Origin of the sequence: Agrobacterium sp. InxBP2 (assembly GCF_026191755.1) — a bacterium.
In the GTDB taxonomy this organism is placed as follows: domain Bacteria; phylum Pseudomonadota; class Alphaproteobacteria; order Rhizobiales; family Rhizobiaceae; genus Agrobacterium; species Agrobacterium pusense.
In genome coordinates, this window is sequence record NZ_JAINDY010000027.1 from 285,400 (window position 1) to 343,070 (window position 57,671).

Below are 57,671 nucleotides of genomic sequence, written 5' to 3' on the forward strand. Positions count from 1 at the left end.
GAAAAGGCTGTCCTGCCGCCCTTCGGACGGCTTGCCTCGATCATCGTCTCAGCCGATACGCGCGCAGAGGCGGAGACACATGCGCGTGGATTGCGGGCTGCGGCCCCGCAGGTAACCGGCATCATGCTGCTTGGCCCGGCGGAAGCGCCGCTCGCGCTCATCCGCGGCCGCCATCGCTTCCGGTTGCTGGTGCACGGGCGACGCAACTCCGACATGCAATCGTTCCTGCGAACGCTTCTGGCAAATGGCCCTAAAGAGCGCGGCAGCGTGCATGTTCAGCTGGATATCGATCCGCAAAGTTTCCTTTGAACTTTAGCAAAGAAGGGCTTTTTCCTGCTGTCATGACCGTGTCATAAGGCCAGCGGGAAACAGAATGATTTGGGGAACGATATGGAGTTTTATTTTCCGACCGAGTTCGGCGAACAATTGGCCTTCGGCGCGGCGGTGGTATCAGCCATCATCGGGCTGTTTTTCATGTTCGCACCCGGCTTGACGCTTCGCGCTTTCGGTCTGCTGCCCGCCGGCGAACGCCGGGATGGCTATGCGCTGGTGCGCTCGTCGCTTGCCGGCTTTTATCTGGGCCTCGGCGCCGCCGCCCTGCTTCTCGCTCAGCCCATGGTCTATCTCGCCTTCGGTGCGGCATTCGGCCTCAGCGTGTTCGGCGGGATACTCTCCATCCTCTCGGATGGTGGCGCAAGCATGCGGAATCTCTTACTTCTGGTTGTGCACTTTCTGCTCGCCGCACTCTCGTTGAGCTACGTGTTCGGGCTGGTGTGAAGCCGGGTTTTTGCCTTTTGTGCCGCACAGGCACCGCATCCTGAGCGAAATCGGAAAATTTAACGCATTCCCCCTTGCCCAAACGGCGCTTTCCGCTATTACGCGTGTTGCGAGTCCCGGCATCCTATGCTAGACGGACCGCGAAATTGGGAAAAGGCAGGGGGGAATTCCGGTCTTTTTCGGGGAAATTGAAACGATTTCAAGAATTTGATGCGGTGGAGCCCCATCGCTGATGGTCTTGGACGATTAGCAGGGAAAAAGTGCCCGTGGCAGAGACCTCCCAGGGAACATCCGGTGTAGCGGAAAGGTATGCGTCGTCGCTTTTCGAGCTTGCTTTGGAAGCGGGTACGGTCGAAGCGGTTCAGGCCGAACTGGACAAGTTTGGCGCACTTCTCGACGAAAGTGACGATTTGAAGCGTCTGGTTGCGAGCCCGGTGTTCTCCGCCGAGGACCAGTTCAAGGCAATCACCGCTATCTGCGAAAAGGCCGGCATCACCGGTCTTGCGCTGAATTTCCTCAAGGTTGTTGCGAATAACCGCCGTCTCTTCGCCGTTCCCGGCATGATCCGCGCCTACCGCACCATTGCTGCCGCCCACCGCGGCGAAATTACCGCCGAGGTCACCTCGGCACATGCGCTCGACGAGGCGCAGGAAACTGAACTGAAGGCGGCGCTGAAGAGCGTTACCGGCAAGGATGTGGCGGTTTCCGTTACCGTCGATCCCTCGATCCTCGGTGGTCTGATCGTCAAGGTCGGCTCCCGCCAGATCGATACGTCTCTTCGCACCAAACTTTCCACCCTTAAGCTTGCACTGAAAGAGGTTGGCTGATGGATATCCGCGCCGCGGAAATTTCCGCAATTCTGAAAGATCAAATCAAAAATTTCGGCAACGAGGCGGAAGTCTCGGAAGTCGGCCAGGTGCTTTCCGTCGGTGACGGTATTGCTCGCGTTTACGGTCTCGACAATGTTCAGGCTGGTGAAATGGTCGAGTTTCCGGGCGGCATCCGCGGCATGGCGCTCAACCTCGAAGCCGACAATGTCGGTGTGGTTATCTTCGGTTCCGACCGTGACATCAAGGAAGGCGACACCGTAAAGCGGACTGGCGCTATCGTTGACGTTCCCGTTGGTCCGGAACTGCTGGGCCGCGTCGTTGACGCGCTCGGTAACCCGATCGACGGCAAGGGCCCGATCAACGCCGCCAAGCGTTCGCGCGTTGACGTCAAGGCTCCCGGCATTATTCCGCGCAAGTCGGTTCACGAGCCGATGTCGACCGGCCTCAAGGCCATCGATGCGCTCATCCCGGTTGGTCGCGGCCAGCGCGAGCTTGTCATCGGCGACCGCCAGACCGGCAAGACCGCAATCATTCTCGACACGATCCTGAACCAGAAGGCCATTCACGACAATGGTCCTGACGGCGACAAGCTTTATTGCGTCTACGTCGCTATCGGTCAGAAGCGTTCGACCGTCGCCCAGTTCGTGAAGGTTCTGGAAGAGCGCGGCGCGCTGCAGTACTCGATCATCGTTGCTGCGACCGCTTCCGATCCGGCTCCGATGCAGTACCTGGCACCGTTTGCCGGTTGCGCCATGGGCGAATACTTCCGCGACAACGGCAAGCACGCCCTCATCGGTTACGACGACCTTTCCAAGCAGGCCGTTGCTTACCGTCAGATGTCGCTTCTGCTGCGCCGTCCTCCGGGCCGCGAAGCTTATCCGGGCGACGTTTTCTACCTCCACTCCCGTCTTCTCGAGCGCGCTGCAAAGCTCTCCGACGAAATGGGCGCCGGCTCGCTGACAGCTCTGCCTGTCATCGAAACCCAGGGTAACGACGTTTCGGCCTTTATTCCGACCAACGTGATCTCGATCACCGACGGCCAGATCTTCCTTGAAACCGACCTGTTCTATCAGGGTATCCGTCCGGCTGTTAACGTCGGTCTGTCGGTTTCCCGCGTTGGCTCTGCCGCCCAGATCAAGGCGATGAAGCAGGTTGCCGGCTCGATCAAGGGTGAACTCGCCCAGTATCGCGAAATGGCCGCCTTCGCCCAGTTCGGTTCGGACCTCGATGCCTCGACGCAGCGCCTGCTGAACCGCGGTGCACGCCTGACCGAACTTCTGAAGCAGCCGCAGTTCTCGCCGCTCAAGACGGAAGAACAGGTTGCGGTGATCTTCGCCGGCGTCAACGGTTACCTCGACAAGGTTCCGGTCGCACAGGTCGGCAAGTTCGAGCAGGGTCTGCTCTCCTACCTCCGGTCGGAAGGCAAGGCGATCCTCGACACCATCCGCACGGAAAAGGCTATCAGCGACGATACCAAGGGCAAGCTCAAGGGCGCTCTTGATAGTTTCGCCAAGTCTTTCTCTTAAATCAGGGCTCTTTTACTCGGACGGATAACGGATGCCTTCACTAAAGGATCTGAAAAACCGCATTGCCTCCGTAAAGGCGACGCAGAAGATTACCAAGGCGATGAAAATGGTCGCCGCGGCGAAGCTTCGGCGCGCCCAGGAAGCTGCGGAGGCCGCCCGGCCTTATTCTCAGCGCATGAGCGCCGTTCTTGCCAACATCGCGAATGCGGTCGAGGCGGACGTTGCTCCGGCGCTGATGACCGGCACCGGCAAGAACGACGTGCATCTGCTCGTCGTCTGCACGGCTGAGCGTGGTCTTTGCGGCGGTTTCAACTCGCAAATCGCCCGTTTTGCCCGCGATCACGCCCGCAAGCTGATTTCGGAAGGCAAGACGGTCAAGATCATTACGGTCGGCAAGAAGGGTTACGACGCCCTGCGTCGCGAATTTGCAGCCAACATCATCGAGCGCATCGAGCTGCGCGACGTGAAGAAGGTTGGTTTCGAAAATGCCGACCAGATCGCCAAGAAGGTGATCTCGCTCTTCAACGCCGGTGAGTTCGATGTCTGCACGCTGATCTATTCGGAATTCAAGTCCGTCATCAGCCAGATCCCGACCGGCCTGCAGCTCATTCCGGCCGCAACGCCTGTTGTGGAAGAGGATGCAGCAACGCAGAACGCTGTCTATGAATATGAGCCGGATGCGGCTTCTATTCTGGAAGACCTTATTCCGCGCAACATTTCGGTTCAGGTTTTTCGGGCTCTGCTCGAAAACGTTGCCGGTGAAATGGGCGCCAAGATGAGCGCGATGGATAACGCAACGCGCAATGCCGGTGAGATGATCAACAAGCTGACGCTGTCCTACAACCGTCAGCGTCAGGCTCAGATCACCAAGGAACTCATTGAAATCATTTCGGGCGCGGAAGCGCTCTGAGGTAAGGAAAGAGGGTAAGGATAATGGCTAAGGCAGCTACCCCCAAGAAAACCGCAGCGGTGAACGGCGCGGGCAAGGTTACCCAGGTTATCGGCGCTGTTGTCGACGTGGCGTTCGAAGGCGAACTGCCTCCGATCCTGAACGCGCTCGAAACCGAGAACAACGGCAACCGCCTGGTTCTGGAAGTCGCGCAGCACCTCGGTGAAAACGTCGTTCGTACGATCGCCATGGACTCGACCGAAGGTCTGGTCCGCGGTCAGAGCGTTTCGAACACCGGCGCTCCGATCTCCGTTCCGGTTGGCCCGGAAACGCTCGGCCGTATCATGAACGTCATCGGCGAGCCGGTTGACGAAGCTGGTCCGATCGTGACCGCTTCCAAGCGCGCCATCCATCAGGACGCTCCTGCTTACGTCGAACAGTCGACCGAAGCACAGATTCTCGTCACCGGCATCAAGGTCGTCGACCTTCTGGCTCCTTACGCCAAGGGTGGTAAGATCGGCCTGTTCGGCGGCGCCGGCGTTGGCAAGACCGTTCTCATCATGGAACTCATCAACAACGTTGCCAAGGCACACGGCGGTTACTCGGTATTCGCCGGCGTTGGTGAGCGTACCCGTGAAGGTAACGACCTCTACCACGAAATGATCGAATCGAACGTCAACAAGCTCGGTGGTGGCGAAGGCTCCAAGGCTGCGCTGGTTTACGGCCAGATGAACGAACCGCCGGGCGCCCGCGCTCGCGTCGCTCTGACCGGTCTGACGATCGCTGAAAACTTCCGTGACGAAGGCCAGGACGTTCTGTTCTTCGTGGACAACATCTTCCGCTTCACGCAGGCTGGTTCGGAAGTGTCGGCTCTGCTCGGCCGTATTCCTTCGGCTGTGGGTTATCAGCCGACGCTGGCAACCGACATGGGCCAGATGCAGGAACGCATCACCACCACGACCAAGGGTTCGATCACCTCGGTTCAGGCCATTTACGTCCCCGCCGACGACTTGACCGACCCGGCTCCTGCTACCTCGTTCGCCCACCTGGACGCCACGACGGTTCTGTCGCGCTCGATCGCTGAAAAGGGCATCTACCCGGCTGTTGACCCGCTCGACTCCACCTCGCGCATGCTCGACCCGATGATCGTCGGCGAAGAACACTATGAAGTGGCTCGTAAGGTTCAGTCGACCCTGCAGCGCTACAAGGCTCTTCAGGACATCATCGCCATCCTCGGCATGGACGAACTGTCGGAAGAAGACAAGCTGACGGTTGCCCGCGCCCGCAAGATCGAGCGCTTCCTGTCGCAGCCGTTCTTCGTTGCCGAAGTCTTCACCGGTTCGCCGGGCAAGCTCGTTGCGCTCGAAGACACGATCAAGGGCTTCAAGGGCTTGGTCAATGGTGAATATGACAGCCTGCCGGAAGCTGCCTTCTACATGGTCGGTTCGATGGAAGAAGCCATTGAAAAGGCCAAGAAGCTGGCTGCCGAAGCTGCCTGATCATGAATTGGCGGGCGCGTGGTTCAGCCGCGCGCCTTGCCGACAATGGTGGCGAAACCGATAAGGCTTTGTCGGCGTTGTAACAGACAAGTCCGTGACGCCCGCGTAATTGAAAAGAAGTGAATAGCCATGGCTGACAGTTTCAAATTCGATCTCGTTTCCCCGGAGCGTCTGCTCGTTTCCGAAACGGTTACGGAAGTCGTCATCCCGGCCACGCTGGGTGAAATGACCGTTCTGGCCAACCATGCGCCGACGATGACCACGATCAAGCCGGGTTTGGTCACGGTGAAGTTCGCTTCTGGTGAAACGCATAAATATGTCGTCTTCGGTGGCTTCGCCGATATTCTCCCGACGGGCTGCACGCTTCTTGCCGAATCCGCTGTTTCGGCCGATGACATGTCTCCCGACACGTTGCAGCGTCGCATCGATGCGGCCAAGGCCGAAATCGAAGAAGGCAATCATCACCACGAGCATCTGACCAAGCTTGAAAAGCACCTTTACGAACTGACGAACCTGCATGAGGTTCTCGTCGCTGCTTGAAAGCACCGGGCGGGTTCGAAAGAATGACTGCCCACAAAAAATCCGAACCAGAAAGCGGCCGTCTCGGTCGCTTTTTTGTTTTGACCTGCTGCTTAACGGGTCAGCGAGTACGATTGCTTTCGTCCTCCTCAGCGTGCCCACATAAGCTTCAAAATCACGTTGACCGGGTTGCATCAATTATTCGCCTACGGAACATGAGTCTAGCAAAGGCGCGCTTCAACGATTGTGTTTCAACCGGGCAGCCTCGGAAACCGATTCCGATTTTCAGAGCTTTCGGTTAGATGTGATATCCCGAAGAAATGCTGCTCGGGTGCGCAACACGAAGCAGATTTGGTGATGGAGGAGTGGTCGGCGTGTCGGCAAAAGCGAGCTACAGAGGGGTCGCGAGAACCGCGTTGCGGTCAGGGACCCTGATCGAGGGCGATAGAGCGGTGCCCGAGGAAGTGCCGGTTGCTTTTTCCTATGGTGGCAGCACCCATGCCGTGATGATGGCCAGCCCCGCAGATCTTGTCGATTTTGCAGTCGGATTTAGTCTGACGGAAGGCATCATATCCACACGGGCGGAAATCCGGTCAATCGAGGTGATCGAGGCGGGGCAGGGCTTCGACGTTCAGGTGGATTTGCAGGATGCCAATGCGGATACGCTCAGGGCGAGACGGCGGCATATGGCAGGCCCTGTCGGCTGCGGTCTTTGTGGCATCGAATCGATAGAACAGGCGGTCCGAGTGGTCCCGGTCCTGAGCGGCTCTGAACTCTCCGTCGACGGGGCCGACATTGTTGCTGCGATGAAAGCACTGAATGAAGCGCAAAGCCTTAATCGCGAAACGAGAGCGGTTCACGGCGCGGGTTTCTACAATCCTCAAAAGGGGCTGCTTGCTGTTCGTGAAGACGTCGGTCGCCATAATGCGCTCGACAAGCTTGCAGGTGCAGTTGTCAATGCAGGCCTACCGCCGAATGGGGGCATTGTGGTTGTGACCAGCCGCCTGTCGGTAGAAATGGTCCAAAAGACCGCCATTCTTGGCAGTCCCATTCTGGCGGCGATTTCTGCACCCACTGCGCTCGCCATCGAAACCGCTGAAAGCTCGGGTATCACCCTTGTCGCACTCGTGCGGGGTGAAGATTTTGAGATCTTCACCAGGGCGGATCGTATCATTTTATGACGTAGAGGCCGCCGTTCCCGACGGCCTTCAGACTTCAAAGAGACCCTTAGAACTCCGCCCATTCGGCTGCTGCGTTTCCATGAGACCTTGGTAAAGCAGCATATCGCGGTTGCGGCGCCGGCAGCCTGGTGAGGACGGCTGGTTTCTTGTCGACGGGGCGTGCGGGTGACGTGTCGTGCGCGATTCTGAACTGCCGCAGCAATTCATGCAGATTTTCCGCTTCTGTAGCGAGCCCGTGGCTCGCAGCGGTGGTTTCTTCTACCATCGCGGCGTTTTTCTGGGTGGCCTGATCCATGACGTTGACGGCCTGATTGATCTCCCTGAGACCGTTCGCCTGTTCGCGGGATGCTTCAACGATGGCCGAGACGTTCGTGTCGATCTCGCCCATCTGCGCCTGGATGTCCCGCAGGGCGTCGCCGGTTCTGCCCACCAGATCCACGCCGTTGGAGACCTGCTCGCGAGAGGTGTTGATGAGGGATTTGATCTCCTTGGCGGCAACGGCGGATCGCTGTGCGAGTTCCCGGACCTCCTGTGCGACGACGGCGAACCCCTTGCCCGCTTCCCCGGCGCGCGCTGCTTCGACGCCCGCATTGAGGGCCAGAAGATTGGTCTGGAAAGCGATGTCGTCTATAACGCCGATGATGTTGGTGATTTCGCCCGAGGACCTCGAAATCGCATCCATGGCGGAAATTGCCTGCTGAACGATGTCGCCGGAATGCTCGGCATGTTCTCTTGTCCGCAGCACCAGTTTACCGGCCTCACCTGCGCGGTGGCTTGCATCGGTTACGGTGGTGGTGATCTCCTCCAGCGCCGCAGCGGTCTCCTCCAGCGAGGCGGCTTGCTGTTCGGTGCGTTGCGAGAGCTGATCGGCGGCGATGCGGATTTCGCCGGATCCGGATGCGATTGTCGAGGCATTATGCGCGATCGTCTGCATCGTGGCCTGCAGCTTGGCGACGACCTCGTTGAAATCTGCCCGCAGTTTTTCCATGCTGGGCACGAAGCTGTTGTCGATGCGTTGCAAAAGGTCGCCTTCGGCCAGCGCCCGCAGGGCATCTGCAAGCATGCGAATGGCGCTCATGCGCGGTGTGACGTCGGTGGCAAATTTCACCACCTTCACCACTTTACCGGTTTCATCGACAACCGGATTATAGGCGGCCTGGATCCATATTTCCTTGCCGTTCTTCCCGTAGCGGACAAACTCGTCCGAGATGAATTCGCCTGATGCCAGTCGTTGCCAGAAATTTGCATAGGCGGACGAGGCGGCATAGGCAGGATCACAGAACATGCGGTGGTGCCTGCCCTCGATTTCCTTGAGGTCATAGTTCACCGCAGCGCAGAAGTTTGGATTGGCGGTGATGATCGTACCGTCAGGAAAGAACTCAATGGTGGCTTGCGAGCGGGAGAGCGCCTCCAGTTTGCCCGCATCTTCCGCGGCCGTGATCTTTTTTGCGGTGATATCTGTGGCGATCTTGACCACTTTATAGGGCTTGCCCGAACGGAAAACCGGGTTGTAGGAGGCCTCGATCCAGATCACCGAGCCGTCCTTGCGGATACGGCGAAATTCCCTGGCCTGAAACTCGCCACGGGCGAGAGAGTCCCAGAATTCCTGATAGGCGCGAGACGCGGCAAGCTCGCTGTCGCAGAATATGCGGTGGTGCTTACCGACGATCTCGGTGAGATCGTAACCCAGTGCCGCGCAGAAATTCTTATTTGCGGTGAGGATATTACCTTTGAGATCGAATTCGATGACCGCCTGCGATCTTGATATCGCATCGAGCATATTTCTACTGTCTGCGCTTTTTCCTAACCCCAGCATTACAAGTCCCCCAAAGTCAGCCCACGGCGCGGCAAGCCGCAAAGAAGATGCGGTCCACGCCATATCACGTTGAACACCGAACAGGTTTTGCCGCCGAAGGCAGCAATGCAGGCACTTCTCTATGTTGGCCCTGGGTCAGGTATCGGCCCGCGTAATAGGCTTACCGGCGCGGTACTGATCTATGGCGTTAATATTAGATATCTATAATATTAAAATGTTCTTATTTAATAAAATGCTTGAAAGAAAAAACAAAACCGCCGGCAGGTGCTCCGGCGGTCTGGATTGTTCCTTATCATTCTTCAGCGAGGCCTGCGCAGACCTTGTCAGGCCGCGAGATCTTCCGCCTCAGTGCCCTTGAACATTTTCGCAAGGTTCAGGAAGCAGATCATGCCATGTTCGTTGGCGATGATCCCTTCGGAATAGGACTTGTCGAAGGAGGCTGAAATTTCGGGAACCGGCTGGACCTGGTTTGCCGGGATCGTCAGAATGTCTGAAACGCGATCCACCAGCATGCCGATGACCATGTTATGCACTTCGGCCACTACGATTGCGCTGCGCTCATTGGCAACGGTGCTTTTCATGCCGAGTTTGTGAGCCAGATCGATGATCGGGATAACAGAGCCGCGCAGGTTCATGACGCCGATGACGTCTTTCGGTGCGTGGGGAATGGGCGTCGAAGGCGCCCAGCCGCGGATTTCGCGAATGGTCGTCGTCTTCACGCAGAATTCCTGATCATGCAGGCGGAATGCGATGATTTCGAGCGTCTCACCGCCAAAATTGGTAGAGTTAATCATTGCCATCAGAATTCTTCCCAATGCTCGCTGTGGAGGCCGGCGCAAGTGCACCGACACTTGCAATGCGAATTTGGCGTTCTGCCTGGTGCCTGAACAGCCGGAAACAATATTTCCGCCTTCAATGGAAGATTCCTAGCATGAGATGGTTTCGCAAACCTAAATGCGAACCATCTCAATACTCTTTCTCGTAAAATATGCCTGCTGCGCCTTCGCCATCGCCGCCCGCTTCCCCGCGCAGCTTCACACCGCGTCCTACGTCGAGATTGATGATGGCTTTTGCGCCGGATTCGCCGCTTTGCTGCAGCTCCAGATAGGTTCTTTCGTTCAGGTATTTACCGGCGGAAACACGGGCCTGTCCTTCGGAATCGGTCGAAATATCAAGATCATCGACGCCGAGATTGCTTCTGAGCTTGTCGAACAGCGATGTGGAACGCCCGCCGGCCAGTTGAGCGGCGGCATCCGCCAACCGTGCGATCTGCAGCGCGGATAGTTTTGACATGGACTGGCCGAAGATCAGCTGTGCCATCACCTCATCCTGTGGCAGAGCGGGAGCCGAGGAGAACGCAAAGGTCGGATCGTTGGCAGTACCGGAAACAGATACGGTGATGGTCGTTGAACCAACCGTTGAGTCCGCCTTCATGTCGAGGACCGGAACGAGGCCGCCACCGAAACTGATATTTCCTGTCGTGAAATCAAGGCGGCGAGTGAGGATTTCAAGCCTGCCCCGACGCATTTCGAAGCCGCCGGAAATGACCGGAACCGCTGCGGTGCCACGGATCGTCAGATTGCCGGTCAGTTCTGCATCGATACCCCGACCGCGCACGAATATACCGCTCGGTGCATTGACCTGCAGATCGAGATTGATGGTGGACGAGCTGCCGCTGCCGCCCTGATCGGCTCCAAGCGCCTTGGCCTGCGCGCGTACCTTGGGTGGTGCGTTCTTGTGCTTGACGTCGATCTCCGTCAGTGAGGCCGGCAGCTTCTCCGGAATGGTGACGGCGCTTCTGTCCAGCGTCAGGTTGCCGCCCAGCACGGGGGAATTCAGCAACGGGCCTTTCAGCGTCAGCGTGCCGCTCACCACTGTCGTTACCAGCGTGCCGTCGTTGTAACCGGCGCGATTAAGCGTAATCGATATATCGGCAGGAAAACCCGAACCACCGGTTATGCCGACGCTGCCGGTTCCCGAGATCGTTCCACCGCCTGCCAGCCTGCCGGTCAATCGGGAGATGACGGCACGATCACGGTCGAAGGTGATGGTGGCGCCCAGATCGTTGATGGTCAGGTTTCGGCGCACGTCAGTCAGGCGCGTGCCATCAGTGGTGATGCTGCCGCTAATGACAGGTGCGGAAGCGCTGCCGGAAATCTTCACGTCGATGGCGGCGGTGCCATTCACATCGAGGCCCTGCGCTGCTGTTTGTGCCGCGACGGCTGAGAAAGGCAGTCTGCCGGAAAACGCCATCGAAAGCGGACGATTGCCGGCGATACCGAGCGAGCCGCCGCCTGAAAGCGCCATGCCGCCCTGACCGGAGACATTCGTGTCGATCTGAAGGGTACCACCGGAAAATTGACCGTTCGCCTTGATGCCGAGGGCGGCGAGACCCGCCGCGCGCGTCTGCGCGACCTCGGCATTTACCCAATTGAGATTATAGTCGACCGCAGGGTTCGATGCCGCACCCTTGGCCTTCACCGTGCCGGAGATGCTGCCCGCCGCATCCAGTCCGGTGGCAAAGGCATTTGCGAGACTTGCGGGCAGCGAACGGATATCGGCATTGATATCAAGCGTCGACCCGGCGGTGCCGTTGACCTCGACACGTCCTTCGCCCGTGATGATGGTCAAATCGGAGATCCGGGCCGTACCGTTCTGGATGGCAATGGTGGTGGGTTTTTCAAGGCGCACGGCAATGCCCTTGGGCGCGGCGGAAAAGGCGCCGAGTCTTACCGTCATGGGCGATCCGCCCGTCTCGGTGCTGCCATTCACCACCAGCGGTGCGTTGTCGTAACGCGCGTTGACGTCGAACTGCGTCGTTGTGCCGGAATGACCGATTGTGGCTTTCAGGTCAGATATCGCAGCCGCGCCGGCGTTGACGGTATCGGCGTTGACCTTGCCGTTGATGGCGATTGCCTGAAGGTCGTCTATTGAAATATCGGCCGCCAACCCGGAGATCGTTGTCGTGCCCTGACGGATGCTGCTGCCATTGGCTTTGATCGTCGCGGCGATCCGGCCATTGGCGTTGCTAAGGGCGATGTCGCCGGCAATATCGCCATCCGCCTGCTGCGCAGCGAGAGCGGCGAGTAGCGCAAGGTCGGGAAAGTTGAAGGAAAGATTGCCGGATGGCAGAAACTGCTGCGAGAATTGCAGTTGCCCGTTCAAGATATTCCGGCCTACCGCCACGCGCAGCTCGGGAATCGCAGTGCCGTTTTCGGTTTGCACCAATTCGGCATTGGCATCGATCTTCTGTCGGTCAAGGCTGCCGCTGGCGGTAAGTTTCGCCTGAGGAGCGGCGGGATCGGCCTTGCCTGTCGCATTGACTTGCAATGATTCAAGCGTACGTCCGGCAAGGATTGCGCTCTCGGAAGTCAGGGTCAAGTTGAAATCCGGCGCTGCCAGCGCGCCGGTGGCCTCGATCGCAAAATCGGCGACGCCCTTTGCCTGTGGCGTCAACTTTTCAAGAGCGAGAAATTTACCCGTCAGGCTGGCGCTCAATGCATCGTTTTCGAGACCGGCATTGCCTGTCGCCTCAATCGTTCCCGACTTGACGACGAGGTTTTCAACGCTGGTGCGTCCACCGATGGTCACGTCGACATCGCCCTGGAGGGCGATGGTGGTGTCAAACTTTTCCGCGAGAGCCGGTGGAAGGGTAGCGGGCAGTGCGAAGAGCTGCACGCTTGAGGTGAGGCGGTTGCCGGTAAGGTCAAAACTGCCGTTCAGTGTTCCGCCAACGCTGGCGCTTTCAAGCGTCGCGCTGTCAAAGCCGATGGCGGATGGGCTCAGGCGGAGCGGTGCATTGATGGTGAGCGGCGCACGCACCAGCCGATCAATATCCGGGCTGACAAAGGACGATTGCGCTACGGAGAGAGCGGTGGCGATTGTGCCGCTCCGGTCAGCGATATTGAGATCAGCGCTTTGCGCCGTCAGTTTGACGTCGTCCAGCCTGCCTTGCGGCAAAGAGAGGCTGCGCAGGGAAACGGTCGTGTCAAGATGTGCGGCGTCTGCCCCACCCTTTAACGAAAGATCGAGGCCGTTGATGAGGGCCTGCACCTCCCCATCGCTCAGCGGCCAGCGAAAATCGACGGGCCCGGCTGTGCCGATGAGGTTGGCGGCAAGGTCGTTCTGGCCGTTCGGATCAATGGTGCCGGAGGCCGTCAGCAGCAAGGAGCCGGTTTCCAGTGTACTGCTGCCGATTTCGATGCGCCCCTGTGGGGAAAGGGTGGCGTTTGCGTCGAGCTTTGTCTCACCGGCAAAAAGCTGCCGGAAGGCGGGCGGCAGAAGCAGATCGGGCTGGCCGCCACCCGCAACTTCGATGCGGCGGGTGCCATCCTCCGCGAGGAGGTGCCGGCCGGTGACGTTGACAACAGGGTTACCAGCGACGTTGCCGCGCATGCTGCCGGTCCAGTTTGAAAGCGGTCCTTCGCCGTTAAGGTCGATGGCGACCGCAGGTGTGCCGGGCAGAGACAGCAGCGTGGCAAGAAGTCCGCCCTCAGGCTCCCGCATCTCCGCTTTCAGCTTCAGGACATTTTCGTTGGGAAGAAATGCGATGTCGGCGTTAACGGCCGCATCCGGGGCATTCAGCCGGTGGGCCGTGAGCGACAGTCTGATATCGTCGCTGGCGGCCTTGAGGTTGCCTTCGGCCGTCAGTTCAAAGGGGCGGCCGAGAAGGGGCTGACCGAGACGAATATCGGGAAAGCTGAAATTGTCGATCGCTATTTCAATCGGCAGAGAGGAACTACCGGAGCTTTTGCTCGTCGTTTCCTCCACCGGAACCGGTTGGCGCTGGACATCGATCGATCCCGCCGATACCCGGTCCGCATGGAAGGTGCCGGCAAGAAGCGAGAAGGGTGACCAGTCGACGGCGATCTGGTTCACGCGGGCATAAGGGCCCTGCCGATCCGAAAGAGTGACGTTGTCGAGCCTCAGATGCCCCGTCAAAAGCCCGCTGGGCGGAGAAATCTCGATTATCTGATCGGGTGTCGATACAAGCGATGAAATCTGCTTTGCGGCTATTCTCGCGCCCATCGGCGTAAAACCGACGAAAAAGGCTGCAAGCAACAGAAGTACCACGCCGCACAAGGCAGCGTAGCCCAGCCATTTCAGCAATCGAATCAACGTTTTCATAAAGGGTAATCTACACTCTGTTGCAAGGGTGTTCGACTGCGGCGTTTAAAAAGACTGACCGATGCCAGCATAAATGCCGAAACTGTTGCCGCCATCGTATTTGTCGAGCGGCGTGGCGACATCCAGACGCAGAGGCCCGAAGGGTGTCGCGTAACGCAGCCCGATACCGGCGCCAGCCCGAATGTCGGAAAAGTCCGGGGTCACGTCTTCAGAGACCACACCCGCATCGATAAATGGTACGATACCGATCGTGTCGGTGACCTTGATGCGGGCTTCAATGGAGCCAACGACATAGGAGCGACCGCCGGTCGCGTCGCCTGCCGCATTATAAGGCGATATTTCCTGATAGCTATAGCCGCGCACCGACCCGCCGCCCCCGGCATAAAAGCGGCGGGTGGTGGGGATGTCCTGCAGGTCGCTTCCGCCGACGAGCACGCCGCCCGACAGTTTTCCGGCCATGATCAGCCTGTCTTCGGCGCCCAGCCCCTTGTACCCGGTAACCGAACCTTCGAAAGAGGAGAAGAAGGTCCCGTTCAGGGCCTCATAGCTGGGCTTGGCGGCCACCGATGCACGAAAGCCTTCGGTCGGGTTGAGCTTGTCGTCGCGGGTATCGCGAACGAATTCCAGCGGAATGGACGTGGTAAGATATTCGTTCTTTCCGAAGGCGTCGTCTGTATCGGCCCACTGCACCTCCAGGCCCGCGGCAGCCGTGTCGGTATCGTTTAGTTCATAACTGAAACCGGCAGTCCCAGTCAGCGTCTTGGCTTCGTAGGTGTCCGGATGCTCGGTCTTGGCAATCAGGCTGGTCTTGAATGTCGTGCGGGGATTGAACATTCCGGGCTTCGTAAAGGTAATGCCCGCCGAATAGTCCATGCCTTCCACGCTCGATGCCTCTGCAATGCGCGAGACCGAGCCCTCGATGCGCAGCGATTCGGCCTGGCCGAACAGGTTTCTGTGGCCCCAGTAGCCTTGAAGACCAATGCCTTCGGTGGTGGAATATTGTGCGCCGACGCCGAAATAGCGGTGCTTGCCTTCGGACACTTCGATGGTCAACGGAATGGTGCCGTCGCGGGCGAGCGTTCCTGCCTCCTTGATCGTCAGGCTGGAAAAAACACCGAGCTGGCGCAGGCGATCGGCGGCCTTGCGCAGTTTTTCCGGCGAATAGGGCTCGCCGCCATTGAGGCGCGAATAGCGGCGGATGAAATCCCCATCGACGGTTTTTTCACCGGTGACGGTGACCGTGCCGAGTGGGGCGACGGGGCCGCCTTCGGCCGCCATGGTGATGTCGACAGTGTTTGTCGCATGGTTTGCAACGGCCTCGCGTTTCGTCAGCTTGGCAAGCGGGCGGCCTTCGGCCTTCAGATCATCGATCAGCTTGTTGCCGGCGCGGATGATCGCCAGGGAGCCGGCATCGCCGCCCGTCGTCAGGCCGTATTCCTCGAGATTGCGGCCTGTGACGTCGCCTTGGAGACGGATATTGCCGAGTGTGAATTTGGGACCGGGCGTAACGGTCATGACCACGGGAACGGGCGCGCTATGGTCGAAAACCGGGTTGGGCGGCAGGTCGTCGACATTCCTCCCGGCCACGGTGACATTGACAATACCGCCATAGCGGGCGTTTTCATAAAGCGCTGCAATCAGCCTGTCCCTGTCGTCCCTTGCCTTTATCAGGAGTCCTAGATCGCCTGAGGCAGGCTTGTCCTTGTCGGCCAAAAGAAGGGAACTGTTTTCGAGGCTGTCCGTCAGGGATTTGTCGGCGTCGGGAGCGTTGAGCGTGACGGCATATTTGACGGGGTTGATAACCTCGACCTCCGGTTCTTCCGAACCCCACAGGCGCATGCCGAACAGTTTAAAGGCAAAGGCATCACGCGCAAAAGCCGGATACAGGGCGAACGTCACAGCAACCGCAAGCGCGGTGCCAGCTTTCCGATACGCAATACCTGTCTTCGGGTTAGTTCGTGTTCTTCGCATAAGCTGCTTTATGGTTGAGCCTTTATTGTCGCCCTAACCCGTTTCCTCTCCGTTAACATTGCAATTTAATCATAAATAAACGGCTTTGAGGACCCTCGGCATCTGTTTTGCAGCCCATAACGCAAAAAGCCCCGGATGACCGGGGCTTCTGTGCAACGGTATTTCGCGAAGCGATTAGCGGCAACGTGCCGTGTAACGCTGGCCGTACTGGTCGCGGTAATAGCAATAGCCCGGCTCGGAAGCGTTGCCAATCAAAGCACCACCGACGCCACCGATCGCTGCGCCAACAGCTGCGCCACGAACGTTGCCAGTGACCGCGCCACCGATAACGGCGCCGGAAACGGCACCAATCGAAGCACCCTTTTCAGTCTGCGTGCAGCTTGCAAGCGACAGGCCGACCAGCGCAAATATGATTGCCTTTTTCATGAAACTCTCTCCAACGTTACAATGAGCTCTTTGGCTCGGTAGGCGTCCCATATTTATCTGCGGCGACTGCTACCTCCGACCGCCACAGATAACTAACAATTCGATGTCGATTAGGGAAGCCTCCACTTAAGGCATTCCTCCGAGCGTAAATCGATTGTGCCCCAAACAACGGCGCGGCGCAAAAAAGGTTCCAAAATTCCGCTTTTTTGATGTGAATCAATTTTGCACTTTTCATGAGCGGCTATAAACGGTTTATTGGAATGGTTCAAAACAACGGCGAATTGACGCAGTGGCGGCTAAAATAGCCCGGAAGGGTTGACGGTCCCGGCAACGAGGCAGAGAACGAGCTGGTCAATTCTGGAGCATGGCATGGACTTCGAGGCATTTTTCACGACGGAACTGCAAAGCCTGCATTCTGAGGGACGCTATCGCGTGTTTGCGGATATCGAACGCCAGCAGGGCAATTTCCCCCGCGCGACCCGGTATAACGCCAATGGTGAACGCAAGGACGTTACTGTCTGGTGTTCCAACGACTATCTCGGCATGGGCCAGAACCCGAAGGTTGTCGAAGCCATGAAAGCCGCCATTGATCACTGTGGCGCGGGTGCGGGAGGCACCCGGAATATTTCTGGCACCAACCACTATCACGTCCTGCTCGAGCGCGAACTTGCTGACCTCCATGGCAAGGAATCGGCGCTGATCTTCACCTCAGGCTATGTGTCCAACTGGGCTACCCTCGGCACGCTCGGCCAGAAGATACCTGGCCTGATCATCTTTTCGGACGCGCTCAACCATGCGTCAATGATCGAGGGCATCCGTTATGGCCGTTGTGAGCGGGTGATCTGGAAGCACAATGATCTCGAGGACCTCGAGGCCAAGCTCCAGGCCGCTGATCCGAACGCGCCGAAGCTCATCGCTTTCGAATCCGTTTATTCCATGGACGGCGATATCGCGCCGATCAGCGAAATCTGCGATCTTGCCGATCGTTATGGCGCCATGACCTATCTCGATGAAGTCCACGCTGTGGGCATGTACGGCCCGCGCGGCGGCGGCATAGCCGAGCGCGAAGGCCTGATGGATCGCCTGACGATCATCGAGGGAACGCTCGGCAAGGCCTTCGGCGTCATGGGCGGTTACATTACCGGCTCCACCGCGGTCTGCGATTTCATCCGCTCCTTCGCTTCCGGCTTCATCTTCACCACGGCATTGCCGCCGTCGCTCGCCGCCGGAGCGATTGCTTCGATCCAGCATCTGAAGGCAAGCCCTTTCGAGCGGGCCCGTCATCAGGACCGCGTGCGGAAGCTGCGTGGACTTCTCGATGCGCGCGGCATTCCGCATATGGATAATCCAAGCCACATCGTGCCGGTCATGGTGGGCGATGCTGCCAAGTGCAAATGGATATCTGATATCCTGCTCGACAGTCACGGCGTCTATGTGCAGCCGATCAATTATCCGACGGTGCCGCGTAAGACCGAGCGTCTGCGCATCACCCCGACCCCGCTGCATAGCGACGCGGACATCGAGCATCTGGTCGGCGCGCTGCATCAACTCTGGTCGCATTGTGCGCTGGCGCGTGCGGTGGCGTAAGGAAACTCTTCGGATAGGGAAATCGGGCCGCGTTTACGCGGCCTTTTCTTTGGTGGAGATGAGTTCGCCGGCATGGCGGCGAGCTTCCTCATCTGCCGCGAATACATCTTCGATCGTGCCAGCGCTGCGGCCGTCATCCATCCGGTCCATGACCGTTTCCACGATGTCCGCCATATCGAGGAAACCGATGGCGCCGTCGACGAAGGCGTGAAAGGCGGTCTCCTCGGCGGCGTTCAGGGCGGCACCCTGTAAGCCGCCGCGCTCCAGCGCGGTTCGCGCCAGCCGAAGTGCCGGGAACCGTGCTTCATCCGGCGCCTCGAAATCGAGCCTCGCCAGTTTTGCGAAATCCAGCCGTTCGACGTTCAGCTGTCCGCGCTCAGGATAGGTAAGGGCGTAAGAAATGGCGGTGCGCATATCGGGAGATCCGAGCTGCGCGATATAAGAGCCGTCGCTGTAGCCAACCATCGAATGCACGATCGACTGCGGATGGACTATTACCTCAACCTGATCGGGCCTGAGATCGAAGAGATATTTCGCCTCGATCATCTCCAGTCCCTTGTTGAACATGGAGGCGCTGCCGATGGAAACCTTCAACCCCATTGACCAGTTGGGATGGGCGCGGGCGACGTCCGCCGTGACATTGGCCATTTCTTCGCGCGACCATGTCCGGAACGGGCCGCCGGAAGCCGTCAGGATGATGCGTTCCACAGCCTCTCTGTGATCGCCCGTGAGGCACTGGAAGATTGCGCTGTGCTCGCTGTCGACCGGGATCAGCCTGCCGCCACCCTGCTTGACCGTGCGTATAAAAACATCGCCCGCCGAAACGAGGCACTCCTTGTTGGCGAGGGCGATATCTGCGCCACGCCTGGCCGCAGTCACCGTGGGGGCGAGACCGGGGGTTCCGGCAATGGCCGCCATCACCCAGCCGGCATCCATCGAAGCCGCCTCTTCAAGACCGGATTTGCCTGCCGCGGTCTTTATGCCCGTTCCTGCGAGAGCGGACTTGAGGTCTTCGTATTTGTCGTCCTCGGCGGTAACGGCAAGCTCCGCGCCGAATTGTCGCGCCTGCTCCGCCAGAAGGGCGATATTCCCGGCGCCGGTCAAAGCCACGATCTCGAATTGGCCCCTGCCGCCCAGTTGACGGACCACATCCAGCGTATTGGAGCCGATCGAACCCGTCGAACCCAAGATCGTCAGCTTGCGGGGCATTTCACTGGCATTCGTCATTTTCAGTCCGTCGGTCCGTTGCTGATCGCAATTCTTCGGGCGTGCCGTTCTCCCGAAGGTACTGCACGTTTTCGGGCTATATGCTTAGCCTCTACCCGCGAAAACAAGCCATAACAAGGACAAAGCCAGCCTATTGTTTTTGCGGATGGCAAAGCCATATGCAAGAAAAACGATGAGAGGATATTGATGCGGCGTTTTCTCGTTTCCAGCGGATGGATTTTTGCGGCGAGCCTTGTGCTGGTTGCGGCCTTTGTCCCTTTTGATCCGCGCCTCTCGGAAAGCGCGCAGGCGTTGCCCGGTGCAGTGGTGTCCTTTAATCGCGCGATTACCGATTTCGGAACTTTCCGCTGGATGCTTTATTCCACCGGCGCGCTGGCCATTCTCGCCTATGTCGCGGCGCGGGTTCTCAGCGCGCAGACCTATCATGGCCGGTTGCGGACAGCGTGGCGGCTTCTCTCCTATTTCTTTCTGACAATCGGGACCGCGAGCATTCTCGTTCATACGCTAAAGTTCCTGATCGGCCGGGCGCGACCGGAGCTCCTTCTGGAAATGGGGGCGTATAGCCTCACACCCTTCACCGGAGACAATCTTTATGAAAGCTTTCCTTCCGGCCATTCCACGGCTGCCGGGGCGTTTTTCGGTGTCTTTGCCATGCTTATGCCGCGCTTTCGCTGGGCGTTTCTTCTGCTTGCCCTTGTGATCGGCGTCTCACGTGTCATTGTCGGCGCGCATTATCCGAGCGATGTGGCGGCCGGGCTGCTGCTCGGCATGTGGACGGCCATGGCATTCGCCTTTATCTTCGCCAGGTCCGACATGTTGTTCCGGTTCGACGCACAGGGGTGGCCGCAACCGAAAAACGTGGCCTTACCTGCGCAAAAGACTTGATGGTGGTGGGGGATCGTATGGTTGCCGGGGGCCTTGACGCCGAAATGCCAGAGCGGAAGCGGATCATCACAAGGGTTGCCATTGCCGGCGCTGGCCCTGCCGGGCTCATGCTCGGGCTCCTCCTTGCGAGAGCAGGTATCGATGTCACCATCGTTGAAAAGCATGGCGATTTCCTGCGCGATTTTCGGGGCGATACCATTCATCCTTCCACTCTCGATATTGTTGAGCAGCTAGGCTTCATTCGGGAGTTTCTGGCGCTGCCGCATACGAGAGCGCAGAAACTTCATGCCGAGATTGCGGGTCAGACGGTCACCATCGCCGATTTTTCCCGGCTGCCTGCGAGAAACCGTTTCATCGCCTTCATGCCGCAATGGGATTTCCTAAGCTTTCTTGCCGGCAAGGCAGGGCAATATGAGAATTTCACGCTGCTCATGAATGCAGGTGTCTCGGGTCTGCGCGAGCGCGATGGCGTTGTTGCGGGTCTCGTGGTGGATACGTCCGACGGGCCGCTGGAGATCGATGCCGAGCTCGTGATCGGGGCGGATGGCCGCAATTCAATCGTGCGGGACAAGGCAGGTCTGTTGGTGGAAAGCTTCGGGCAGCCGACGGAGGTTCTCTGGATGAAACTATCCAGGCAGCCGGGCGATCCGGCGGAAACCATGGGGCATGCCGGCCCCCAGCAGGGTTTCGTCCTGATAGATCGCGGCGATTATTGGCAGTGCGGTTTTGTGGTCCGCCGCGGAACCTTCGCCGAGATGAAGGTTCAGGGTATCGCAGCGTTCCGCGATGCGGTGGCGAAAGTGTGCCCGCTGCCGCAGGAACGGCTTCTCGAACTTCAGACCTTTGAGGATGTGCATCTGCTGGCGGTCAGGATCGACCGGCTGAAGCGGTGGTGGAAGCCTGGCCTCATCTGCATCGGTGACGCGGCTCACGCCATGTCGCCCATTGGCGGCGTCGGTGTCAATCTTGCCATTCAGGATGCCGTTGCCGCCGCAAATATTCTCATTCCCGTTCTTGCGCGGGGCGAAAAGCCAGGCGAGCGGGAATTGATGGCCATCGAAGCGCGGCGCTCATTTCCGACAAAGGCGACACAAAAGCTGCAATTGATGATGCGCAGCAGCCGGAAGAAGGATCAGGGCGATAGCCGCAAGGCGAAAGGGCCCCCCGCTTTCGTGCGCATCATTGCCCGCGTTCCGCTTCTCGCCCATCTCGCCGGCCGTTTGATCGGCCTCGGTTTCCGACGGGAGAAGTTGACCGGTTGATCCTTCGGTGGCGTGCAAGCGTCCGCTCAGGCCTCTTCGATCACCCGTGCATGTTTAAGCCCGAGAACGGCCGAGCCGATCAGTCCCGGTTCAATCCTGCAGATGGCAGGCACGACTAGCGGCCGGGCGAAGCGACGGAGAATTCGGGCTCTGACCGCTTCATCCAGTGTGGCAAGCAGTTCCCTGGAGTTTGACAGGCCGCCGCCGACCGGCACGATGGTTGCCCCGGTGACGTTGATCACCATCGCCAGCGGCGAAGCGAGAATATCGACAAGGATATCGATGGTTCTTGCAGCGCCCGGGTTGCCGCCCAACCAGGCTGCGATGATCTCCTCGCTGGTCATGTCCTGCCGGTGGAGATGCATATGAAGCTTTTCCATGCCGCGGGCGCTGCCAATGGCATCGACACAACCCGTGAGGCCACAGCCGCATTCGAACCGAGGCAACTCGACCGGCGGGTTGCCGGCCCGCGTTGCAGCCACGGGTCCGTGGCCCCATTCGCCGGCGAAGCCACCCTCGCTGTTGATGAGCCGGCCGTCGATCACCAGACCTCCGCCGACACCGGTTCCGAGGATGACGCCAAAAACCACGCGATGGCCCCGCCCGGAACCGATCTCCGATTCAGCCATCACGAAACAGTCGGCATCGTTGGAGACGATGACAGGAAGGCCCAGCGCCTGTTCCAGTTCGTCCTTCAGCGCGCGGCCATGAATACTTGGAATATTGGCGACAGTGGCCCTGCCCGTGTCGGCATCGATGACGCCGGCAATCGACAGCGACACGCAGGCAGGTGTGCCGCCACTGTTGTCGATGACGGATTTCAGGCCGGCAGCAAAGTCTTCAAAGCTGGTCTTTGGCGTCGGGATGCGCGGCACGGGGCGAATATCGTCAGGAGCGTAAGCAATCGCGCCCTTGATGGTCGTTCCGCCTATATCGAAACAAACGATCATGATTCAGTCTCCGGAGCGTGCGGCATCGTGGATCTTATCTCCGCCGATCCATGTCGAATGCATCTGAAGTTCAGATGTAAGCATGACAAAATCCGCATCGAAACCAGGCAGAAGCCTGCCTTTGCCAGAAGCGCCGATTGCCTCGGCAGGATAGGCGGACGCCATTCTCAAGGCCTCTTCCAGCGGCGTGTCCAGCTTTTCGTGCATGAAGCGAATGCAGGAGAGCATATCGATATCCGCCCCCGCCAGCGTACCGTCTTCAAGCGTCAGCCGGCCGCCGTTGCGATAGACACGCCTGCCATTCAGCTCAAAACCATCATCGTCGGTGCCGATAGTCGACATGGCATCAGTGACGAGGAAGATGTGGGCCGGGCCATTCTTTGCGCGCAGCGCAATGCCCATCGCGGCCGGATCGACATGGAAACCGTCGGCGATCAATCCACAATCGAGCTTACCGTTTGAAAGTGCCGCCCCCACGAGCCCCGGCTCGCGATGACCGAGCGGGCTCATGGCATTGAAAAGATGTGTGACCATCGAAGCACCTGCTTCGGCATAGGCAGTCGCCATGTCGAGTCCTGTGTCCGTGTGGCCGAGACTGACGACGATGCCGGCTTCTGCCAGCGCCTTGACCTGTTCCAAGGTTACATTCTCTGGGGCAACGGTCGTCATCACGAAGGGGAGTTTTGCCTTGCATCCGGTCAGCACCGCCAGATCAGGCGCTTCCATTTTGCGGATCAGTGCCGGATCATGTGTGCCCTTGCGGGCAACCGAAAGATGCGGGCCCTCGAAATGCAGGCCGAGAAAGCCGGGCACCCTTTCTCTTTGGGCGTCAATGCCCGCTTCAGCGGCTCGCAATGTGATATCCGGCCGGTCGGTGATGAGCGTGACCATCAGCGCCGTGGTGCCGAATTTCGCATGGGCGGAGCAGATCCGGGCTATTCCTTTCGCATCCGGCTGGTTATTGAACATCACCCCACCGCCGCCGTTGACCTGAAGGTCAATGAAGCCAGGCGTGATCAGCAATCCTGGCGCGTCGATGATCTCGGCTTCTGCCGGTGCGGACATGCGGCCACTGATGTCGCCGACACGGCCATCCACGGTCACGAGCACCCTGTCGTCGTGCCATGCGGCACCATCGAAAATGCGGGCGCCGACAAATGCCTTGATGCCGCTCATTGAGTTTCCGTCACCTTCTTCAACGCCACCGGCGCATCCGGGTTGAAGCCGCGCAGACGCGACAATTGCTCGATGAAGCCGTAAAACGGCGCGATCAACAACAATGCATCGGTCAGCGGATGGTTGGTTTCCACGAAGGGCAGGGACTTGGCGGGGCTGCCTTTTGAGGATGTAACGAAAACATTGGCGCCCTTGCGGGAGAGATTTGCGGCAATTTCCGTCACGGAGGTCTCGGCGCGGTCACGGGCGGCAAAGGCGATCACCGGAAATCTCGGCGCGACCAGCGAAACCGGGCCATGCATGACTTCCGCCGACGAATAGGCTTCCGCGTGCAGTTCGCAGGTTTCCTTGCATTTCAGCGCGGCTTCCGCGGCGATGGCGAGAGCAGGACCACGGCCAAGCATATAAAGCGATTCCTCACCCTTGACCGCCTCGCCGATGTGGCTCCAGTCAAGGGCGACGGCCCGGGCGAAATTCTGCGGCAGGGCGCTGATCGCCTTGGCAAGCAGGTTGTCTTCCGTCCATTCGGCAAGGATCGCGAGACCGGCAACGATGGAGTTGACGAAGGATTTGGTGGCAGCCACGGCTTTTTCCGGGCCAGCCTGTATATCGATCGCGTGATCGGCGGCATCGCCAAGCGCAGATGGCAGGGTGTTGACGAGCGAGAAAGTGAGCGCGCCGCCATCGCGCGCACTTTGCGCCAAGGCGACGATATCCGGGCTCTTGCCCGATTGCGAAACGGCAATGGCCGCCGCCCGTTCCAGCCGCAGCTTCGTCTGGTAGATCGAGGCGAGCGACGGGCCGAGCGAGGCGACCGGAAGCCCGGTCTGCAGTTCGATGGCATATTTCAGGAAATGGGCGGCGTGATCGGAAGATCCACGGGCGATGGTGACGATAACGGCCGGATCACGGGCCTTCAGCTTGGCGCCGGCTTCCTGGAAGTCCGAATTGGCATTGTCGAGCAGGCGGGCGACTGCATCGGGAATCTCATCGATTTCCTGGCGCATCAGGGTTGTCATTGTTTCTGTCCTTGATCACTGGTGGTCACTCGGGGCCCATCGTCAGTTCGGCGACGAGGTCATAGGCGTCGCTGCGGTACAGCGCACGGGATATTTCCATGAGGCGCCCGCTTTCCAGATAGGCCATTCGCTGAACGGAAAGCGCTGCCGAGCCCGGCGGAACGCCAAGCAGCAGGGTTTCTTCATCGGTAAGGTTACGGGCAGAGATGCGCTGGATGGCGCGCACCGGGCGAATGCCACTTTTCTCAAGCTCAAGATAGAGCGAATTTTCGACCATTTGCGGGTCGGGCAGAATATCGCCTGGCAGGCTCGTGACTTCAAGCGCGATCGGCTGGTCATTGGCAAGGCGCAGACGGGTGAGCCGCGCCACCATGGCCGATTGTGAAAGGCCAAGCGCCATCATTTCGTCGCCGGTGGGGTGAAAGAGGCCTCTGTCCAGCCAGCGGGTGCTCGCCGTCATGCCACGCCGGCGCATGTCCTCCGTAAACGAAGTGAGCTTGGTCAGAGGCTGTTGCATGCGGGTGATCGGCTTGACGACAAAGGTACCGGAACCGTGCCGCCGGACGAGGAGGCCGTCGCGCACGAGGTCATCCACAGCCTTGCGCACCGTGACGCGGCTGACGCAGGCACTTTCCGCAATGTCGCGCTCTGGCGGCAAGGCATCGCCATGTTTCAGGCGGCCACCATTGATGGCGTCTTCAATCGTCTGGCGCAGCTTTAGGTAAAGCGGGCCGCCACCCGATTGCAGATCCTCCAGATTAAGCGCTGCCCCGTTCATCCATAACCTCTGTTACAATCCGATATGGCTGCTTCTGGCTATACCACACAAGTCGCGATCAGCAATACCAAAATAGAACCATTGGCGAACTCGTATTATTAATCGGAGCTTTTTTCGTTCTAATGCCTCAATTTAAGGCCTTATGATCGAAATTTCCGCATTAACCAAAAAAATTTTCTGATCATTGTAATTGCTCTAGACGATTGGCATTTTTTTGGTATTGTTTTGGCATCGGTTGTCGGTGAATAGCTGTTGCGCGTCCTGCCGGCCTGGAAGAATCGGTTTCATATCCGCGACTTGCCAGAGTAAATCGAATTTTGCTTGACCGTTTTGAAAACTAATTTCATCATGGTCGGAAATTATCGCAGATAACTGAATAGCCAGCGGAGAATTGGCTGAATCTGCGAAAATTATTTACTAATGAGCAGGGAACAAAGTTCATGAAGGTGGGAATTATCGGACTCGGATTCCGTCTCGGTTATCTGGGCTACGTTTTTCATGAGATCGACAAGGATTTCGAGATCGTCGGTTATGTCGATCCGGCGCCGGCGGGCTTGCCGGGTCTCAAGGAAAAGGGGATCTCGGCCGGCAAGGCTTACGACAGCCCCGAGGCCTTGATCGCCAATGAAAAATTCGATCTCCTGATGATCGGTTCGCCGAACCACATGCATCTCGACCATATCCGCATCGGTCTTGAGGCGGGTTGCACCATCTTCTCCGAAAAGCCGATCGTCGTCAGCATCGAGGAAAGCCTCGAACTTGCCCGGCTCCTCAACAAGCATGGTCACGAGCGGTTGCTGGTGGGTCTCGTTCTGCGATATTCGCCGCTTTACCGCGATCTGCGCGCCGCACAGGCTGAAGGTAAGCTTGGCGATGTCGTTTCCATCGAGGCTTCCGAGCATATTCCGCCCTATCACGGCGCATTCTTCATGCGCGACTGGCGGCGTTACGAGCACTATTCCGGCTCCTTCATGCTCGAAAAATGCTGCCACGATCTCGATCTCTACAATGGTGTTGTTGGCGCGCGACCCCGTTTCGTATCGAGCTTTGGCGGGCGCAAAAGCTTCACGCCGGCCAATGCGCCGCAGAATGATGGCATCAACGACATGGAGGTTTACCATCGCAAGCCGAGCGGCTGGATGGGATCCGACAAGGTTTTCGACAGCGACGGCGACATCATCGATTACCAGACGGCGATCGTCGAATATGAAAACGGCGCTTCGCTCGCTTTCCATACCAATCTCAACGTTCCCGATGATTTCCGCCGTTTCTGCGTCATCGGCGCCAAGGGCATGGCGGAGGGCGATTTCGTGCGCGGTTTTCTCAACGTGCACAATGCCCGCACCAATGAAAAGACCCTGGCCAAGACCTATTCGGCGGCAACCACGCTCTCGCAGCATTATGGTGCGGACGAGCAGATGGCGGAGGATGTCATCGCCCATGTCGTAGAGGGCGCGCCGCTTCCGGTTTCCGCGCTCGACGCAATCGAGGCCGGTATTCTGGCGCTTGCGATGGATGAAGCGCGTCATGGCCGCAAGGTGGTCGATCTGAAGCCTGTTTGGGAGGCATACGATCTGGCCCTGCATGGGCAGCCGAAATCCCCCGCCGTGAAAACGGCTTGAGGGGCGGCGCGATGGAAGCGAAACGCAGCGCTGTCGTCTTTGCCTGGCTCCTTCTTCTGCCGGCGCTTTTATACATCACGGTTATCGTTGCTTATCCGCTTGTCGATACCTTCATCCTGTCCTTTACCGATGCGTCGCTCAGGAAAACGACAAATTGGGTCGGCTTCATCAATTACGAGAAGATCTTCAACGCGACTTTTGCCGATGTCATCACGCGGACCTTTATCTGGACGTTCTTTTCCGTCTCGATAAAGATGATCATCGGCACCTTTGGTGCAGTGCTGTTGAACTCCGCCGTTCCCGGCCGGGCGCTGTTTCGCATCCTGACAATGCCGCCATGGATCGTGCCGATGGCTATCGGCATCTTCATGTGGGGCTGGATGTATAACGGCCAGTTCGGCATGATTTCCGGCGTGCTGCAGAACCTCGGCCTGGTGGATGGTCCGGTCGCATTCCTCGCCTATGGCAGAACGGCATTTTGGGCAACGATCGTCACTGACGTCTGGATCGGCGTGCCGATGGTGACGCTCTATCTGCTGGCGGCCATCCAGGCCATTCCGCAGGATCTCTACGAGGCCGCTTGGACAGACGGGGCAAGCCGCCTCTACCGCTTCCGCCGCATCACGCTGCCGCTGATGCTGCCCGCGATGATTACCATGTCGATGATCTCGCTGATTTCGACCTTTAATTCCTTCGATATCATCTGGATCCTGACGCAGGGCGGACCGACCGGCCAGACGACGACCATGATCATCGACACGTACAAGACGGCGATCGGCTCTTACAAATATGGTGAGGGTGCCGCGCGCGCCGTGCTGATCTGCATCTTCCTGTCGATCTTCACCTATTTCTACTTCCGCATTACCAGCCGCATCTCGCAGGAGGCCAGCAGATGACCGACAAGAATGCGATGATCAACCGCTACAGGTGGTATGAAATTGTCGGGATTTATTGCGGTATCGCCGTGTTCCTGACCTTCGTGCTGGCGCCCTTCGTCGAAGGATTCCTGGTTTCGCTGAAACCGCTCAGCCTGCTGTTTTCCTCGCCTTACAAGTTCTGGCCGACAAACGGTTCCTTCGAGGCCTACCGCACCATGTGGGTCAGCGTTCCGGGCTTTGCCCGCTACGTCTTCAACTCGTTCTTCATTTCGACGATCTCCACGATCATCGTTCTGCTTCTGGTGGTTCCGGCGTCATATGCCTTCGCCCGGTTCCAGTTTCGCGGCCGCGGGCAATTGCTCGGTGCATTTCTGGCGATCAACATGTTCTCCGGCGCCGTGCTCCTGATCCCGCTTTACCGGCTGATGCGCAATATGGGTGTGCTGAACACCTATCTGGCGATGATCATTCCCGGAGCCGCTTTCCTGATCCCGACCGCGATCTGGCTTTTGCGCACCTATATGCTGCGTATCCCGCGAGAACTGGAAGAGGCGGCCTATGTGGATGGCGCAAGCTACTTCTACACCTTCCGTCGGGTGATCCTGCCGCTTGCGATGCCGGGTATCGCCGTGGTCTCCATCACAACCTTCATCGGCGCTTATGCGCAGCAGTTCATCTTCGCGCTCACTTTCAATTCCAAGACCGAATATATGCCGCTGCCCATCGGCCTCTTCGCCTATTTCGGTCGTCAGGAAGTCATCTGGAATGAGTTGATGGCGGCCAGCTTCGTCGGCATTGCGCCGGCCATGGTCGTGATCTTCTTCATGCAACGATATCTCGTCAGCGGGCTGACCGCCGGCGCGGTGAAATAAACAACAACCGGAACGACCATCAAAACGGGAGACTACCTATGGCACTGAAACATTACGGATTGGCGCTCTGCGCTTTCGCATTTGCCGGTTCCACTGCCCTTACCACGGTGACGGCGCACGCGGCCGACAAGGAGATCAGCTGGATCTATTGCGGCGACAAGATGGACCCGATCCACGAAAAATACATCAAGGAATGGGAAGGCAAGAACGAGGGCTGGAAGGTTGTGCCCGAGGTCGTCGGCTGGGCGCAGTGCCAGGACAAGGCGACAACGCTTGCCGCCGCCGGCACGCCCGTCGCCATGGCTTATGTCGGTTCGCGCACGCTGAAGCAGTTCGCGCAGAACGATCTGATCGTTCCGGTGCCGATGACCGAAGACGAAAAGAAGAGCTATTACCCCAACATCGTCGACACGGTGACGTTCGAGGACACGCAGTGGGGCGTTCCCGTCGCATTCTCGACCAAGGCGCTCTACTGGAACAAGGACCTGTTCAAGCAGGCGGGTCTCGATCCCGAAGTGCCGCCGAAGACATGGGCTGAAGAAATAGCCTTCGCCAAGCAGATCAAGGAAAAGACGGGTATTGCCGGTTACGGCCTCCCCGCCAAGACCTTCGACAATACCATGCACCAGTTCATGCATTGGGTTTATACCAACAACGGCAAGGTGATCGACGGCGACAAGGTCACGGTCGACAGCCCGCAGGTTGTCGCGGCGCTGAAGGCCTACAAGGACATCACGCCCTATTCCGTGGAAGGCCCAACGGCCTATGAGCAAAATGAAATCCGCGCCATCTTCCTCGATGGTAAGGTCGGCATGATCCAGGCCGGCTCGGGCGCCGCAACACGCCTGCAGGAAACCAAGATCAACTGGGGTATCGCGACCCTGCCGCTCGGCCCGGAAGCCAAGGGTCCCGGCACGCTGCTCATCACCGACAGCCTGGCGATCTTCAAGGGAACCGGAGTTGAAGAAAAGGCGACCGAATTTGCGAAGTTCATCACGTCGCCCGGCCCCCAGGGCGAATATGAGCTGCAGGGCGGCGCGGGCCTCACCCCGCTGCGTCCGTCTGCCAAGGTAGACGAATTCGTTGCGAAGGATCCCTTCTGGAAGCCGCTGATCGACGGTATCGCCTATGGTGGGCCGGAGCCGCTCTTCACGGACTACAAGGGTTTCCAGGACGTGATGATCGAGATGGTTCAGTCTGTCGTTACCGGCAAGGCAACGCCGGAAGATGCGGCAAAGAAGGCTTCTGGCGCTCTCGAGCAATATAAATAATCTGATTTCAACGGTTGCGGGCGTAATGCCCGCAACCGGTCCGTTTCGCCGTGAGATTGGTCGCCGCCCCCTGTGGCTGCTCTTTCTCGTGTTTTTCAACGGTTCCGGTCTGACGCGGTTTCCGCATCATTGTCCGGAACGTCTCTGAATGCGGCCAGATTTCGGCCGCTGACGGGAGAGGCAAGTCTTGGGTCAGCTTTATCTCAACAACGTCCGCAAGAACTATGGACATTTCGAAGTCATCAAGGGCGTTCAGCTCGACATCAGGGATGGCGAGTTCGTCGTTTTTGTCGGCCCCTCGGGATGCGGCAAATCCACTTTGCTGCGCATGATCGCCGGCCTTGAGGATATTTCCGGCGGCGACGTCGTCATCAACGGCGTGAAGGTCAATGAACTGCCGCCGGTCAAGCGTGGTATCGCCATGGTCTTCCAGTCCTATGCGCTCTATCCGCATATGACTGTTTTCGAAAACATCGCTTTTCCTTTGCGCGTCGAAAAGATGGAAGAGGGCAAGATCAAGGACAAGGTGGAGAGCGTTGCGAAGATTCTTCAGCTCGACCAGCGCCTGCAGCAGCGCCCCGGCATGTTGTCGGGCGGCCAGCGCCAGCGCGTTGCCATCGGTCGCGCCATCGTTCGTGAACCGAAGATATTCCTCTTCGATGAACCGCTTTCCAATCTTGATGCCGCCCTTCGCGCCGATATGCGCATCGAGCTCACCAATCTTCACAAGACGCTCAAGGCAACGATGATCTATGTCACACACGATCAGGTGGAGGCCATGACCATGGCGGACCGCATCGTAGTGCTGAATGCCGGCGAAATCGCCCAAGTGGGCGCGCCGCTCGAACTTTATCATAAGCCGGCGAACCTGTTCGTCGCGGGGTTCATCGGTAATCCGAAAATGAACTTCCTCAAGGTCACCTGCAAATCCGTCGGTCCCGAGGGTGTAACGGTGGCTTATGAGGGCCAGACGATCACCGTGCCGGTGGAACCTCGCGCTGCTCTGGAAGGCGCGCAGCTAACGCTTGGCATTCGCCCCGAACATACCGGCCTCGAGCCGGCGGACCTCAACATCAAGGTGACTCCCAGTGTCATCGAGCGGCTCGGTGTGAACACGATTGCCTATGGCGTCGCGCCGACAGGTGAAAATTATTGCGCGCTGCTTTCCGGCTCCGCACCCGTGGTGGTGGACGAGCCCATCGTCACCGGCATCAAGGCATCGGATTGTCACCTGTTCGACGAAAGCGGCATTGCTCTCGAGCGGCGCGTCGATCTTTCCGTCCTCAAGCTGATACAATAACGGCTGGGAGTCGGGCCATGCACTCTGTCCTAACGCGCCCGGCTTTTCCTGATGCGATCGGTGTCCGGCGATTTTTGCCCGTCACCGGGCGAAAAAATAACGCCGGGCTTTTGGCCCGGCGTTCACTGAACTCCAGCATCTCCGTTGGATCACGGCATGGGGTTGGGCATGTAGCCGGTAAAGCCGCTGATCTTCCAGCGTCCTTCATGCAGCCGGCAGTAATAAAGCGTCTGCCACTTCATGACGTCGAAACCGCCATCGGCCCTGCGAATTCCGCCGTCGAATTTCTTGCGAACCAGCGCGGTTTCGCCTTCCACTTCGATTTCCTCAAGCGTGGTGGTGGTGAAGATCGCATGGCGTGGGTCTTCAGCAAATTGCTGGGTTTGGAAATCCTTCGCCTGCCGCAGCCACTCGTCGCGATAGGCGGCAAGGGAGGGGAAAGACAGGCGCCAGTTGTCAGGATTTGCATCCCGACTGGCATTGATGCCGAGGAAGCCGTCTTCAACGAAATCATCCGCTACCCTGGACCAGTCGGCTGCAAGGAAAGCGTCGATGTCCCGCGTTACCAGCATCTCCCAGATGGAATGGCGGGCGCTGTCGGTTTCGGCGAAGGGGTTTTGGAAGGGATCGCGCATGATTCTGGTCCGTTGTTGAAATTATTTTCAGGAATTGGAAATTTCTCTGGTGATTATTGTTGGCATATGCTCATCTTCCAATCAACAGAGAAAACCGTTTTCATTTTGAGGATGTCAGGCGTGTCTTCGGGAGGACGGAACAACGGCGGCTCCCGGCTTTATTCGGTTGACGGGCGGCCTGGATTAGGGTGCATCGGAAACGGGGCCAAGCCTTAAGTTTTGGCGGAACGGAGACCGGTGAGCATGGATATTTTCGCAAGAATACAGGAAGACAGGGGACAATTCTCGCAATCGGAGCGGCGGATTGCCGATATTCTGGTTTCGGATTTCGAATTCGCCGTCAATGCGTCGATCATTGAACTTGCCGCCCGCGCCGAAGTGTCTCCGCCGACGGTGACGCGGTTCTGCCGCCGGCTGGGCTGCCAGAGCTTTTCGGATTTCAAGGTCAGTCTCGCCAAGACGGCCTATGTCGGTATCCGGTACCTCACCTCCGAACCGTCCAGCACCGGCCCCTCGGACGTCGCGGAAGAGGTGCTTGCCAAGGCTCAGGAAGCACTTTTCCTGTTGCACAGGACGCTCGATCCTGCCCTTGCCGATGAAGCGGCGATCAAGATCGCCAATAGCGGCATGATCTATGCCTTCGGCGCGGGCGGCAATTCCTCAATGATCGCTTCGGAAATCCAGAACCGGCTTTTTCGCCTGGGTTTGCGTGTCTCCACCAGCGCCGATCACAGCATGCAGCTGATGATGACCGCCGCGGCCCGAAAGGAGGACGTGATTATCGGCTCCTCCTTTTCCGGCCGCAACATGGAGCTGGTGAAGTGTTTCAGGCTGGCTCGCGACATGGGGGTTACCACCATCGCGCTTACCCAGAGCGACACGCCGCTTGCCGCGGCCGCGGATATGGTGGTGGGTGTCAACGTGCCCGAGGGAAACAATATCTTCCGCCCGACTTCATCGCGCTACGCCTATCTGGCCGCCGTCGATGTTCTGGCGACGCTTGCTGCTTATCACCACCGGCAAAGATCGATGGTGACGTTGCGTCACATCAAGCAGCAGCTCGTGGAGCATCGCGATTCGGATGACAAGCAATTGCTCGGCGACTGAAGGTGGGATGATGAAAACGTGGGCTGCTCGGCCCGAGACCCCGCAACAGGGATCGTGAAACTTCAAGGGAGTTGCAGGAGATGAAGGACAGGAAAGACCAGCTCGCCATCGTGACCGGCGCGGCAGGTGACATCGGGCGGGCGATTGCCGCGGCGCTTTCTGAAAGCCATGCGAAGGTGGTGCTGGTTGATATCGATGCTGAAGCCCTTTCCAATGCGCTTTCTCTGCTTTCCGGATCCGGTTTCGTTGCAAAAACCTGCGATGTCACCGATCCTGCAGATCTTTCGAGGCTGGCGGCTGACGTCGCGGAGCTGGGCGATGTGGCGACACTCGTCAACAATGCCGGTGCCGCGAGGGCTGTCAGTCTGCACGACACGACCGCCGAAATATGGCGGCAGGACAATGCCCTTAATCTCGAAGCACCGTTTCTCTGCTTTCGGGCTTTTGAAGACGCGCTGAAGCGGACACAGGGTTCCGTTGTCAATATTACGTCGGTCAACGGTATGTCGGTTTTTGGCCATCCCGCCTATAGCGCGGCGAAGGCCGGATTGATCCACCTGACGAAACTCATCGCCGTCGAATACGGGAAATTCGGTATCCGTTCCAACGCTGTCGCGCCGGGCACCGTGCGCACCCAGGCGTGGGAGGCGCGGGCCGCTGCCAATCCCCAGGTCTTCGAGGAGGCGAAGCGCTGGTATCCGCTGCAGCGCATCGTGAAACCCGAAGACGTGGCGAACGCGGTCGCCTTTCTGGCGGGACCGCAGGCGGCGGCCATCAGCGGCGTGTGCCTGCCGGTCGATTGCGGTCTCACGGCGGGGCAGGCGCCGCTGGCCCGCACTTTTTCGCAATCCGAACACTACTGACCGAGCCCTCTCATAGGGCCAAATGCGCAATAAAGGGGAGCATCATGGCGCTCGCAAACTATCGTCTCGAAAATTCATGGCATCCACTGGCGGAATCCGCATCCGGAGGCTTCACCTTCACGCTGATCAATCTTTCCCGAGAGCCGCTGAGGGATTTCCGTATCGTTTACACGTCGCTGACGCGGACGGTAGACAAGCCGGTTTGCGGCAATGCGGTTTATCTGCGCCGTAACGCCAATTTCCATGAATTCGCGCCGCCTGCCGGTTTCGTGCTGGAACCCGGCAAATCCTGGCGTTTCACCGTCGATGGGTTGCTGAGGCCCGCCCGGCATCGCACGGATGGTGCAAAATCCGCCTATATCAGCCTTGCCGACGGCACGCATCGCGCCGTTGATGTCGGGGACCTGATGTTGGACGGGCGTCACAGCGAGCCGGCGCCGGTGCTGCTTCCGGAAGGCAAGCTTGTTCTGCCTTTTGCCATCCAGCCCTGGCCTGCCGAAATCGATGCCGAACCCGGCGACGGCTTTCCCGTCGCGCTCTTCCCGTCGGAAGATGCCAAGGCCGATGAAGTCCTTGCGGTGGAAACCGTGCTTTCGCTGTTCCGCAGGCTATTTGCCGTCGGGCACGTGCCCTTCAGCCTCGCCCCTGTGCATGAGGGAAAGGCCCTGCACTTCAAACAGCATAGCGGACTGGAGGCGGAAGGTTATCGCCTTTCCTTTTCCTCTGACTTTGTTGTCGTGGAATACTCGGCCGCTGCCGGGCTGCAGTATGGCCTGACGGTTCTGGCGCAATTGCTGCATGGCGCGCGTCTCGATCCAAGGTTCCGTTTTCCCGCGTCCGGCACAATCAGCGATGCGCCGCGTTATAGCTGGCGCGGCTGCCACCTGGATGTCTCGCGGCAATTTTATCCGACGCAGGATGTCGTGCGGCTCATCGATATTCTTGCATGGCTGCGCATGAACCGCTTCCACTGGCATCTGACGGATGATGAGGCGTGGCGTCTTGAAATCAAGGCTTATCCGTTATTGACCACGGTCGGCGCCACACGCGGCCCGGATGCGCCGCTTCTGCCGCAGCTTGGCAACGGCGCGGAACCGGTCTCCGGTTATTATACCCAGGACGATGTGCGCATGGTCGTTGCCCATGCGGCGGCGCTGAATGTGGAAATCGTGCCGGAAGTCGATATTCCCGGCCATAGTACGGCTGCCCTCGTCGCCTATCCGGAACTGACGGACGGGCAGGAAGCCCCTGACAGCTATCGCTCCGTGCAGGGATATCCTAACAACGCGCTCAATCCGGCCATCGAACTCACTTACGAATTCCTCGGCAAGGTTTTCGACGAGATGGTGGAGCTGTTCCCGTCTCGGCTGATCCACATCGGCGGCGATGAGGTTGCGGACGGATCCTGGCTCGCCTCGCCACTCGCCAAGGCGCTGATGGAAAAGGAGGGACTTGATGGTACTTTCGGTATCCAGTCCCACTTCATGAAACGCATTCAGGCCATGTTGCACGAGCGCGGCCGTCAGCTGGCCGGCTGGGACGAGGTTTCTCACGGCGGCGGCGTCGACCCCGCGGGAACATTGCTGATGGCGTGGCAGAAGCCGGAGGTCGGCCTTGAACTCGCAAGGCAGGGTTACGATGTGGTGATGACCCCGGGGCAGGCCTATTATCTCGACATGGTTCAGGACGAAGCCTGGCAGGAGCCGGGTGCCAGCTGGGCCGGCACCGTTCCGCCTTCCCACACCTACTCTTATGAGGCGATCGGTGATTTTCCTGAGGAGTTGAAGGAGAGGATGAAGGGCGTTCAGGCCTGCATCTGGTCAGAACATTTCCTCAACCGCGCCTATTTCAACCATCTGGTCTTCCCGCGGCTACCGGCCATTGCCGAGGCGGCCTGGACACCGAAGGCGCAGAAGGATTGGTTGCGTTTTGCGGCCATCGTTCCCTTTAGTCCGGTGTATTGAGGGGAAGGTGACATGCGTATTGCCGTTGGTGGAATCCATACCGAGTGCAGCACCTACTCGCCGGTGTTGATGGGGCAGGAGGATTTTCGCGTCTTTCGCGGCGCGGAGTTGCTGGAGGCCGAATATTTCAACTTTCTCGCCGAAGGCGGAGCGGAGGTGCTGCCGCTTCTGCACGCCCGGGCGGTGCCGGGCGGTCCGGTGTCGCGCCCGGCCTACGACGCTTTCAAGCGGGAATTCCTCGAGCGTCTGAAAGCCTCATTGCCCTTGGACGGACTTTATCTCGCCATGCATGGCGCGATGAATGTTGAAGGCATGGACGATGCGGAGGGCGACTGGATTTCAAGCGCCCGCACCGTGGTCGGACCGGATGTCGTCATCTCCGCGAGCTACGACCTGCACGGCAATGTCAGCCAGACGATCATCGATCAACTCGACATATTTGCCGGCTATCGAACTGCGCCGCATATCGATGTGCGGGAGACGATGGTGCGCGCCTGGACGATGTTGATCAGGGCCCTGGAGACAGGGACAAGACCCGGTATCGCATGGGCGAAAATCCCCGTTCTGCTGCCCGGCGAGAAGACTTCCACGGAAGACGAGCCGGCCAGGAGCCTTTATGCTTTCCTTCCTGATCATGACGCCCGCCCTGGCATCTGGGATGCGAATTTCATGATCGGCTACGTCTGGGCGGATGAACCGAGAGCGACCGCTTGCGCCGTGGTGACGGGAACGGATAAAGCGGCCGCACAGGCAATTGCGGCCGAGATCGCGCAATCCTACTGGGACGCCCGGCAGGATTTTCATTTCGGTCCCGTGACGGAGCCACTCGCGAAAATTCTGGATATTGCGGAAACGACGACCACCCGGCCGATCATCCTGGCGGACTCGGGCGATAACCCCACTGGCGGCGGGGTGGGCGATCGCGCCGATGTTCTGGCGGCGCTGCTTGCGCGTGACTGGCAGGGGGCATTGCTGGGCGGCATTACCGACAGGCCTGCGGTCGAAGCCTGTTTTGCGGCGGGCGAAGGCGCGATCCTTTCCCTGAAGATCGGCGGAAGTCTTGATCCGAAGAGCCCGTCCGTCACCGTTGAAGCCGAGGTTGTGACACTGGACGATCCCGGTGCGGCAGATCAGCGGCAGGCTGTGATCGCCATCGGCGGAATCACGGTCATTCTGGCGGCCCGTCGCCGGCCCTATCACATGATTTCGGATTTCACCCGTCTTGGCTTCGATCCGAAGGACGTGCGGCTTCTGGTGGTGAAATCCGGTTACCTGTCGCCGGAGCTTGCGCCGATCGCCAATCCCAACCTCATGGCGTTGACGGAGGGGGTAATCAATCAGGATATTGAAAATCTTCCCAATCGCCGTCGGGAGGGCGATTTTTATCCCTGGAAGCCGCACTTCGATTATATCCCGAATCCTGCCCTTTCGGTCCGCTGGCGATGACAGCGGTCCGGTAGCTTCAATCCAGCGATCCGGCTTTGCCGGATCATCTCAGGCGAACATCCATGCCGTCGGCTCTTTCCATCATCATCAACAATCCGTCGATCCGCATCGGGGCGCTCGCCATCCTGTTCTTCGGATTTTCGAATGCGGCGACCGCGCCTTATCAGGCGGTGATCGGCATTCGCGAAATCGGGCTCAGCAACACCGTCTATTCGCTGCTGATGCTGTTTGCCGCCGTCATCAATGTCAGCGCCAGCGTGCTGATGGGCATCGTCGCTGACAGGCTGGGTGAATATCGCAAGCCAATGCTCTATATTGCGCTGTTCGGTGTCAGCGGCTACCTGCTGGTGTATCTCGCCGGTAATGCCACTGCCTTTGTGGCCTCCAAACTCGTGCTTTTGCCAATTTTCGGCGCGATGAATTCGCTGATCTTTGCGCATGTGCGTGCCGACGCCCGCAATCTTTCGACGGGCGAGATGATCGCGGTGAATTCCATCATGCGGGCGACGATCTCGCTTTCCTGGGTACTGGTGCCGGGGCTTGTGGGGGTATTTCTGGTGAATTCCGGAAACATGCTGACCGCGTTTTTGTTCTCGGGCGTCTGCGCGCTCGTCTGTTTTCTGCTGGTAGCCTTCTGCCTGCCGCGCGCCGCCACGCCCGCCTCGGCCAGTACCGAAGCGCGTTTTGGCCTGCGCGCCTCGCTTGGTGAAATCGGATCACGTCGGGTGCTGCTTCGGATCGTCGCCATCGCATTGATCTGCTCGATGCTGCATTTGAACGATTCCGTGCGCTCCCTCATCATTACCGGCCAGGCCAAGGGTACGGTGGCCGATATCGGCATCGTCGCCGGTATCGTCGCCGCGCTGGAAATCGTTTTCATCCTGCTGTGGGGCTGGATAGAAAAGAAGGTGCCCCAGACGCTGACGCTTGCTGCGGGCGCACTGCTTTACGCTGTTTACCTGATCCTGCAGGGGCTCGCATCGGCGCCGTGGCATATCTATGCCCAGACCGTCATCAGCGCACTGGGGGCGGCCGCGATCATCAGCATACCCATCACCTACCTGCAGGAACTGATCGCGGACCGGCCGGGCCTCGGCAGTTCGCTGATCGCCGTCAATATTTTTCTTGGAGCGGGTCTTGGCGCCCTGATTTTTGCCCTTGGCACGCTCGTCTCCAATTATTCGGGAACGTCGATCCTCGGGGCGATCGTCGGGATTGGCGGGGTTTATATGCTCTACGCCCTTGATGGGATCGGTCGCCGCAGGTAACCGCCATCGAATGAAAGAGGCTATGATGATTCTCGAGATTTGCGTGGACGATGTGGCCGGCCTGGAAGCCGCAGTGAGAGGCGGGGCAGACCGTATCGAACTTTGCGCGGCACTGTCCGGCGGCGGGGTCACCCCGTCTGTCGGCTTTATGCACCGCGCTGCGGCTTATGGGTTGCCCGTCAGCGTGATGATCAGGCCACGCGCCGGCGATTTCGTTTTCACGCGTGATGAAGCGGATGTGATGAAACGCGATATAGATGCGGCGCGCGCCGCGGGCCTTTCCGGCGTGGTGCTCGGTGCATCGCGCGAGGACGGCTCCCTCGATCTTCCGCTGCTCGAAGAGCTGCGTCGTCATGCCAACGGTCTGGATGTAACGCTTCACCGGGCTTTCGATGTCGTTCCCGCCATGGATGAAGCCCTCGAGGCCGCCGTTGCGCTCGGCTTTTCCAGAATTCTCACTTCCGGCGGCGCACGTTCAGCGCTGGAAGGGGTGGAGACTCTGGCCCGTTTGTCGGAGGTCGCTGCCGGGCGGATCGCCATCATGCCGGGTGCCGGCGTGCGTCCGCAAAGCGTGCAGACGCTGCTTGACCGGCTTCCAATCACCGAAATCCACGCATCCTGTTCCGCCGTTCCTCATTATGATCCGGAAAGCCGCGTGGCGAAGCTCGGTTTCACCGGGGCGGGGCGCAAAGTCACGGATGAGGCAGCGGTGCGTGAATTAAAGGCGATCCTTACCGCTCATCATAAAGCCGATGCAGCGTCCTAGCCGTCCCGGCGGCGCCATCGAGATTGAGGTGGACCGTACCGGGTGGCGGCAGGACGAGCGCCGCCTTGATCGCTTCGGCCATGGAGGCTGGCGAAATATCTTTCTCTTCCAGCACATGGGCAAGCCCAAGCCCGGCCAGCCGCTCCGCACGGGCGCTCTGTTCGGTTTCACCGCCGGCCGCGAAAGGGATGAGGAGCGAACGGCATTTTGCCTGAAGAATATCGCAGACGGTGTTGTAGCCGGCCTGTGACACCGAAAGGCGCGCGCCGGCGAGCAAGCTCGCGAAATCCTTGCGGAAGCGGAAAACGGAGATATTTTCCGGTGCTGCAGCCAATATCGCATCGAAATCCGCCTGTGGCATATTGGGACCGGTGACGAGACACCAGCTCTTGATACCGTCCAGCAGCGGCGCGGCCTCAAGGGCGGCCCGGACAAGGGCCGCACCGACAGCGCCGCCGCCGGCGGAGACCACAATATCGAATTTCTCGACCGGTTCCGGCGGTGGAAGCGGGGCCACCAGGCCGGTATAGACAATACGCTGACGTATCTCGCTGGCGAGGGGAAAGGTATCTTCCAGCCGGGCGAAATCCGGGTCGCCGTGCACGAGCACGGCGTCGAAATGTTTCTTTACCAGCGAGACGGTTTCTTCATCCCGGCCCGGCTTGGTTTTTTCCTGCAAAATATCTCGCAGTGACGCCATGACGAGCGGGCGCGGTTCGCTATCCTCGATCTCATCGAGAAGCGGAAGCAGTTCGAACCGCACCTGCCTGCGGCCGAAGGGAAAAGCCTCGATGATGACGATATCGGGTTTGGCGCCATGATAGGCACCGATCAGCATATCGGTCCTGAGCCTCTTGAAGTCGTCATCCACCGGTTTGCCGGCACTGTCGACCAGGCCGGTAAAACTGCCATCGCTGACGGTAATCGGCGGCAATTCGACATGACGGATGCCTTCACCCGGAAAACCCGGGACAGGCGTTCCGCCCGTCACCAGAACTACGTCGAAACCATCCGTCTGAAGGGCATTGGCGATGCGGCTGGCGCGGGCTATATGGCCGATGCCAAGAAGATGCTGGACATAAAAGAAAACACAGGGCCGCTTTTCCATCTCGGTCATGGTGTCTTTTCCCATTCGGTCTCGAAGAGCGTCTTCAGTTCGGCAATGCTGGTGCGATGATCGAAGGCGGTGCGCACGCGGTTTTCGGCGGCGTTGCCAAGACGCAGGCGCAATTGCGGATCGGTAATAGCCAAGCGCAGGGCATCTGCGAAGGCCGCTGGATTTTCCGGCTCTGTGAGCAGGCCGTTTTCACCACTGACGAAGAACTCCGGAATGCCCGATATGTTGGTGGAGATGCAGGTCATCGCCTGGCTTGCAGCCTCGACCAGCACATTGGGAAGACCGTCGCGGTCGCCATCGCTGGTGATGCGGCAGGCAAGGGCAAAGAGGTCCGCTTGCCGGTAATTCTCCAGCACCTGCTTCTGGTCCATGGCTCCCGTCCAGACGACCCTGTCGGAGACGCCAAGTTCGTCCGCGAGTTTTTTCAACGCAGCCAATTCGTCCCCGCCGCCGATATGGGTAAAGCGCCAATGGATATTGCGTGGCAGCGAGGCGAGCGCGCGCAACAGAATATCGATTCCCTTTTTCTTGACCGCACGGCCGACACTCAAAATCCTGACCGGATCCTCGGCATCTGAACCGTCTCTCGCCGGCCGCGGCGTGTCGAAATGCGGGAAACGCGTGAGATCGAGGCCATGATAACTCAGATGTACGTTCTGCCTCACCCCGGAAAGGGTCTGCAGATGCCGAAAGCCGCCGGCAGTGCAGGTCACGGCCCAGCGGGCGCTTTGCAGCTTGGCGGCAAGGTCACGATCACTGGAGGTCCAGATGTCCTTGGCGTGGGCCGAAATCGTCCAGGGCGTGCCCGTGATGAGATGGGTATAGGCCGCGACTGAGGCGGGCGTATGAATGAAATGCACATGCAGCCACCCGGCATCCTCCGGCCATTCATGGGCCAGCACGGCCGCCTGACCGAAACGGCGAAAGCGATTGCGGCTGAGATCATGGGGCAGGTCGCTGAGAAACTGGCGAAGCGCCTTGGTGAAGCCCGGCTTTTTGCGACATCCCCACAGGGCTTTCAGCACACGCAGAGGTTCCTCATGCAGATACTCCGGCAGGTAGGTGACGGGCGCGCTGATCTCACCATGAACGGGATGGCGTTTCTTATCCGTTGGCCGGCGCATGGACATGAGTTCGAGCTTCAGCCCGGCCTTTTCAAGCCCCAGCAATTCCTGGGCGATAAAAGTCTCGGACAGGCGCGGATAGCCCTTGAGGAGCACCACGATTTTTTTTGCATCAGTCACGTTGCGCGCGTCTCTTCTGAACGTTGGTTGCCGAGGCCGGGTTACGCGCTGAGCGTGATCGGCGTCTTGTCGCCCTCGGGCGGCAGCCATTCGGCAATCCTGCGTGATATGTTTTCCAACCCGTCGAGCTTCAGCCCGCACGAATTGACGGATGGCGGCGCGCGGTGCGGCAGGGCTTTGAGGGCGGCCGCCATCTTGGCGGGGTTCTCGGCATCTTCCGGCAGGAGCATGTCGAAAAGACCCAGCTCCGATGCGCGGCTGGCGCGGATAAGCTGCTCCTCCCGCGGCACCGTGCGGGGCACGACGAGTGCGGGTTTGTCGAAGGACAATATTTCGCAGACGGTGTTATAGCCGCCCATGGAGACTACGGCCTGTGCGCCAGCGACGAGATCTTCCATGCGATTGTCGAATTCGATGATTTCGATGTGCGGTATATCGGCTACGCTGCTCATGAAGCGCTGGCGCTGATCCGCCGGCATATAAGGGCCGAGCACGACCAGCGCCTTGTGCGTCAGCTCCGGGTCATGTCGGTAGGCGTTGATGACGTCATCGATCAATTCACTGCCGTCGCCACCGCCGCCTGTGGTGATGAGAAGATAATCGCCTTCCGGCCGATGCGCCGCGGTCTCCGCCTGTGTCTTCGATCTCTGAAGAAAGCCCACGAAATCCATCTTGTCGCGCACCGTCTGCGGAACGTCGAGCCCCGTCAGCGGATCGTGGAAATCCGGCGGGCCATAGACCCAGACATGGTCATAGAACTGGCCGATCTTGGTCATGACGTTGTTGCGCTTCCACTCCGCCTCGAGCAGCTGCGGCGCATCCATGACATCACGCAGGCCGATGACGAGCTTGGTGCCCTGTCCCTTGAGATAAGCGAGTGTTTCCTCCACCTCGCCGCGAAGGCCCATGGGCTCCTTGTCGACGATGAAGATGTCAGGCTGGAAGCTTTCGGCGGTATGGTAGATGATGGACCGGCGCATCTTCAGCGTTTCCTGAAGATCGATATGCCTGTCCATCGAGGTGTATTCGCCATTGCGCAGCTTGATGACGCTCGGAATTTTCACGAAATCGACGCGGGCGCGATAATCGAAGGCACCGGCAATGGTAGCCCCTGAAATGATGAGGACGTTGAGACCGCGATAATCCTCCACCAGGGCATGCGCAATGGTGCGACACCGCCGCAGATGGCCGAGACCGAAGGAATCGTGGCTGTACATGAGAATGCGCGCGTCGTTCAAACGGGAGCTCATGGGCCACACCTCTTTTTGCCTTTCACGATGAAGGCGGCTTCGGAAGGGCAGTTTATCAAGGTGTATTCCATTTTATCTGAAGGGGTCCGCAGCATCACGTAGTCCGTCACCAAAGAAATTAAAGGCCAGAATGACGAGAACGACAGGGATCGTCGGAATGAGAAGCCAGGGATATAGCGCAATGACGCTGACGCTGCGCGCCTCCGTGAGCAGAATTCCCCAACTTGTGATCGGGGGGCGCAGGCCGAGGCCCAGGAAGCTGAGCGCTGTTTCGCCAAGGATCATGCCCGGTATCGTCAGGGTGGCCGAGGCGATAAGATGGGACATGAAGCCCGGAATAAGGTGTCGGCCAATGATACGCGGTGTGCCCGCTCCCATCAATTGCGCAGCCAAAACATAGTCTTCCTCGCGCAACGCCAGTAGCTTTGAACGCACGGCGCGCGCTAGCCCGGTCCAGTCCAGCATGCCGAGAATGATGGTGATGCCGAGATAAACGAGGATCGGACTCCAGGTCACCGGCATGATGGCCGCGAGCGCCAGCCACAGCGGAATGCTGGGAATGGATTGCAGGACCTCGATGATGCGCTGGACAATCAGGTCAAACGTGCCGCCGCGATATCCCGCCAGGCCACCGATCACAATGCCGAGAACGAAGCTCATGGCGACGCCGAGGAGGCCGATGGTCAGTGAAATGCGCGCGCCGTAGATGATACGGGACAGCACGTCACGCCCGAGGCGGTCGGTGCCGAGAAGGAACAATTCACCGCCTTCTGCCGGGCAAACGAGATGGGTTCTGCCCTCGAACATGCCCCAGAAACGATAGGTGTCACCCTTGCAGAAGAAACGCAGCGGCTGGATATCGGTCGGCACGTCCCGGTAGACACGCCTCAGATTTTCCATGTCGAGCGTCATTTCACGGCCATACACGAAGGGGCCGACAAATTTCCCGTCATTGAAGAGGTGGATGGCCTGGGGCGGGGCGTATATGTGTTCGATATTGCGGGTGTGGAGATTATAGGGGGCGAGGAACTCGCAGATCAGAATCGAAAGGTAAAGCACCACCAGAAAGGCGCCGGACCACACCGCGATCTTGTGCTGGCGGAACTGCCACCACATGAGCTTCAACTGCGAGGCTTTGCTGAAGGCCGCCATGCCAGACGTGTTGGGTTCGATCAGCGACGGGTCGAAGGGCGCGGTCGAGACATAGTGTGGCAGGGCTTCGCCGGGATTCGGAATGGATGAAGTCATTTGACGTTACCACCTCCGAAGCGGATTCTCGGATCGAGTATGGCAAGGGCGATATCCGACACCAGAACGCCGATCACCGTCAGGAACGCAAGGAACATCAGGAACGAACCCGCCAGATACATGTCCTGGCTTTGCAACGCCCGGATGAGCATGGGGCCGGTGGTCTCGAGCGACAGGACGACGGCAGTAATTTCCGCGCCCGATATGATGGCAGGCAGGATCGAGCCGATATCCGAGATGAAAAAATTCAGGGCCATGCGCAGCGGATATTTGGTCAATACCCTGAAAGGGTGCAGGCCCTTGGCGCGGGCGGTGACCACATATTGCTTCTGTAATTCATCCAGAAGGTTGGCGCGCAGGCGGCGGATCATGCCGGCCGTGCCCGCCGTTCCGATGATGAGAACGGGAATCCAGATATGCTCAAGGATCGACTTGAACTTCGCCCAGCTCATCGCCTGGTTCAGATATTCCCGGTCCATCAGATGGCCTATGGAGATGCCGAACCATATGTTGGCGAAGTACATCAGAATCAATGCCAGCATGAAGTTGGGGATGGCGATGCCGAGCAGGCCGAGGAAGGTGAGCCCGTAATCGCCCCAGCTGTATTTATGCGTGGCGGAATAGATGCCGATCGGAAAAGCCAGCAGCCAGGTGACAATGATGGTGACGAAGGAAACCAGAACCGTCAGCCACAGGCGATCTCCCACCACGTCGCTCACGGGTAGCTGATATTCGAAGGAATAACCGAAATCGCCGACAAGCATGCCGGTCGCCCAGCGGAAATAGCGGATCGGGGCGGGCTGATCGAAGCCGTAGCGGACGCGCAGTTCCTCGATTTCGGCAAGATTTGCCGTTTCGCCCATGGCGCGCAGCTCAGCGACATAGCTTTCGAAATAATCGCCCGGCGGCAGTTCGATGATGGTGAAAACCAGCATCGAGATCAGGATGAGCGTCGGGATCATGACGAGAACGCGCTTCAGAATATACCGCAGCATATCAGGCGTCTCCGTCGTACCAGAAGCTATCCGGCATGTAGACGCCGAGATAGGAAGTGGGTTCATAACCGAAAAGCGCCTTTTCCGGCACGTTCCGCATGCGCTTGACATGGACGACGGGCTGCAGCGCGCCGTTGACGATGCCGATGGAAAATACCTGCTGCGTATAGACGCCAAGCATTTCCAGCCAGATTGCCTGACGTTCTTCCTCGGTGACGCTTCGACGCCATTTTTTCAGAAGATCAAGCAAATGGGCCGCTTCCGGCAGATCGGGCTCTTTGCCTTCACGGCCGCCGGATAGATAGTGAATCCCCCAGACCGGCCATTGCAATTGGTCGTCACCGGTGGGGGCAAGGCCGGAAGGCAGCATGTCGGCCGTTGGCACGCCATTGTCCATACCCATCCACACCGACATCAGTACTTCTCCGCCCATGGCGCGCTTGCGGAAAACATCGCGCTGGGTGGGGCGGACAGAAACGGCAATGCCGATATGTCGCCAGTGATCCGTCACCAGCTCCATCACGTCTGTTTCGAGCGTGCTTTCGCCTGTCGTCTCGACAATGATATAGGCGGGTCGACCATCAGGCAGGAGCCGAAGGCCGGCATTGTCGCGCTTGTCGAGACCCGCTTCATCGAGCAGCCTGTTGGCCGTTGCGCGGTCGAAAGCGCTCCAGGCGTCCGCAAATTCCTGCCGGTAAAGCGGGCTTTCCGGCAGTACGGTATCTGCGCTTTCCTTCGCGAGCCCGTAAAAACAGACCATGTTGATTTCGTGCCGGTTGATCGCGAGCGAGAGCGCGCGGCGCACACGCACATCCTGGAAAGCGCTGCGCCAGACCGGGTCGGCGCAATTGAGATTTGGCAGCAGCGCGATGCGCGAGCCCTGGGAGCGCTTGTAGAGATTAACTTTCAGGGGAAAGCGCTTTTCGGCATCCTTCAGGAAAGTGTAATCAGCGAAATCGAGGCCGAAATATTGCAGGTCGCTATCGCCCGACGCCGTCTTGGCCGAGATGATATCCGACGAGGTGACGTTGAGCAGGAAGCGGTCGAGATAGGGCAGTTGCAGGCCGTTTTCATCGACGCGATGATAATAGGGGTTGCGTTCGAACACGAACTGTTCGGCCGGCGGCGCGGTGGTGTTACGCCAGGCATCGAGCGTTGGCAGATCCGGATTTTCGGGGCGCACCTGCCGCGACATCTTGATATGCAGCCCGCTCCAGTCGTCTGTCTTGTTTTTCTTGATCAGCTTGGCGAGCTTTTCCGCCGTCTGATATTTGATGTGGAACTGTTTCATATAGGCGGCAGGCAAGAACAGCCGCGCCGGCGAGGCGGCCGCCAGTTTCGCCAGAAAATCCGGATTGGGGCCGTCCCAGGTGTATCGCACGGTCAGCCGGTCAACGACCTCGATCTGGGGCGGTTTGCCATTGACCAGCAGCTCGATCGGCGGACCGCCCTTGTGGATTTCCTTATTGAGCGCAACATCTTCCCAGAAATAGCGGAAATCCTCTGACGTGAAATCACTGCCATCGGACCACTTATGGCCTTCGCGCAGCCTGAAGGTGAAGATGCGTTCTTCCTGTACGTCGTAGCTTTCCAGAATATCCGGATGAAGCTCGAATTTTTCGTCGTAACCGACAAGGCGGGCATAGCTGCTGATCGGCATCAGGCGAATGTCGCGCTGGCCGCCAATGAGCATACGTACCGAGCCGCCATGTTTCCCCGGCTCTCGGCCAAGTGCCTTCATGTCGATGACGCGCGGGTTTTTCGGCAGGCGCTCGGTGATGTCGGGCAATTCGCCCTTTTCGCGTTTTTCCTTGAAATAGGTGGGGTCGGTATAGGAGGCGCGCGCATAAGCCGGCACAAAGACAGAGGCCAAGAGGGCAAGAGCGGTGCGACGCGTGATCAAGGGCGAAGCTCCCGCATGTCGGCATTGCCGTTCGAAAGTACGAAATGGCCTTCCCCAAGATCGGCCGATACCATCTCGCCGTCCCCCTCGTCGCGGAACTGTTTGCCCCAGTCAAATTTGCCCGTCGCGCTGATCTTGCCGATGGTGCGGAAATCGAGCGGACGGTCGAGATCGGGGAAAGGCACGGCGGCCAGCAGGGATTTCGTATAGGGATGCACCGGAGCGCGCATCAGGATTTCCCGTGGCGCCAGCTCCACGATGCGGCCCTCGCACATGACCGCCACGCGATCGGCCATATAATCCACCACCGCAAGATTATGCGAGATGAAGAGGTAGGTAAGCCCGAGATCCTGCTGCAAATCTTTCAGCAGATTGAGAATTTGCGCCTGCACGGAAACATCGAGAGCGGAGACGGGTTCGTCGCAGATCAGCAGTTCCGGGCCAAGTGCGAGGGCTCTTGCAATGCCGATACGTTGTCTTTGCCCGCCCGAAAAACTGTGCGGATAACGGTTCAGCGCGCTTTCCCCAAGCCCGATGGCCCTGACGAGGTTGCGCACTTTTTCGGAGCGATATTTCGCATCACCCCGACCGTGGATTTCCAGCGGCTCGCTCAGGATGTTTCCCACGGTCATGCGCGGCGATAGCGAGGATATCGGGTCCTGAAAGACCATCTGTATCTTCGACCGGAGCTCTTTCAGGTCATCGTCCCGGGCGTTGAGGACATCGATATCGCCCTGCGGACGGTGGAAGGTGACGGAACCCTGATCCGGGCGAACGGCGCGCATGAGGATTTTGCTGACGGTTGTCTTGCCGCTGCCGCTTTCGCCGACCAGTCCCAGACATTCTCCACGACGGATCTCAAAGCTGACGCTGTTTACCGCTTTGGTTGCGCTGGCGTCACCTTTGCGGAACCAGCTCGATTTGCGCGTCGTGAACGTCTTGCTGATATTGTCCACGGTCAAAAGCGGACCAGGGGTTTTGTTGACCGTCGCGGTCTTCTTGCCCACCAGGCTTTCATGGTCGACGTTGATTTCGCGTAGCGCCTTCAGCCTCTCGCCCGGCTTCATGTCGAAATGCGGAACGGCTGCCATCAAACCCTTGAGATAAGGATGGGCTGGCGATTTGAAGATATCATCGACCGTGCCGGCTTCCATGATCTCGCCCTGATAGATCACGGCAACCTCATCTGCAATGTTCGCCACCACGCCGAGGTCATGGGTGATGAGCAGCATGCTCATATTCAGCCTGCTCTGCAGGTCACGCAGCAGCTTGAGGATTTGCGCCTGAATGGTCACATCAAGCGCTGTCGTGGGTTCGTCGGCGATCAGAAGCGCGGGACGACAGATCAGCGCCATGGCGATCATGGCGCGCTGGCGCATGCCGCCTGAAAGCTCGAAAGGATACATGTTCACGACCTTCTTCGGGTTCGAAAACCCGACGAGATCGAGTGTCTCATACATTTTTTCCGCACGTTCCGCCGGCGAAAGGATGCTGTGGATTCTGAGCGCCTCGTCAATCTGGTTGCCGATGGTGTGCAGCGGCGAAAAAGAGGTCATCGGCTCCTGAAAGATCAGCCCGATGCGGTTGCCACGGATAGCGCGGATTTCGCGGCCGTCTTTGGGCAATTGCAAAAGATCGACGGGACCGCCCGCAGTGTTTTCCGGATCGGTGAACAGCACGCGGCCATTCACACGAGCGGTCTTGGGATGGATGCCCATGATCGTCTGGCCAATGACGGATTTTCCGGAGCCGGATTCACCGACCAATGCGGTTACTTTTCCCGGAAGAATGCGGAGGCTCGCCCCCCTGACTGCATCGATCGTTCCACCCATGAGAGAAAACGAGACCTGCAGATTTTCGATACGGAGCAAATCTGCGCCTGCGCTCATGCCAAAGGGTTCCTTGCCGCCTCTTTATCGTTGCCTTGTGACAATTGCTCGGGAGGGCTTAAAGCAACGTTATCGCAGGGTTTGTTGTCTGTCTATCCTTCTGAAACATCGAATTCTTTAGCAAATTTGAAGCCGGCTTCCGAAATGCTGCGACTTGCCCCACCGCTCTTGTTTCGTAATATGCTGACAGGAGCTTTCGAACGAGGATCCATGTCCGACAAGAAATATTACGACGCCAAGCTGAACGATGCGCGTCAGTTGCAGAATGACGGCCAATATGCTGAGGCGAACGCGCTTCTCTTATCGCTGGTTGCAGCAGAGGACGGGCATGTGATGGGAGAGCAGACGGTGCTCGGCCTGCCGCGCCGGCTGCATGCCGCACGGCTGCGTCTTGCCAAGGCCGAAGGCGATATGGTCGCAAGGATCGGTTATCAGTATACGCTGGTGCCACCCCCGCAGGTGCTGGAAAAATATGCGCGATTTTCCGTGGAAGAACGCCGCACAATAAACCTCAAAAGCCGGGAGGATGTGCCGAGGCTCATTCATCAGATATGGATTGGCGAGAAATCGCCGCCCATGTCGGTCGAGGCCTGGGCTGCCCATGCGCTGAAGCACGGCTACGATTATCGCCTTTGGCGGGAAGCCGATCTTGAGCGGGAAGGGGTTTTTGCGAATAGCGTCTTTAACAGGATGCTGAGCGAGGGCGACTATCCGGGTGCTGTTGACGTCGCCCGCTACATCCTGCTCGAGCGGTTCGGCGGCATCTATCTCGACTGCGACTGGTATCCGGCGCGCGACGACGTGAGTTTCGATTCACTCCTTCCCCTTGCGGGTCTCACGGCGTTTGATGAAAAAACGCCGCGGAATACCGGACAGGGAAGTATGCTTCTCGCTAATTCCTTCATTGCCGCTCCAGCTGCGCATCCGGTCTTTCGCAAGATGCTGGCCGCCTTTCCCGACATTCTCGAAGAAATGCCGCGCGCGCCGGCGTGGTGGTCCACCGGCCCGTTGATTTTCACCGTCATTGCCCGGCAGGGAAGCATCAGCCTTGCACCGGCAGCGTTTGTCGCGGCATCCGTTCCAGACCGAACGCCGTTTGATACGGTTGATGCGATCAGGCGGGATCTGGCCAAGGATGCCGGCGGGCTGCTGATCGCCTGGAAATCATGGTGAGATTGCTTCGACGAGGTCTTTAGAGGAGCACCAGCGTGCTGCGCGGTGCCGTGCGGTCACCTCGAAAAGCCGCCGGAGGAAATGCCAGACGGTGTCATCATGCACGAGATGATGGGTAAGGATGCCGATTGTGCCGCCTTCCTCGGTAGCGCGCAGGATGCGGGCCGCCGTCTCGGCAAACAGGACATCGTGGTCACGGCCGCCGCGGCTGCCATGCCAATCGATCACGTCCACGTGCGTATTCAGACATGGCGGCGCTGTGTCCTTCTCCGGACCGAAAACGGAGAGGGCCCGATATCCAAGCCCTGTCAGTTCCCTCACTATATGGGCGTCGATGCGGTTCCACGGGGGCACCAGCATGGGCACGACACGCGGTCCATGCAGATCGTAGAGTTTTTCCAGCCCGGACTGCAGCTCGTCGAGAACGAGGGGAAGTTCCCGGTGGAGGCCAAGCTCCTGTTTCTTTTGTCCATCGCCGGCATAATTGCTATGCGACCAGCCGTGAACCGCCACCTGGGCAATGTCCGAGGCATCCAGATGCTGCGCGAGCCTGCGGGTCGTCGTTTCGGGAATGACCGCGAGGGTGACCGGAACCGAGAAACTTTCGCAAAGATCAAGCAGGGTATCGAGTGCCCCCGTCGGGTCCACTGCATCGTCGTCCCTGAGCCACAGATCGGCCGAAATGCCGCGACGTCCGCATTCGTCCAGTGCTGCGACGAGTTTTTCGATACTCATGATCTTCGCGCCTTTGCTTGCATCAAAATATCGTTCAGCTTGGTTGCGGCATTTTCCAGAGACCGTTCATGCATGACGAACCGGCGGGCTGCTTTTGCCAGTTCCTGTCGCCGCCTGTCGTCGTAAAGCAAGGCCTTGATCGCATCGGCATAAGCGGCACTATCATTTTCAGGTGTCAGTAATCCGGTGGCGCCAGATTTTACGACTTCGGGAACGCCCGCCACTTTTTCGGCGATGACGGGCAGGCCGGCTGCCTGTGCTTCCAGATAGGCAAGGCCGTAGGCCTCGCCGTGACCCGGCCAGACATAAATGGCAGCTTTCGAGAGAAGCGCTGCGATCTCGTCTGCGGCTTTTTGCCCGTGCCAGACGAGGCGATTTTCAGGGAAGCCGCTGAACATGGCTTGCACTGCCTCGCGTTCCGGACCGTCGCCAACGATCTCAAGTGTCCAGTCTAGGTCTTGTGGCAGCAGGGCGAGAGCGCTCGACAGGGCGCAATAGCTCTCGAGTTTATCGCCCGCCCTCATCATGGCGACGGTGATGAGCCGTGTCCGTTTCGGCTGGGGAACAACCTTGAAAAAGGGCGCGGGGTCGATGAAAGGCGGAAGCATCGCCCATTGAAGCCCAGGAGAGGCCTGTACGAGCCCTTCGCGATCCCGTTCGGTGAAGCAGATATTGACTGCAGCTTCGTTCAACGACGACAACAACCCGTCCTGCACTGCCTGCCAGCCCATGGCGTTGCGCTTTGGCGCATAGGATGCTTCGGCGGTGACGTAGGATATATTGAAACGGCTGGTCAGTTCCGGTCCGAGCAGGTCCGGAGCCTTGTAGTAAGGGTGATAACAAAACCACAGGTCCGGTGCGCCGTCCCACCGCCAGCGTTCCGCAATAGTCTCTATTTCACGTTTGGCCCGGTCGGCGAGGGACGACCGCTCGGGATCATCCGGCTGTCTCAGGAAGCTTCGCAGCTCGGACGCGACAAAAACCTCATGGCTACCCATTGCCATCGCCTGCATCAACAGGCGGGCCATCAACCGGTCGCCGGAAGGAACGGGGTGGTTGGGTGCTTTGAGCGGCGAATAAAAGGCGATCTTCATGCGGATGGTTTTGCGTTGGTCGTGCCTCTGGCGTCAACCGGAATTTGAAGACGCGGAGCCTTGACAGCCTCGCCATTCTTGCCCAACTGAAAGACATCTTTTGCACATGCGCGGAGCGTGACACGCTTTGACTTCTCCAGACATTTCCCAAGCCCTGCTTTCCAGCATCGAGAACAAGAGCGCCAAAGCGGGCGTGATCGGCCTCGGCTATGTGGGCCTGCCGCTTGCCATGACGATCGCCAGAGCTGGTTTCAAGGTTGTCGGTTTCGACATCGACCCCGGTAAAATTACTGCGATAGATGCGGGTCAGAGCTATATCGAGGCGGTTTCGGATGCCGTGCTCGCAGGAGCCAGGCAAAATGACGGCTTTGTTGCGACATGCGACTTCTCCAGATTGGCCGAGTGTGACGTGATCGCCATCTGCGTACCGACGCCGCTGACGAAGTATCGCGAGCCAGACCTTTCCTATGTCGAGAAGACCTGTCACGACATTGCCGCGCATCTGCGCAAGGGGCAGCTTGTGGTGCTGGAATCCACCACCTATCCCGGCACTACCGATGGGATTGTGAAAACCATTCTGGAGAGCACCGGTCTCGTCTCAGGTATCGATTTCTTCATCGGCTTTTCCCCCGAGCGGGAAGATCCCGGCAACCGGGACTTTGAGACGTCGACCATTCCGAAGGTCGTTGCGGGTGACGGCGAGGCCGCTGGGCAGCTGATGGCGGCTTTTTACGGATCGGTGGTCAAGAAAATCGTTCCGGTCTCGACCAATGCGACGGCGGAGGCCGTGAAGATCACCGAAAATGTCTTCCGCGCCGTCAATATTGCGCTCGTCAACGAACTTAAGGTCGTCTACGAGGCCATGGGTATCGATATATGGGAAGTCGTCGATGCGGCAAAAACCAAGCCGTTCGGTTTCATGCCATTTTATCCCGGCCCCGGTCTTGGCGGTCACTGCATACCGATCGACCCTTTCTATCTCACCTGGAAATCTCGCGAATATGAATTGCCAACGCGGTTCATCGAGCTTGCAGGTGAAATCAACACCGGCATGCCGCGCCACGTTGTGGGGCGGGTTGCGGAAGCGCTCGACATCCATTCCGGCAAGGCGCTCAGCCGCTCGAAGGTGCTGGTCGTCGGTCTCGCTTACAAGAAAAATGTGCCCGATATTCGTGAAAGCCCTTCATTGAAGCTCATCGAGCTTGTTCAGGAGCGCGGTGGCGAAGCGGCCTATTTTGATCCGCATGTGGCCGAAATCCCGAAGACACGGGAATACAGCCACCTGATGGGCATGAAGTCCGTCTCATGGGACAGGCAGTCCATCAGCGCTTTCGATGCCGTTCTGGTTGCGACCGACCATGACAATGTGGACTATGCCGCCCTTGCCGAATGGGCTCCGCTGATCATCGACACGCGAAACGCCTTCGCGCGCCGGGGCATTTCCGCAAGACACATCATCAAGGCCTGATAACGGACGGATCATGAGCAGACTGGACAGTTTCATTCGCCGGTTGACCGCGCAGCGTGACATTCTCAATCATGTCGCCGCCAATCTTGATATGCCGCATGAGGGTGCGCTCATGGAAATCGGCCTTGGAAACGGGCGAACTTTCAATCATCTGCGGGAACTGTTTCCGGGGCGCAGGATCATTGCGTTTGACAGGGCCATGGGTGCCCATGCTTCGTCCGTTCCGGCAGACGAAGACCTGGTGATCGGCGAGATATCGCAGACCGCTCCCGCATTCGTCGGTGCGGAAGCGGCAATGGTGCATGCCGATATCGGCACGGGCTATCCGGAAAAAGATGCGATCACATTGACATGGTTGCCCGATCTCGCCGCCGGCATGCTGGCGAAAGGCGGCGTCGCTGTCAGCGGTCTGCCTCTCGATCATCCCCTGCTGAAACCGTTGCCGGTTCCGGAGAGCGTGCCGACAGACCGTTATTTTCTCTATCGCAAGATATAAAAGATCGGTCCGGCCGCAAACTTCCGGGTCCTGTCACAAGTAGCGTTCGCTCTCTTCCTCCGAGAGTAGAAACACCTTCATTTGCGAGTTTCGACCGCGAATGGCGACCTGTTCGCTTCTGAGATCGGCAATATCTTGTCCCGCCTGTATGATGGCCGGTTCGGAGACCACGATTGCGGCGCCAAATTCCTTGGCTTTGGATTCAAGCCTGCTCGCCACGTTGACGGTATCGCCAATGGCCGTCAGCGTTTTGGCAGCCCCATATCCCATGACCCCGACGATGCTCGGACCTGCGTGAATGCCAACCACCACCTCAAGACGCACGGCGAATTGTTTCTCCAGCCCTTCGTTCAGGATCGCAATATCGCGCAATATGATTGCTGCCGCCTTCATGGCATTGCGACAGGCGTGCTGGCTGTCGTCGCCTAGTCCAAAAAGCGCCATGGCGCCGTCACCGATAAATTTGTCGAGATGGCCCCCCGCCTGTTCGACGGCCTGGCCGACGATGGTGAAATAGCGGTTCAGGAGAAAGACGACATCGTAGGGCAGCTTCGCTTCCGACAAAGTCGTGAAATTGCGCAGATCGCAGAAGAGAATGGCGATCTCCTCTTCCCGGCCCGGCCGGGCCGGCTGGGCGTCCGCCGGCAGGTCACTGTGCTGGGGCGGTGAAACCAGAAGGGCAACGCCGAGATCATGCGTGGGACGCAGCTGGCAGCCGAGCCGCACATCCGAATCGGCATGGATGCGTCTTAATGTGGTTTGCTCGATGTCTCCGGGTGGAGGGAGCGGCCCCTTGCTTTCCATGACTCTCACCCGGCAGGTCGAACATCGTCCTTTACCGCCGCATACGGAATAATGCGGGATGCCTGCCAGACGGCTGGCTTCCAGAATGCTGAGTCCCGCCGGCACGCGCGCCTGCGCACCATGTTCGTAGCGGATTTCGATGGCCGTCAACCGCTGTCGCCAGCTTCTTACACCGCGCATCGCGAAGACCAGCATCACCGCGCCGGCAAAAATCGCCTCTGTCGTCCCGGTGATAAACCGGATTCGTGTTTCCATCTCCCGCTGCAGCGGAAGTTCGTCTCTCTGAACGATCGTGTCGCCCAGTCCCGGAGGAAGCGCATATTTGCGGTCGACTTCCTCGAGCCAACGGCCGGCATCGCTGAAGCCCAGCAGCGCCAGAAGCGGCAGCATCACAGCTATGGTCATGAAGATGCCGGCGATTTTCGGGTACCAGTCGCGATAACGCAGCCAGAAATAGAGGCCGATACATCCGTGTATCCAGATGACGATCAGGGCGAGACTTTGCCACGCGCCTCCCATGGGATTGTTGATCCAGAGCCGGCGGACGACGGTATAATAACCGATGTCGATGCCGTAGAGCATGTGCGACACGCGGATATTCACTGCATGGCTCAAAATGAGGAAGGGGATCGACAGGCCGAAGATGACCTGAAGCGCTTCACGAAGCGGCATGCGCAACGTTCGACGTTGGTAAAGCGAGCGCAGGACCAGGCTGACATGCACCAGGACCGAGCCGTAGAAAAGCAGGCTGCTAACAGGGTTGAGCCAGATGAGGCTGAACCATTTTCGTGCCCGTTCGGCGGTGTCGATGGAAATGAGCGCAAGGGAATGATTGAAAAGATGCGAAAAGACAAAGGCAAATATAATCAGGCCGGATAAAATCCGGGCGCGTCTCAAACTGGTTTCCGAAAAGAAACGGATCATGCAAATCCCATCGTGAGGTCGTTCGGCCCAGAATCATCAGTCGGTCGATCGTCGCGTCTTTAGTGCATGACATCTCGTGGCAATATCGTGGAGCAAACGAGCGGCGATGGTCAATTATGCGTGTTTAAGTACCCGAAGCCACCAATGACTGGTGAGGCCTCTTCAGATTTCCGGTCAAATAGTCACGCGAAGTCAAAAACACCATGACGGCGGCTATCAGATTTCGATGACCTGACCGTCCATGGCTGCGAATGCGCCGCTGAACAGGGCTTTCGCCTGTTTTTCGATCATGTCCAGCTCTTCGTCGCTGCGGCTTGGGGCATGATGGATGAAACCGACATTTTTCGCATCGGCCAACTGGGCGAGGCGGATCGCCTGCTGCCAGGACGAATGGCCATAGCCGCGATAAAGGCCCATCTCGTCATCGGTAAACATGGCGTCATAAAGGAAAAGATCGGTATCCCGGATGAGATCAAGCACAGTTTCGTCGATGCCGCCGGGCTCGTGTTCGGTATCGGTGATGATGGCGAGGGACTTTCCCTCCCAGTCCAGCCGGTATCCGACGGCGTTGCCAGGATGGTTCAGCATGCCGGTTCGGATCGAGAGGCCCGGATGGACGTCTAGGGTATCACCGGGCATGAAATCCCGCGTGTCGATTTTTGCGCAGCAAATTTCCAGCGGCACGGGAAACCAGGGCGGGCTCATGAAGTCCTTGAGCATTTCCCGTGTCGTCATGGTGCCCGCGAGATGACCCGACCAAATCGAGACGTCATTGCAGCTATTATAGAATGGCTTGAAATAGGGAAAACCGACAATGTGGTCGTAGTGGCAATGGGAAAAGAAAAGATCGACGTCGGTAACCCCTTCCGCCCGAAGCGCCATGCCTGCGGGATGAAGTCCCGACCCCGCATCGAACAAAAGAACATGGTCGCCGCATCGAACCTCGATGCAGATGGTATTCCCACCGTATTTTCGGAAGTTTTCACCTGAAACAGGAAGCGTTCCCCGCGCCCCCCAGATCTTCACCCGAAAATTTCTGTTACTTTCCCGACCCGCAGTGTCGGAATTGAACGCCATGACACACCCCAATGACAACGGAATCTTGCACGCTTTCCTCCCATGAAGCCCGTTGTCTCTATAGATCTTATTTCCCGCCCTTTTCGGGCGGATGCCTTTACCCCTTATTCAGTCAGCATTTCATTTATATTGCAATAGTACGACATTTATTTTTCCAATATCGACCGCCGGGGGAGCATAGAATTGCCGCTTATGTTCTGGCGTTTGTCCTGGCTTTGCTGAGTTCAGCCGTCGTCTGGGTGAGACGTTCGGCCAGAACGCGCATGACCTTGATAGTGATATCGGGGAAATCGGACATCAGCTTGAAGAATTGTTCCTTGCCGATCCGAAGAGCTTCCACATTGGTGGAGGCGCGGACGGTGGCGGTTCTGACGCTGTCGCAGAGAATTGCGATTTCCCCGACGATGGCGTTTCCCGTCATTTCCGCCACTTTCAAAGTGCCAGAGGGAGAATCGACAAGAACATCCACCTTTCCGGTCAGCAGCACATAGGCCGCGTCGCCGACGTCACCCTGCCGGAACAGCACGTCGCCGGCGTGATAGGAAACGCGGTCCGATGCGAATGCGAGCAGTTTCAACTTGGAGGGTTCCATTTCGGAAAAAAACGGCACCCTTTTCAGCATCTGAATTTCGTCTTTGAACAGCATTGCCTTACCCTGTGATTGTTCCACCTCGGTCACATTCTTGGAATTATGTCGCGACCATCTCCTTGAATGTACCGTTTTCCTCGACCAGAGTCTCGTAACTTCCGTCAGCGGTGATCAGCCCCTGATGAACAACGATGACCCTCTCGAACATGCGCGAGAGGTGCGCATTCG

At 58.6% G+C, this 57,671-nt stretch carries 49 protein-coding genes (2 of these 49 only partly in view); 25 read left to right on the top strand and 24 right to left on the bottom strand.

The window, feature by feature from the left end:
* The 8 genes from K7A42_RS10985 to fdhD form a co-directional block, all read left to right on the top strand.
* Positions 1–309: the end of a primosomal protein N' gene (locus tag K7A42_RS10985; RefSeq protein WP_022556933.1), read on the top strand. It extends 1,908 nt beyond the left edge of the window; only the last 309 of its 2,217 coding nucleotides appear in the window; its start codon lies beyond the left edge, outside the window; the stop codon is at positions 307–309.
* A gap of 81 nt (positions 310–390) precedes the next feature.
* Positions 391–777, top strand: a complete 387-nt coding sequence (locus K7A42_RS10990) for a phage infection protein (RefSeq protein ID WP_035210277.1) — start codon at positions 391–393, stop codon at positions 775–777.
* A 260-nt stretch (positions 778–1,037) separates the two neighbouring features.
* Complete coding sequence (locus K7A42_RS10995; RefSeq protein WP_004443773.1) at positions 1,038–1,604, top strand: F0F1 ATP synthase subunit delta; 567 nt, start codon at positions 1,038–1,040, stop codon at positions 1,602–1,604.
* Positions 1,604–3,133, top strand: a complete 1,530-nt coding sequence (atpA, locus tag K7A42_RS11000; protein WP_004443771.1) for a F0F1 ATP synthase subunit alpha — start codon at positions 1,604–1,606, stop codon at positions 3,131–3,133. Before K7A42_RS10995 ends, atpA begins: the two co-directional genes overlap by 1 nt.
* A 31-nt stretch (positions 3,134–3,164) precedes the next feature.
* Positions 3,165–4,043, top strand: a complete 879-nt coding sequence (locus tag K7A42_RS11005) for a F0F1 ATP synthase subunit gamma (protein ID WP_004443770.1) — start codon at positions 3,165–3,167, stop codon at positions 4,041–4,043.
* A 23-nt stretch (positions 4,044–4,066) separates the two neighbouring features.
* A complete protein-coding gene (gene atpD / locus K7A42_RS11010) occupies positions 4,067–5,521 on the top strand; it encodes a F0F1 ATP synthase subunit beta (RefSeq protein ID WP_004443768.1) in 1,455 nt (484 codons plus the stop codon).
* A 129-nt stretch (positions 5,522–5,650) separates the two neighbouring features.
* Positions 5,651–6,061 (top strand): F0F1 ATP synthase subunit epsilon, encoded by a 411-nt coding sequence (locus tag K7A42_RS11015; protein WP_004443766.1) that lies wholly within the window; start codon positions 5,651–5,653, stop codon positions 6,059–6,061.
* A gap of 299 nt (positions 6,062–6,360) precedes the next feature.
* Positions 6,361–7,221 carry a formate dehydrogenase accessory sulfurtransferase FdhD gene (gene fdhD / locus K7A42_RS11020; protein ID WP_416220904.1) on the top strand — a complete coding sequence of 287 codons (861 nt, stop codon included), beginning with the start codon at positions 6,361–6,363 and terminating at the stop codon, positions 7,219–7,221.
* A gap of 46 nt (positions 7,222–7,267) precedes the next feature.
* On the opposite strand, the gene K7A42_RS11025 is transcribed toward fdhD, so the two are convergent.
* The 5 genes from K7A42_RS11025 to K7A42_RS11045 all read right to left on the bottom strand — a co-directional run bounded on the left by K7A42_RS11025 (position 7,268) and on the right by K7A42_RS11045 (position 16,561).
* Positions 7,268–9,037, bottom strand: coding sequence for a methyl-accepting chemotaxis protein (locus tag K7A42_RS11025; protein WP_282455156.1), 1,770 nt, complete (start codon positions 9,035–9,037; stop codon positions 7,268–7,270).
* Positions 9,038–9,360: 323 nt separating this feature from the next.
* Entirely contained in the window at positions 9,361–9,837 is a 477-nt protein-coding gene (locus K7A42_RS11030; RefSeq protein WP_003504949.1) for a chemotaxis protein CheW, read from the bottom strand.
* A gap of 166 nt (positions 9,838–10,003) precedes the next feature.
* Entirely contained in the window at positions 10,004–14,164 is a 4,161-nt protein-coding gene (locus K7A42_RS11035; RefSeq protein ID WP_282455157.1) for a translocation/assembly module TamB domain-containing protein, read from the bottom strand.
* 45 nt (positions 14,165–14,209) lie between these two features.
* The gene (locus K7A42_RS11040; protein WP_107340326.1) at positions 14,210–16,135 is read right to left on the bottom strand and encodes an autotransporter assembly complex protein TamA; all 1,926 of its coding nucleotides are present in this window, start codon (positions 16,133–16,135) and stop codon (positions 14,210–14,212) included.
* Positions 16,136–16,309: 174 nt separating this feature from the next.
* On the bottom strand, positions 16,310–16,561 hold the full coding sequence (locus tag K7A42_RS11045) for a YMGG-like glycine zipper-containing protein (RefSeq protein ID WP_004443753.1): 252 nt from the start codon (positions 16,559–16,561) through the stop codon (positions 16,310–16,312).
* A gap of 369 nt (positions 16,562–16,930) precedes the next feature.
* On the opposite strand from K7A42_RS11045, the gene hemA reads away from it, so the two are divergent.
* A complete protein-coding gene (gene hemA, locus K7A42_RS11050) occupies positions 16,931–18,148 on the top strand; it encodes a 5-aminolevulinate synthase (protein WP_006698218.1) in 1,218 nt (405 codons plus the stop codon).
* A gap of 33 nt (positions 18,149–18,181) precedes the next feature.
* Here hemA and dxr read toward each other — a convergent pair whose 3' ends face one another.
* Complete coding sequence (gene dxr, locus K7A42_RS11055; RefSeq protein WP_022556926.1) at positions 18,182–19,375, bottom strand: 1-deoxy-D-xylulose-5-phosphate reductoisomerase; 1,194 nt, start codon at positions 19,373–19,375, stop codon at positions 18,182–18,184.
* 186 nt (positions 19,376–19,561) lie between these two features.
* Here dxr and K7A42_RS11060 point away from each other — a divergent pair, with 186 nt between their 5' ends.
* Together K7A42_RS11060 and K7A42_RS11065 are read left to right on the top strand one after the other, a co-directional pair.
* Positions 19,562–20,260, top strand: coding sequence for a phosphatase PAP2 family protein (locus tag K7A42_RS11060; RefSeq protein WP_077987018.1), 699 nt, complete (start codon positions 19,562–19,564; stop codon positions 20,258–20,260).
* A 17-nt stretch (positions 20,261–20,277) separates the two neighbouring features.
* A complete protein-coding gene (locus tag K7A42_RS11065; protein ID WP_416220905.1) occupies positions 20,278–21,522 on the top strand; it encodes an FAD-dependent oxidoreductase in 1,245 nt (414 codons plus the stop codon).
* A 26-nt stretch (positions 21,523–21,548) separates the two neighbouring features.
* On the opposite strand, the gene K7A42_RS11070 is transcribed toward K7A42_RS11065, so the two are convergent.
* Genes K7A42_RS11070 through K7A42_RS11085 form a run of 4 tightly spaced genes read right to left on the bottom strand, consistent with a single transcriptional unit; the run spans position 21,549 to position 25,445 of the window.
* Positions 21,549–22,472: an ROK family protein gene (locus K7A42_RS11070; RefSeq protein WP_220360059.1), complete on the bottom strand. Its 924-nt coding sequence runs from the start codon at positions 22,470–22,472 to the stop codon at positions 21,549–21,551.
* 3 nt (positions 22,473–22,475) lie between these two features.
* Positions 22,476–23,648 carry an N-acetylglucosamine-6-phosphate deacetylase gene (nagA, locus tag K7A42_RS11075; RefSeq protein WP_037090245.1) on the bottom strand — a complete coding sequence of 391 codons (1,173 nt, stop codon included), beginning with the start codon at positions 23,646–23,648 and terminating at the stop codon, positions 22,476–22,478.
* Positions 23,645–24,667, bottom strand: coding sequence for an SIS domain-containing protein (locus K7A42_RS11080; RefSeq protein WP_004443735.1), 1,023 nt, complete (start codon positions 24,665–24,667; stop codon positions 23,645–23,647). The genes nagA and K7A42_RS11080 overlap by 4 nt, the downstream gene beginning before the upstream one ends.
* Positions 24,668–24,692: 25 nt before the next feature.
* Entirely contained in the window at positions 24,693–25,445 is a 753-nt protein-coding gene (locus K7A42_RS11085) for a GntR family transcriptional regulator (RefSeq protein ID WP_004443733.1), read from the bottom strand.
* 440 nt (positions 25,446–25,885) lie between these two features.
* On the opposite strand from K7A42_RS11085, the gene K7A42_RS11090 reads away from it, so the two are divergent.
* The 5 genes from K7A42_RS11090 (at position 25,886) to K7A42_RS11110 (ending at position 31,388) form a co-directional block, all read left to right on the top strand.
* Entirely contained in the window at positions 25,886–27,067 is a 1,182-nt protein-coding gene (locus K7A42_RS11090; RefSeq protein WP_004443731.1) for a Gfo/Idh/MocA family protein, read from the top strand.
* Between the two features lie 11 nt (positions 27,068–27,078).
* Complete coding sequence (locus tag K7A42_RS11095) at positions 27,079–27,963, top strand: carbohydrate ABC transporter permease (RefSeq protein ID WP_004443728.1); 885 nt, start codon at positions 27,079–27,081, stop codon at positions 27,961–27,963.
* On the top strand, positions 27,960–28,817 hold the full coding sequence (locus tag K7A42_RS11100) for a carbohydrate ABC transporter permease (protein WP_004443724.1): 858 nt from the start codon (positions 27,960–27,962) through the stop codon (positions 28,815–28,817). The genes K7A42_RS11095 and K7A42_RS11100 overlap by 4 nt, the downstream gene beginning before the upstream one ends.
* A gap of 38 nt (positions 28,818–28,855) precedes the next feature.
* Positions 28,856–30,088, top strand: a complete 1,233-nt coding sequence (locus K7A42_RS11105; RefSeq protein ID WP_004443722.1) for an ABC transporter substrate-binding protein — start codon at positions 28,856–28,858, stop codon at positions 30,086–30,088.
* 187 nt (positions 30,089–30,275) lie between these two features.
* Positions 30,276–31,388 carry an ABC transporter ATP-binding protein gene (locus K7A42_RS11110; RefSeq protein ID WP_282455158.1) on the top strand — a complete coding sequence of 371 codons (1,113 nt, stop codon included), beginning with the start codon at positions 30,276–30,278 and terminating at the stop codon, positions 31,386–31,388.
* A 149-nt stretch (positions 31,389–31,537) separates the two neighbouring features.
* Here K7A42_RS11110 and K7A42_RS11115 read toward each other — a convergent pair whose 3' ends face one another.
* Positions 31,538–32,023, bottom strand: a complete 486-nt coding sequence (locus tag K7A42_RS11115) for a hypothetical protein (protein WP_004443720.1) — start codon at positions 32,021–32,023, stop codon at positions 31,538–31,540.
* A 243-nt stretch (positions 32,024–32,266) separates the two neighbouring features.
* Between K7A42_RS11115 and K7A42_RS11120 the strand changes: the two genes are divergently transcribed.
* The 6 genes from K7A42_RS11120 (at position 32,267) to K7A42_RS11145 (ending at position 39,437) form a co-directional block, all read left to right on the top strand.
* Positions 32,267–33,130 carry a MurR/RpiR family transcriptional regulator gene (locus K7A42_RS11120; RefSeq protein WP_006698207.1) on the top strand — a complete coding sequence of 288 codons (864 nt, stop codon included), beginning with the start codon at positions 32,267–32,269 and terminating at the stop codon, positions 33,128–33,130.
* An 80-nt stretch (positions 33,131–33,210) separates the two neighbouring features.
* Entirely contained in the window at positions 33,211–33,993 is a 783-nt protein-coding gene (locus tag K7A42_RS11125; protein WP_004443718.1) for an SDR family oxidoreductase, read from the top strand.
* Between the two features lie 44 nt (positions 33,994–34,037).
* A complete protein-coding gene (locus K7A42_RS11130; RefSeq protein ID WP_107340333.1) occupies positions 34,038–35,957 on the top strand; it encodes a beta-N-acetylhexosaminidase in 1,920 nt (639 codons plus the stop codon).
* Positions 35,958–35,969: 12 nt separating this feature from the next.
* Positions 35,970–37,403: a M81 family metallopeptidase gene (locus K7A42_RS11135; protein WP_282455159.1), complete on the top strand. Its 1,434-nt coding sequence runs from the start codon at positions 35,970–35,972 to the stop codon at positions 37,401–37,403.
* 62 nt (positions 37,404–37,465) lie between these two features.
* The gene (locus tag K7A42_RS11140; RefSeq protein WP_282455160.1) at positions 37,466–38,671 is read left to right on the top strand and encodes an MFS transporter; all 1,206 of its coding nucleotides are present in this window, start codon (positions 37,466–37,468) and stop codon (positions 38,669–38,671) included.
* Between the two features lie 25 nt (positions 38,672–38,696).
* A complete protein-coding gene (locus K7A42_RS11145) occupies positions 38,697–39,437 on the top strand; it encodes a copper homeostasis protein CutC (RefSeq protein ID WP_037090327.1) in 741 nt (246 codons plus the stop codon).
* Here the strand turns inward: K7A42_RS11145 and K7A42_RS11150 are convergent.
* The 7 genes from K7A42_RS11150 to K7A42_RS11180 all read right to left on the bottom strand — a co-directional run bounded on the left by K7A42_RS11150 (position 39,403) and on the right by K7A42_RS11180 (position 49,083).
* Positions 39,403–40,554 (bottom strand): glycosyltransferase family protein, encoded by a 1,152-nt coding sequence (locus K7A42_RS11150; protein WP_282455161.1) that lies wholly within the window; start codon positions 40,552–40,554, stop codon positions 39,403–39,405. The two genes, K7A42_RS11145 and K7A42_RS11150, sit on opposite strands and share 35 nt — an antisense overlap.
* On the bottom strand, positions 40,551–41,798 hold the full coding sequence (locus K7A42_RS11155) for a glycosyltransferase family 4 protein (protein WP_278067038.1): 1,248 nt from the start codon (positions 41,796–41,798) through the stop codon (positions 40,551–40,553). Before K7A42_RS11155 ends, K7A42_RS11150 begins: the two co-directional genes overlap by 4 nt.
* A gap of 41 nt (positions 41,799–41,839) precedes the next feature.
* Entirely contained in the window at positions 41,840–43,048 is a 1,209-nt protein-coding gene (locus K7A42_RS11160) for a glycosyltransferase family protein (protein WP_006699094.1), read from the bottom strand.
* A 72-nt stretch (positions 43,049–43,120) separates the two neighbouring features.
* Entirely contained in the window at positions 43,121–44,296 is a 1,176-nt protein-coding gene (locus K7A42_RS11165; protein WP_072495120.1) for an ABC transporter permease, read from the bottom strand.
* On the bottom strand, positions 44,293–45,291 hold the full coding sequence (locus K7A42_RS11170; RefSeq protein WP_004443698.1) for an ABC transporter permease: 999 nt from the start codon (positions 45,289–45,291) through the stop codon (positions 44,293–44,295). The genes K7A42_RS11165 and K7A42_RS11170 overlap by 4 nt, the downstream gene beginning before the upstream one ends.
* A gap of 1 nt (position 45,292) precedes the next feature.
* Positions 45,293–47,194 (bottom strand): ABC transporter substrate-binding protein, encoded by a 1,902-nt coding sequence (locus K7A42_RS11175; protein WP_282455162.1) that lies wholly within the window; start codon positions 47,192–47,194, stop codon positions 45,293–45,295.
* On the bottom strand, positions 47,191–49,083 hold the full coding sequence (locus tag K7A42_RS11180; protein WP_282455163.1) for an ABC transporter ATP-binding protein: 1,893 nt from the start codon (positions 49,081–49,083) through the stop codon (positions 47,191–47,193). Before K7A42_RS11180 ends, K7A42_RS11175 begins: the two co-directional genes overlap by 4 nt.
* 210 nt (positions 49,084–49,293) lie before the next feature.
* Here K7A42_RS11180 and K7A42_RS11185 point away from each other — a divergent pair, with 210 nt between their 5' ends.
* Positions 49,294–50,256, top strand: coding sequence for a glycosyltransferase family 32 protein (locus tag K7A42_RS11185; RefSeq protein ID WP_282455164.1), 963 nt, complete (start codon positions 49,294–49,296; stop codon positions 50,254–50,256).
* Here the strand turns inward: K7A42_RS11185 and K7A42_RS11190 are convergent.
* Positions 50,248–50,991: a polysaccharide deacetylase family protein gene (locus tag K7A42_RS11190; protein ID WP_282455165.1), complete on the bottom strand. Its 744-nt coding sequence runs from the start codon at positions 50,989–50,991 to the stop codon at positions 50,248–50,250. The two genes, K7A42_RS11185 and K7A42_RS11190, sit on opposite strands and share 9 nt — an antisense overlap.
* Complete coding sequence (locus K7A42_RS11195) at positions 50,988–52,085, bottom strand: glycosyltransferase family 4 protein (RefSeq protein WP_282455166.1); 1,098 nt, start codon at positions 52,083–52,085, stop codon at positions 50,988–50,990. Before K7A42_RS11195 ends, K7A42_RS11190 begins: the two co-directional genes overlap by 4 nt.
* A 127-nt stretch (positions 52,086–52,212) precedes the next feature.
* On the opposite strand from K7A42_RS11195, the gene K7A42_RS11200 reads away from it, so the two are divergent.
* Together K7A42_RS11200 and K7A42_RS11205 are read left to right on the top strand one after the other, a co-directional pair.
* Positions 52,213–53,553, top strand: coding sequence for a nucleotide sugar dehydrogenase (locus K7A42_RS11200; protein ID WP_282455167.1), 1,341 nt, complete (start codon positions 52,213–52,215; stop codon positions 53,551–53,553).
* Between the two features lie 13 nt (positions 53,554–53,566).
* Positions 53,567–54,049: a class I SAM-dependent methyltransferase gene (locus K7A42_RS11205; protein WP_004443681.1), complete on the top strand. Its 483-nt coding sequence runs from the start codon at positions 53,567–53,569 to the stop codon at positions 54,047–54,049.
* A 33-nt stretch (positions 54,050–54,082) separates the two neighbouring features.
* On the opposite strand, the gene K7A42_RS11210 is transcribed toward K7A42_RS11205, so the two are convergent.
* From K7A42_RS11210 to K7A42_RS11225, 4 genes are all read right to left on the bottom strand, one after another.
* Positions 54,083–55,777: an adenylate/guanylate cyclase domain-containing protein gene (locus tag K7A42_RS11210; protein ID WP_060942424.1), complete on the bottom strand. Its 1,695-nt coding sequence runs from the start codon at positions 55,775–55,777 to the stop codon at positions 54,083–54,085.
* A 216-nt stretch (positions 55,778–55,993) separates the two neighbouring features.
* Complete coding sequence (locus K7A42_RS11215; protein ID WP_004443679.1) at positions 55,994–56,854, bottom strand: MBL fold metallo-hydrolase; 861 nt, start codon at positions 56,852–56,854, stop codon at positions 55,994–55,996.
* 190 nt (positions 56,855–57,044) lie between these two features.
* Positions 57,045–57,500 (bottom strand): cyclic nucleotide-binding domain-containing protein, encoded by a 456-nt coding sequence (locus tag K7A42_RS11220; protein ID WP_004443676.1) that lies wholly within the window; start codon positions 57,498–57,500, stop codon positions 57,045–57,047.
* A 43-nt stretch (positions 57,501–57,543) separates the two neighbouring features.
* On the bottom strand, positions 57,544–57,671 hold the final stretch of the coding sequence (locus K7A42_RS11225) for an ABC transporter ATP-binding protein (protein ID WP_006699101.1). 2,590 nt of this gene lie beyond the right edge of the window; 128 of the gene's 2,718 nt are visible here — the last part of the coding sequence; its start codon lies off the right edge, out of view; it ends in the stop codon at positions 57,544–57,546.

Bases quoted from the DNA above. Each gene is read 5' to 3' on its own strand.
- K7A42_RS11040 (WP_107340326.1), bottom strand. From the start codon at position 16,135: ATGCGAAGAACACGAACTAACCCGAAGACAGGTATTGCGTATCGGAAA.
- K7A42_RS11150 (WP_282455161.1), bottom strand. From the start codon at position 40,554: ATGACCGAGATGGAAAAGCGGCCCTGTGTTTTCTTTTATGTCCAGCAT.
- K7A42_RS11130 (WP_107340333.1), top strand. From the start codon at position 34,038: ATGGCGCTCGCAAACTATCGTCTCGAAAATTCATGGCATCCACTGGCG.
- K7A42_RS11205 (WP_004443681.1), top strand. From the start codon at position 53,567: ATGAGCAGACTGGACAGTTTCATTCGCCGGTTGACCGCGCAGCGTGAC.
- fdhD (WP_416220904.1), top strand. From the start codon at position 6,361: ATGCTGCTCGGGTGCGCAACACGAAGCAGATTTGGTGATGGAGGAGTG.
- K7A42_RS11090 (WP_004443731.1), top strand. From the start codon at position 25,886: ATGAAGGTGGGAATTATCGGACTCGGATTCCGTCTCGGTTATCTGGGC.
- K7A42_RS11065 (WP_416220905.1), top strand. From the start codon at position 20,278: ATGGTTGCCGGGGGCCTTGACGCCGAAATGCCAGAGCGGAAGCGGATC.
- K7A42_RS11105 (WP_004443722.1), top strand. From the start codon at position 28,856: ATGGCACTGAAACATTACGGATTGGCGCTCTGCGCTTTCGCATTTGCC.
- K7A42_RS11035 (WP_282455157.1), bottom strand. From the start codon at position 14,164: ATGAAAACGTTGATTCGATTGCTGAAATGGCTGGGCTACGCTGCCTTG.
- K7A42_RS11165 (WP_072495120.1), bottom strand. From the start codon at position 44,296: ATGACTTCATCCATTCCGAATCCCGGCGAAGCCCTGCCACACTATGTC.
- K7A42_RS11180 (WP_282455163.1), bottom strand. From the start codon at position 49,083: ATGAGCGCAGGCGCAGATTTGCTCCGTATCGAAAATCTGCAGGTCTCG.
- K7A42_RS11005 (WP_004443770.1), top strand. From the start codon at position 3,165: ATGCCTTCACTAAAGGATCTGAAAAACCGCATTGCCTCCGTAAAGGCG.
- nagA (WP_037090245.1), bottom strand. From the start codon at position 23,648: ATGAGCGGCATCAAGGCATTTGTCGGCGCCCGCATTTTCGATGGTGCC.
- K7A42_RS11215 (WP_004443679.1), bottom strand. From the start codon at position 56,854: ATGGCGTTCAATTCCGACACTGCGGGTCGGGAAAGTAACAGAAATTTT.
- K7A42_RS11185 (WP_282455164.1), top strand. From the start codon at position 49,294: ATGTCCGACAAGAAATATTACGACGCCAAGCTGAACGATGCGCGTCAG.
- K7A42_RS10990 (WP_035210277.1), top strand. From the start codon at position 391: ATGGAGTTTTATTTTCCGACCGAGTTCGGCGAACAATTGGCCTTCGGC.
- K7A42_RS11030 (WP_003504949.1), bottom strand. From the start codon at position 9,837: ATGGCAATGATTAACTCTACCAATTTTGGCGGTGAGACGCTCGAAATC.
- K7A42_RS11145 (WP_037090327.1), top strand. From the start codon at position 38,697: ATGATTCTCGAGATTTGCGTGGACGATGTGGCCGGCCTGGAAGCCGCA.
- K7A42_RS11060 (WP_077987018.1), top strand. From the start codon at position 19,562: ATGCGGCGTTTTCTCGTTTCCAGCGGATGGATTTTTGCGGCGAGCCTT.
- K7A42_RS11140 (WP_282455160.1), top strand. From the start codon at position 37,466: ATGCCGTCGGCTCTTTCCATCATCATCAACAATCCGTCGATCCGCATC.
- K7A42_RS11190 (WP_282455165.1), bottom strand. From the start codon at position 50,991: ATGAGTATCGAAAAACTCGTCGCAGCACTGGACGAATGCGGACGTCGC.
- K7A42_RS11080 (WP_004443735.1), bottom strand. From the start codon at position 24,667: ATGACAACCCTGATGCGCCAGGAAATCGATGAGATTCCCGATGCAGTC.
- K7A42_RS11170 (WP_004443698.1), bottom strand. From the start codon at position 45,291: ATGCTGCGGTATATTCTGAAGCGCGTTCTCGTCATGATCCCGACGCTC.
- K7A42_RS11070 (WP_220360059.1), bottom strand. From the start codon at position 22,472: ATGATCGTTTGTTTCGATATAGGCGGAACGACCATCAAGGGCGCGATT.
- K7A42_RS11120 (WP_006698207.1), top strand. From the start codon at position 32,267: ATGGATATTTTCGCAAGAATACAGGAAGACAGGGGACAATTCTCGCAA.
- K7A42_RS11095 (WP_004443728.1), top strand. From the start codon at position 27,079: ATGGAAGCGAAACGCAGCGCTGTCGTCTTTGCCTGGCTCCTTCTTCTG.
- atpD (WP_004443768.1), top strand. From the start codon at position 4,067: ATGGCTAAGGCAGCTACCCCCAAGAAAACCGCAGCGGTGAACGGCGCG.
- K7A42_RS11160 (WP_006699094.1), bottom strand. From the start codon at position 43,048: ATGAGCTCCCGTTTGAACGACGCGCGCATTCTCATGTACAGCCACGAT.
- K7A42_RS11045 (WP_004443753.1), bottom strand. From the start codon at position 16,561: ATGAAAAAGGCAATCATATTTGCGCTGGTCGGCCTGTCGCTTGCAAGC.
- K7A42_RS11125 (WP_004443718.1), top strand. From the start codon at position 33,211: ATGAAGGACAGGAAAGACCAGCTCGCCATCGTGACCGGCGCGGCAGGT.
- K7A42_RS11100 (WP_004443724.1), top strand. From the start codon at position 27,960: ATGACCGACAAGAATGCGATGATCAACCGCTACAGGTGGTATGAAATT.
- hemA (WP_006698218.1), top strand. From the start codon at position 16,931: ATGGACTTCGAGGCATTTTTCACGACGGAACTGCAAAGCCTGCATTCT.
- K7A42_RS11135 (WP_282455159.1), top strand. From the start codon at position 35,970: ATGCGTATTGCCGTTGGTGGAATCCATACCGAGTGCAGCACCTACTCG.
- K7A42_RS11220 (WP_004443676.1), bottom strand. From the start codon at position 57,500: ATGCTGTTCAAAGACGAAATTCAGATGCTGAAAAGGGTGCCGTTTTTT.
- K7A42_RS11085 (WP_004443733.1), bottom strand. From the start codon at position 25,445: ATGAACGGGGCAGCGCTTAATCTGGAGGATCTGCAATCGGGTGGCGGC.
- K7A42_RS11015 (WP_004443766.1), top strand. From the start codon at position 5,651: ATGGCTGACAGTTTCAAATTCGATCTCGTTTCCCCGGAGCGTCTGCTC.
- K7A42_RS11025 (WP_282455156.1), bottom strand. From the start codon at position 9,037: ATGCTGGGGTTAGGAAAAAGCGCAGACAGTAGAAATATGCTCGATGCG.
- atpA (WP_004443771.1), top strand. From the start codon at position 1,604: ATGGATATCCGCGCCGCGGAAATTTCCGCAATTCTGAAAGATCAAATC.
- dxr (WP_022556926.1), bottom strand. From the start codon at position 19,375: ATGACGAATGCCAGTGAAATGCCCCGCAAGCTGACGATCTTGGGTTCG.
- K7A42_RS11210 (WP_060942424.1), bottom strand. From the start codon at position 55,777: ATGATCCGTTTCTTTTCGGAAACCAGTTTGAGACGCGCCCGGATTTTA.
- K7A42_RS11115 (WP_004443720.1), bottom strand. From the start codon at position 32,023: ATGCGCGATCCCTTCCAAAACCCCTTCGCCGAAACCGACAGCGCCCGC.
- K7A42_RS11195 (WP_282455166.1), bottom strand. From the start codon at position 52,085: ATGAAGATCGCCTTTTATTCGCCGCTCAAAGCACCCAACCACCCCGTT.